51 protein-coding genes, 5 pseudogenes and 1 riboswitch (1 of these 57 running past the window's edge) are annotated in these 57,671 nt (G+C 50.3%); of the genes and pseudogenes, 17 read left to right on the top strand and 39 right to left on the bottom strand.

Going from position 1 to position 57,671, the window contains the following annotated elements; translation table 11 throughout:
- From HAV38_RS15385 to HAV38_RS21675, 5 genes and pseudogenes are all read right to left on the bottom strand, one after another.
- On the bottom strand, nt 1–1,643 hold the start of the coding sequence (locus HAV38_RS15385) for a cobaltochelatase subunit CobN (RefSeq protein WP_168056255.1). It extends 2,566 nt beyond the left edge of the window; 1,643 of the gene's 4,209 nt are visible here — the first part of the coding sequence; the start codon lies at nt 1,641–1,643; its stop codon lies beyond the left edge, outside the window.
- On the bottom strand, nt 1,636–1,974 hold the full coding sequence (locus tag HAV38_RS15380; RefSeq protein ID WP_168056254.1) for a (2Fe-2S) ferredoxin domain-containing protein: 339 nt from the start codon (nt 1,972–1,974) through the stop codon (nt 1,636–1,638). The genes HAV38_RS15385 and HAV38_RS15380 overlap by 8 nt, the downstream gene beginning before the upstream one ends.
- Before the next feature lie 251 nt (nt 1,975–2,225).
- Nucleotides 2,226–3,062 carry a CbtA family protein gene (locus HAV38_RS15375; RefSeq protein WP_245182388.1) on the bottom strand — a complete coding sequence of 279 codons (837 nt, stop codon included), beginning with the start codon at nt 3,060–3,062 and terminating at the stop codon, nt 2,226–2,228.
- Nucleotides 3,053–3,262 carry a CbtB domain-containing protein gene (locus HAV38_RS15370; RefSeq protein WP_168056253.1) on the bottom strand — a complete coding sequence of 70 codons (210 nt, stop codon included), beginning with the start codon at nt 3,260–3,262 and terminating at the stop codon, nt 3,053–3,055. Before HAV38_RS15370 ends, HAV38_RS15375 begins: the two co-directional genes overlap by 10 nt.
- A 241-nt stretch (nt 3,263–3,503) precedes the next feature.
- A riboswitch (cobalamin riboswitch) is annotated at nt 3,504–3,737 on the bottom strand.
- A 99-nt stretch (nt 3,738–3,836) separates the two neighbouring features.
- Nucleotides 3,837–4,543 (bottom strand): annotated as a pseudogene (locus tag HAV38_RS21675) (LysR substrate-binding domain-containing protein).
- Nucleotides 4,544–4,664: 121 nt separating this feature from the next.
- On the opposite strand from HAV38_RS21675, the pseudogene HAV38_RS15355 reads away from it, so the two are divergent.
- The 5 genes and pseudogenes from HAV38_RS15355 to HAV38_RS15340 form a co-directional block, all read left to right on the top strand.
- Nucleotides 4,665–5,387, top strand: a pseudogene (locus tag HAV38_RS15355) (aconitase family protein); the annotation flags it as partial.
- Nucleotides 5,380–5,733 carry a 3-isopropylmalate dehydratase small subunit gene (gene leuD / locus HAV38_RS22180; protein ID WP_311734839.1) on the top strand — a complete coding sequence of 118 codons (354 nt, stop codon included), beginning with the start codon at nt 5,380–5,382 and terminating at the stop codon, nt 5,731–5,733. The pseudogene HAV38_RS15355 and the gene leuD, both read left to right, overlap by 8 nt.
- Nucleotides 5,734–5,759: 26 nt before the next feature.
- Nucleotides 5,760–6,002 (top strand): hypothetical protein, encoded by a 243-nt coding sequence (locus HAV38_RS22175; RefSeq protein WP_311734838.1) that lies wholly within the window; start codon nt 5,760–5,762, stop codon nt 6,000–6,002.
- 139 nt (nt 6,003–6,141) lie between these two features.
- Complete coding sequence (locus HAV38_RS15345) at nt 6,142–6,936, top strand: TSUP family transporter (protein WP_168056251.1); 795 nt, start codon at nt 6,142–6,144, stop codon at nt 6,934–6,936.
- Nucleotides 6,849–7,811 (top strand): alpha/beta hydrolase, encoded by a 963-nt coding sequence (locus tag HAV38_RS15340; RefSeq protein WP_209216765.1) that lies wholly within the window; start codon nt 6,849–6,851, stop codon nt 7,809–7,811. The genes HAV38_RS15345 and HAV38_RS15340 overlap by 88 nt, the downstream gene beginning before the upstream one ends.
- Nucleotides 7,812–7,862: 51 nt before the next feature.
- On the opposite strand, the gene HAV38_RS15335 is transcribed toward HAV38_RS15340, so the two are convergent.
- The gene (locus HAV38_RS15335; protein ID WP_168056250.1) at nt 7,863–8,036 is read right to left on the bottom strand and encodes a hypothetical protein; all 174 of its coding nucleotides are present in this window, start codon (nt 8,034–8,036) and stop codon (nt 7,863–7,865) included.
- 160 nt (nt 8,037–8,196) lie between these two features.
- On the opposite strand from HAV38_RS15335, the gene HAV38_RS15330 reads away from it, so the two are divergent.
- Both HAV38_RS15330 and HAV38_RS15325 read left to right on the top strand, forming a co-directional pair.
- Nucleotides 8,197–8,442, top strand: coding sequence for a hypothetical protein (locus HAV38_RS15330; protein WP_168056249.1), 246 nt, complete (start codon nt 8,197–8,199; stop codon nt 8,440–8,442).
- Between the two features lie 91 nt (nt 8,443–8,533).
- Complete coding sequence (locus HAV38_RS15325; RefSeq protein ID WP_168056248.1) at nt 8,534–8,971, top strand: DUF3761 domain-containing protein; 438 nt, start codon at nt 8,534–8,536, stop codon at nt 8,969–8,971.
- 773 nt (nt 8,972–9,744) lie between these two features.
- Here HAV38_RS15325 and HAV38_RS15320 read toward each other — a convergent pair.
- Nucleotides 9,745–10,275 carry a GspE/PulE/PilB domain-containing protein gene (locus HAV38_RS15320; RefSeq protein ID WP_168056247.1) on the bottom strand — a complete coding sequence of 177 codons (531 nt, stop codon included), beginning with the start codon at nt 10,273–10,275 and terminating at the stop codon, nt 9,745–9,747.
- Between the two features lie 862 nt (nt 10,276–11,137).
- Nucleotides 11,138–12,088: a sugar kinase gene (locus HAV38_RS15315; protein ID WP_168056246.1), complete on the bottom strand. Its 951-nt coding sequence runs from the start codon at nt 12,086–12,088 to the stop codon at nt 11,138–11,140.
- A gap of 728 nt (nt 12,089–12,816) precedes the next feature.
- On the opposite strand from HAV38_RS15315, the gene HAV38_RS15310 reads away from it, so the two are divergent.
- Nucleotides 12,817–14,841 carry an autotransporter family protein gene (locus HAV38_RS15310; protein ID WP_168056245.1) on the top strand — a complete coding sequence of 675 codons (2,025 nt, stop codon included), beginning with the start codon at nt 12,817–12,819 and terminating at the stop codon, nt 14,839–14,841.
- On the opposite strand, the gene HAV38_RS15305 is transcribed toward HAV38_RS15310, so the two are convergent.
- From HAV38_RS15305 to HAV38_RS15275, 7 genes are all read right to left on the bottom strand, one after another.
- Entirely contained in the window at nt 14,825–15,262 is a 438-nt protein-coding gene (locus tag HAV38_RS15305) for a hypothetical protein (RefSeq protein WP_168056244.1), read from the bottom strand. The two genes, HAV38_RS15310 and HAV38_RS15305, sit on opposite strands and share 17 nt — an antisense overlap.
- Nucleotides 15,234–15,452 carry a hypothetical protein gene (locus tag HAV38_RS15300; protein WP_168056243.1) on the bottom strand — a complete coding sequence of 73 codons (219 nt, stop codon included), beginning with the start codon at nt 15,450–15,452 and terminating at the stop codon, nt 15,234–15,236. The genes HAV38_RS15305 and HAV38_RS15300 overlap by 29 nt, the downstream gene beginning before the upstream one ends.
- 214 nt (nt 15,453–15,666) lie before the next feature.
- The gene (locus HAV38_RS15295; protein ID WP_168056242.1) at nt 15,667–16,002 is read right to left on the bottom strand and encodes a tRNA-binding protein; all 336 of its coding nucleotides are present in this window, start codon (nt 16,000–16,002) and stop codon (nt 15,667–15,669) included.
- 2 nt (nt 16,003–16,004) lie between these two features.
- Nucleotides 16,005–17,234, bottom strand: a complete 1,230-nt coding sequence (locus HAV38_RS15290; RefSeq protein ID WP_260326395.1) for an MFS transporter — start codon at nt 17,232–17,234, stop codon at nt 16,005–16,007.
- 29 nt (nt 17,235–17,263) lie between these two features.
- Entirely contained in the window at nt 17,264–18,175 is a 912-nt protein-coding gene (locus HAV38_RS15285; protein WP_209216756.1) for a 2OG-Fe dioxygenase family protein, read from the bottom strand.
- Nucleotides 18,176–18,892: 717 nt separating this feature from the next.
- The gene (locus tag HAV38_RS15280) at nt 18,893–19,774 is read right to left on the bottom strand and encodes a DMT family transporter (RefSeq protein WP_168056240.1); all 882 of its coding nucleotides are present in this window, start codon (nt 19,772–19,774) and stop codon (nt 18,893–18,895) included.
- 3 nt (nt 19,775–19,777) lie between these two features.
- Complete coding sequence (locus HAV38_RS15275; protein WP_168056239.1) at nt 19,778–20,470, bottom strand: hypothetical protein; 693 nt, start codon at nt 20,468–20,470, stop codon at nt 19,778–19,780.
- Between the two features lie 592 nt (nt 20,471–21,062).
- On the opposite strand from HAV38_RS15275, the gene HAV38_RS15270 reads away from it, so the two are divergent.
- On the top strand, nt 21,063–23,111 hold the full coding sequence (locus HAV38_RS15270; RefSeq protein ID WP_168056238.1) for a M3 family metallopeptidase: 2,049 nt from the start codon (nt 21,063–21,065) through the stop codon (nt 23,109–23,111).
- A 62-nt stretch (nt 23,112–23,173) separates the two neighbouring features.
- Here HAV38_RS15270 and HAV38_RS15265 read toward each other — a convergent pair.
- Together HAV38_RS15265 and HAV38_RS15260 are read right to left on the bottom strand one after the other, a co-directional pair.
- Nucleotides 23,174–23,689, bottom strand: a pseudogene (locus tag HAV38_RS15265) (IS66 family transposase); the annotation flags it as partial.
- 33 nt (nt 23,690–23,722) lie between these two features.
- Nucleotides 23,723–25,284, bottom strand: a protein-coding gene (locus HAV38_RS15260; protein ID WP_375791666.1) for an IS3 family transposase whose coding sequence is annotated in 2 segments (ribosomal slippage) — nt 23,723–24,831 and nt 24,831–25,284 — 1,563 coding nt in all. Because the reading frame shifts where the segments join, the coding sequence is not laid out codon by codon here.
- Between the two features lie 199 nt (nt 25,285–25,483).
- Here HAV38_RS15260 and HAV38_RS15255 point away from each other — a divergent pair.
- Nucleotides 25,484–26,200, top strand: a pseudogene (locus tag HAV38_RS15255) (IS3 family transposase); the annotation flags it as partial.
- Between the two features lie 64 nt (nt 26,201–26,264).
- On the opposite strand, the gene tnpB reads toward HAV38_RS15255, so the two are convergent.
- The 11 genes from tnpB to HAV38_RS15200 all read right to left on the bottom strand — a co-directional run bounded on the left by tnpB (nt 26,265) and on the right by HAV38_RS15200 (nt 36,575).
- Entirely contained in the window at nt 26,265–26,612 is a 348-nt protein-coding gene (gene tnpB, locus HAV38_RS15250) for an IS66 family insertion sequence element accessory protein TnpB (RefSeq protein WP_168056237.1), read from the bottom strand.
- Nucleotides 26,609–27,004, bottom strand: coding sequence for an IS66-like element accessory protein TnpA (gene tnpA, locus HAV38_RS15245; RefSeq protein ID WP_168056236.1), 396 nt, complete (start codon nt 27,002–27,004; stop codon nt 26,609–26,611). The genes tnpB and tnpA overlap by 4 nt, the downstream gene beginning before the upstream one ends.
- Before the next feature lie 458 nt (nt 27,005–27,462).
- Complete coding sequence (locus HAV38_RS15240) at nt 27,463–28,242, bottom strand: HpcH/HpaI aldolase family protein (RefSeq protein WP_168056235.1); 780 nt, start codon at nt 28,240–28,242, stop codon at nt 27,463–27,465.
- A gap of 140 nt (nt 28,243–28,382) precedes the next feature.
- On the bottom strand, nt 28,383–30,149 hold the full coding sequence (gene aspS, locus HAV38_RS15235) for an aspartate--tRNA ligase (protein ID WP_168056234.1): 1,767 nt from the start codon (nt 30,147–30,149) through the stop codon (nt 28,383–28,385).
- Between the two features lie 282 nt (nt 30,150–30,431).
- Entirely contained in the window at nt 30,432–31,457 is a 1,026-nt protein-coding gene (locus tag HAV38_RS15230) for a TauD/TfdA family dioxygenase (RefSeq protein WP_168056233.1), read from the bottom strand.
- A gap of 65 nt (nt 31,458–31,522) precedes the next feature.
- Nucleotides 31,523–32,272, bottom strand: a complete 750-nt coding sequence (locus tag HAV38_RS15225; RefSeq protein ID WP_168056232.1) for a HesA/MoeB/ThiF family protein — start codon at nt 32,270–32,272, stop codon at nt 31,523–31,525.
- Nucleotides 32,273–32,463: 191 nt separating this feature from the next.
- Nucleotides 32,464–32,700, bottom strand: coding sequence for a MoaD/ThiS family protein (locus HAV38_RS15220; protein ID WP_168056231.1), 237 nt, complete (start codon nt 32,698–32,700; stop codon nt 32,464–32,466).
- A 48-nt stretch (nt 32,701–32,748) separates the two neighbouring features.
- Nucleotides 32,749–34,047, bottom strand: coding sequence for a YcaO-like family protein (locus tag HAV38_RS15215; RefSeq protein WP_168056230.1), 1,299 nt, complete (start codon nt 34,045–34,047; stop codon nt 32,749–32,751).
- Nucleotides 34,044–34,697 carry a TfuA-like protein gene (locus HAV38_RS15210; protein ID WP_168056229.1) on the bottom strand — a complete coding sequence of 218 codons (654 nt, stop codon included), beginning with the start codon at nt 34,695–34,697 and terminating at the stop codon, nt 34,044–34,046. The genes HAV38_RS15215 and HAV38_RS15210 overlap by 4 nt, the downstream gene beginning before the upstream one ends.
- A gap of 810 nt (nt 34,698–35,507) precedes the next feature.
- Complete coding sequence (locus HAV38_RS15205; protein WP_168056228.1) at nt 35,508–36,245, bottom strand: SAM-dependent methyltransferase; 738 nt, start codon at nt 36,243–36,245, stop codon at nt 35,508–35,510.
- 81 nt (nt 36,246–36,326) lie between these two features.
- Nucleotides 36,327–36,575 carry a hypothetical protein gene (locus HAV38_RS15200; RefSeq protein ID WP_168056227.1) on the bottom strand — a complete coding sequence of 83 codons (249 nt, stop codon included), beginning with the start codon at nt 36,573–36,575 and terminating at the stop codon, nt 36,327–36,329.
- A 1,403-nt stretch (nt 36,576–37,978) separates the two neighbouring features.
- Between HAV38_RS15200 and HAV38_RS15195 the strand changes: the two genes are divergently transcribed.
- Both HAV38_RS15195 and HAV38_RS15185 read left to right on the top strand, forming a co-directional pair.
- Nucleotides 37,979–38,119: an IS4/Tn5 family transposase DNA-binding protein gene (locus HAV38_RS15195; RefSeq protein ID WP_168056226.1), complete on the top strand. Its 141-nt coding sequence runs from the start codon at nt 37,979–37,981 to the stop codon at nt 38,117–38,119.
- Between the two features lie 378 nt (nt 38,120–38,497).
- On the top strand, nt 38,498–39,529 hold the full coding sequence (locus HAV38_RS15185) for an alpha/beta hydrolase (protein ID WP_168056225.1): 1,032 nt from the start codon (nt 38,498–38,500) through the stop codon (nt 39,527–39,529).
- Between the two features lie 83 nt (nt 39,530–39,612).
- Here the strand turns inward: HAV38_RS15185 and treF are convergent, their stop codons facing one another.
- The 8 genes and pseudogenes from treF to HAV38_RS15150 all read right to left on the bottom strand — a co-directional run bounded on the left by treF (nt 39,613) and on the right by HAV38_RS15150 (nt 50,694).
- Nucleotides 39,613–41,277 (bottom strand): alpha,alpha-trehalase TreF, encoded by a 1,665-nt coding sequence (treF, locus tag HAV38_RS15180; protein ID WP_168056224.1) that lies wholly within the window; start codon nt 41,275–41,277, stop codon nt 39,613–39,615.
- A 244-nt stretch (nt 41,278–41,521) separates the two neighbouring features.
- Entirely contained in the window at nt 41,522–45,184 is a 3,663-nt protein-coding gene (locus tag HAV38_RS15175) for an amino acid permease (RefSeq protein ID WP_168056223.1), read from the bottom strand.
- A 286-nt stretch (nt 45,185–45,470) separates the two neighbouring features.
- Nucleotides 45,471–45,900 (bottom strand): annotated as a pseudogene (locus HAV38_RS22305) (M24 family metallopeptidase); the annotation flags it as partial.
- Nucleotides 45,901–46,121: 221 nt separating this feature from the next.
- Nucleotides 46,122–47,327, bottom strand: a complete 1,206-nt coding sequence (locus HAV38_RS15170; protein ID WP_168056222.1) for an alpha-hydroxy acid oxidase — start codon at nt 47,325–47,327, stop codon at nt 46,122–46,124.
- Between the two features lie 57 nt (nt 47,328–47,384).
- Entirely contained in the window at nt 47,385–48,365 is a 981-nt protein-coding gene (locus tag HAV38_RS15165; protein ID WP_168056221.1) for a Bug family tripartite tricarboxylate transporter substrate binding protein, read from the bottom strand.
- Nucleotides 48,366–48,426: 61 nt separating this feature from the next.
- Entirely contained in the window at nt 48,427–49,353 is a 927-nt protein-coding gene (locus HAV38_RS15160; RefSeq protein WP_168056220.1) for a fumarylacetoacetate hydrolase family protein, read from the bottom strand.
- Nucleotides 49,350–50,231: a TauD/TfdA dioxygenase family protein gene (locus HAV38_RS15155; RefSeq protein WP_168056219.1), complete on the bottom strand. Its 882-nt coding sequence runs from the start codon at nt 50,229–50,231 to the stop codon at nt 49,350–49,352. The genes HAV38_RS15160 and HAV38_RS15155 overlap by 4 nt, the downstream gene beginning before the upstream one ends.
- 34 nt (nt 50,232–50,265) lie before the next feature.
- On the bottom strand, nt 50,266–50,694 hold the full coding sequence (locus HAV38_RS15150) for a nuclear transport factor 2 family protein (protein ID WP_168056218.1): 429 nt from the start codon (nt 50,692–50,694) through the stop codon (nt 50,266–50,268).
- Nucleotides 50,695–50,847: 153 nt separating this feature from the next.
- Between HAV38_RS15150 and HAV38_RS15145 the strand changes: the two genes are divergently transcribed.
- Nucleotides 50,848–51,771, top strand: coding sequence for a LysR family transcriptional regulator (locus HAV38_RS15145; RefSeq protein WP_168056217.1), 924 nt, complete (start codon nt 50,848–50,850; stop codon nt 51,769–51,771).
- A 9-nt stretch (nt 51,772–51,780) separates the two neighbouring features.
- Here HAV38_RS15145 and HAV38_RS15140 read toward each other — a convergent pair whose 3' ends face one another.
- Together HAV38_RS15140 and HAV38_RS15135 are read right to left on the bottom strand one after the other, a co-directional pair.
- The gene (locus HAV38_RS15140) at nt 51,781–53,205 is read right to left on the bottom strand and encodes a heavy metal sensor histidine kinase (protein WP_168056216.1); all 1,425 of its coding nucleotides are present in this window, start codon (nt 53,203–53,205) and stop codon (nt 51,781–51,783) included.
- Entirely contained in the window at nt 53,202–53,882 is a 681-nt protein-coding gene (locus HAV38_RS15135) for a heavy metal response regulator transcription factor (protein WP_168056215.1), read from the bottom strand. Before HAV38_RS15135 ends, HAV38_RS15140 begins: the two co-directional genes overlap by 4 nt.
- Before the next feature lie 133 nt (nt 53,883–54,015).
- Between HAV38_RS15135 and HAV38_RS15130 the strand changes: the two genes are divergently transcribed.
- The 3 genes from HAV38_RS15130 (at nt 54,016) to HAV38_RS15120 (ending at nt 56,144) form a co-directional block, all read left to right on the top strand.
- Nucleotides 54,016–54,651, top strand: a complete 636-nt coding sequence (locus HAV38_RS15130) for a hypothetical protein (protein ID WP_168056468.1) — start codon at nt 54,016–54,018, stop codon at nt 54,649–54,651.
- Nucleotides 54,652–54,738: 87 nt separating this feature from the next.
- Nucleotides 54,739–55,389: a cytochrome b/b6 domain-containing protein gene (locus HAV38_RS15125; RefSeq protein WP_168056214.1), complete on the top strand. Its 651-nt coding sequence runs from the start codon at nt 54,739–54,741 to the stop codon at nt 55,387–55,389.
- A complete protein-coding gene (locus tag HAV38_RS15120; protein WP_168056213.1) occupies nt 55,386–56,144 on the top strand; it encodes a molybdopterin-dependent oxidoreductase in 759 nt (252 codons plus the stop codon). The genes HAV38_RS15125 and HAV38_RS15120 overlap by 4 nt, the downstream gene beginning before the upstream one ends.
- A gap of 39 nt (nt 56,145–56,183) precedes the next feature.
- Here HAV38_RS15120 and yghU read toward each other — a convergent pair whose 3' ends face one another.
- Entirely contained in the window at nt 56,184–57,059 is an 876-nt protein-coding gene (gene yghU / locus HAV38_RS15115; RefSeq protein WP_168056212.1) for a glutathione-dependent disulfide-bond oxidoreductase, read from the bottom strand.
- 100 nt (nt 57,060–57,159) lie between these two features.
- Here yghU and HAV38_RS15110 point away from each other — a divergent pair, with 100 nt between their 5' ends.
- Nucleotides 57,160–57,333 carry a hypothetical protein gene (locus HAV38_RS15110; RefSeq protein ID WP_168056211.1) on the top strand — a complete coding sequence of 58 codons (174 nt, stop codon included), beginning with the start codon at nt 57,160–57,162 and terminating at the stop codon, nt 57,331–57,333.
- The last annotated feature ends 338 nt before the right edge of the window (nt 57,334–57,671 follow it).

Raw genomic sequence — 57,671 nt, 5'->3', positions numbered from 1 at the left:
AACGCGTAATAATGGTGCGTTGGCGGCAGGTCCGGTTGATGATAGATGGCGTCCGGGTCCATTCCATACCCACGCGGCGGTTGTAACGCGACGAAGGTATTCCCCATTTCAATCCCGGCTAATACGACATGATCATCGTTTACATACGCCGCGCCCGGCGCTGGACCCCATTGAGCAATCATGCGCGCCTGCATTTCTGTCGGCAGATCTTCTAACCACTGTGCATATTGCGCGCTTGGCACCCGTCCGGCGGCGTGTTGCAACTGCTCGGCAGTCAGATAGGTATTATCGTAGGCGCAGCGATCAATAAGGTCGTGAATCAGCGCGGTACCGTTGTCCGGTAATTGTCCTGTTTGATAACCTTTTTGCTGCATGGCGTGCAGGATCGCCATTAACGAAGCTGGCGCATCGAGACCGACCGCGTTGCCAATTTGCGCAGCCTTACTGTTAGCGTTGGTAAAAATAAATGCCACGCGCTTACTAGCGTTGGGCGTATGTTTGAGGCGGGCGTAGCGCTGCGCCAGCCCTGCCACTCTGGCGATACGATCCGGAACCGGGTCATATTCCATCATTTGACCCGCCATCGTTGATCCGCCTTCGTCAGCCGAGGTGGTCTTAGACAAGGTTTTGAAGGATACCGGGACAGTGATGATGCGCCCATCAAACTCTGGCAAAACCACATTCATTGCAGCGTCTAATGGGTTCATTCCTCGCGCAGATTGCCGCCATTGCTCCTGCGTCATGCCGCTGGTGATGGCTTGCAGAACCGGCACATTTAACTCCTCCAGCACGGATACGGACCAACCCGCGGGGGTCGGGCCGCCGGGCGTTATTTCACCCATTGCAAAGGCGGTGGTATTAATTAAGACATCAATCACGGTAACGTTGTCGTGACTAAAATAGCGCAACCCGGTCGGCAACTTATTGCCTGCATCGGCACCGGTACGCAACGAGGACGTAAACACCGGCAACACATTCATGCCGCGTTGCTCAAGGGCGTCAATCATTGCATCGATAAACCGTGTATTACCGCTCAACCAATGAGCGCGATAGAATACGATGCCGACACTTGGCCGCTCTCGCTTACTCTGTGTGACCAGTGCGGTCATCCAGTCGACGGTAGTTGCTCCTTGCCCGAGATCGGGGTGGTAGATACCGTGCTCCGGCAGCGCTTGTACTGGCAGATATCCAAAGCCGGTCAGCATCAGATGGTCGGAAAGATAGCGCAATAATTGCGCGAGGTTGATACTGCCGCCAGCCTGAAAGTAGAACAATGCCTGTTCGGCCACGGATGAAGATACTGTCGAGACCGCCGCGAGTTCGGGATCAGGCTCGCCGGTGCCGCTGATGGCGATCAAATAACAATCGTGTTCTCGAGCGTGGCGTAATATTTCACTGAAACCCGGTACGCCGCCGAGTCGGCCCAACACCCGCAGAATGATAATGCGCGTATGCGCCAACGTGCCAGTCAATAATTGGCTGATCTGGCTATCGCTTTCCAACGTCTGCAGATTAATTGCGCTAACAGTTGTAAAGTCCTGCGGCAACTGACGGACGGCGCTATGCAGCACCGTCAGATCGTTGGCCGTGTGGGTCAGCAAAACAATGGCTGGATGGGAGCGCGACGTTGGCTGATTAATCATCTATTGCATCCCCTAAAAGCACGTCGCCGCTACCCAACCGATGGAACACAAGGTCGGTGACTTCGCGCCCGTGTTGCAGATGTTCGCTAACGATGCGCTCTACCGCTGCGGCATCTTCACACCGATACCAGGTGCCCTCAGGATATACCAGCGCCAGCGGCCCCTGATTTTTGCAGGCGACCATGCAATGCGTGCGGGTTCGCTTAACGCGCAGTTCAGGCCGTGCATCGATCGCGGCACCAAGGATGCCGAACATGGCTTCGGCACGTACACCGTCCTCGGTGCAACGCGGACCGGTACACATGAAGATGTGTCTGGAATGAGTTCTCATAAGCTTCTTCTCGAGGACATCCGGCGCCCGGGGCAATAAATTCCCGGATCGCCTTAGGTAACAATTAATAAGGAGGCAACACCACAACGACGTCCCACTATCAGTTTCGATAAAGTCAGGCAGAAGATGATGCGCGACGCCTTTACGCGACGCTTTGCCGTCACAAAGCGTAATACGTATTAAAAATGTGCATTAACGGTGTATTACAAATCGATTACGATTAAATTACGTATTAATTACGTATTACACCTCTAAATTCGATGTTTTTGATGTGAAATATCGTGCTCTGTAAAAAATTTCTTGCTAAAAAAGCCAAAAACGCCGCCTAAGGCTAGCCAAAATACCCCATTAGCAATCGCCGTTGCATAAATAAACGCCCTCACCAGTTCAGGTGGTGCCGCTCCTCCGGGAACCTGTGCCTCGGGTGCGCCCACCAGATGCGGCGCCAATAACAACACCACAGCAAGCAATTTCAATGACCAGTGACGCCCGAAAATGAACAACGCCAAAGCCATCGCGGTTAATAAGGCGGTGGCAATCCACCATATCTGACGTTCCATTAATGGCGCAGCGTGGGTGCCTGGAACTTCCGGTGGCAGACCAAGCGATGGCGCAGCAAAGACCACGATGTATCCTGCGAAGCCCCATAACAAGCCCTCCCGCCAGCCATTAATACCCGCGTCACCGCGCAAAAGAACGGCAGCACCTAGCAAAAAAGCAAAACCAACTGCCATCGTGACATTTGCCATGATGGTATAAAGCGTACGTTCGGTGCCGTTCGCGGGCTCCCATTCCTGCGCATCATGAGGATGGGCGTCGGCGTGCTGGTGATCTTGCGCCTCTGCGGGCATATTTGCGGGCACATTTGCGTGCACACGGTCCAGCAGCGCCGAGGTGGCTAAGGCGGCCTGTGCGGCGGCCGCCTCGTAGACCTCAGCTTGGGCGATGATCGGCGTAACCTGGATTTTTTGCACACCGGTAAGTGCCAGCCCAGCAAAGAATCCTGACAATAGAACGGTCGCTATAAATTGCTTGAAACCTGGTGTACAGCCAATCAAGGTATTCGCTTTTGCGTCCATCAATGACATGGAAAACCAGCTGAATGACGACCGTCGTGGGCAGCATTATGCAGGGCCGAACTGTGTGAAAATCCCATCATATAAACCAACACCAAGCCGACTACAGCGCTGAGCAAGGCGGGCATGACACGGGCTTTCCAGGTCGCGGTTGGTGCTGTAATAGTGGTGTGATCAATCAGATCGGATGAAAGAGGGGAAGAAATTGGCATCTGCGGTTTCCTGGTGAGACCTGCGGACGAGGTGCTACGAACGGGTCGCGGCAAGACGTCTGGAGGCGCTTAAAACTGACAACGATATGACTGGCACGTTACCCACCAAAACAGCGGATAACGGCCAGAGAGGCATAGAGCTGTAGCAAGAAATACAGAAAACGCGACGGCATGGGGGATTACGAGACGGGGTGCTCAATGCAAGGTAAAGCAATCCATCTGAGTCGCCCGCCGCGACGCAAACTGCGTAAAACTCTAGGCCGGTATCCGGGCTTACAAGGCGAAATCGACAGATGAATCTGCATGTCAGACTTCCAAAGTTCACGCCTTCCCATGCATCGCACAGTGGCAAACTGCAAACTTTACTTGCTTACCGTTGCGGGGGCAGCGTCGGATTGATGACTGAACATGTACCGACTTCCCGTTTAATTTTGCGCACGACTGCACGCAAAACACCTAAAGCTATTGCTACTCGCGAAGTATAAGTTCTGATTTATCAAGTTGCAAGTTTAAGCTGACTGATTCGGTCCTAGTAAGTACTTACATTCATCCAAAGCAATAGCCATAAGGACGATTACCAAATGCACTTTCCTTCGTTAGACTTGTCGCGTTGTGCCGAAAAACGATTATCAAGAAAATCGATAAAGGCCCTGACCTTGGCCCACAGACTTAACCGCTCAGGATAAACGGCAAAGATTTCCGACGAAGGCAAGGTCCACTCCTTGAGCACTTGCGATAAACGTCCAGAGCGCAAATATTGGGTAACGTCCCACTCGGAGCATAGCAAAATGCCATGTCCTGCCAACCCCCATTCCAATGCAATTTCCCCATCATTGGTGCTCAACGCCCCGCGTACTTTGATGGTGTCGTGACGTTTTCCACGACTTAAATACCAGGTGCCGAACGCGGCCTCATGTTCTCTGATGACGATGCAAGGATGGTTTGCAAATCACGCGGAATGGTCGGCGCTTCGTAGGGTTTTAGATATTGTGGCGATGTGCACAAGATTCGACGATTAAATGCAATCTTACGGGCGATAATGCGCGCATCGGGCTGCTCGCCTATGCGGATGCCGATATCGAAGGCCTGATCGGCCAGATTTGCCGGTCTATCCGATAACTGCAATTGCACCTCGATTTCGGGATAACGCTGAATAAAGTCGGATACCGCCGGACCGATATATTTGCGACCGAGGCCGAAGCTGGCATTGACACGAAACAACCCTTTGGGCACCGCCCTGATACGGCTAACCAGTTGCTCCAACTCTTCAATTTCGGACATTGTCCGCGCCGCTTGTGCCAGGTAAATTTCGCCCTCATGGGTGACGCTCATGGTGCAGATCGCGCGCCAGAGCGGCAAGACTGCCATGTTTCAGGAGATAAAAAATGTGAGATCGGAGAGAATTCATTATTTACTAAAAAGAACTAATAGACTTAATGGCAGTGAGACAGAATTTAACCAAGCGCTCGCTGACTGGGGCACGTTGTATTCGGACCCGGATGCTTGTTTCGACATTGAGCATCGGTTTTCTGCTACTGAAGTGGCACCGTACGTTACAGGGGATATCAGCCCCGATCAGGCGATCGCTGTCTCAGCGTTGATACCCGCACCTGACAAAACCGCTACCAGCGAGGTTAGTACTAAGGGCGATGCGATTTCGCAAGCGTTGCGTTACATGGGCTTATCGAGTGGCAGGTCCCTTCTGGGGTTACTGATTGACCGGGTCTTCATTGGCTCCTGCACCAATGGCCGGATCGAAGATTTGCGCATTGCGGCGGCGATAGTCAAGGACAAACGCATCGCTGCTTCGGTGCGCGGTATGGTGGTTCCGGGTTCTGGCGCGGTACGCCGTCAAGCGGAAGAAGAGGGTTTAGCGCAAATTTTTATCGATGCAGGTTTTGAGTAGCGTCAACCCGGTTGCTCAATGTGCCTGGCAATGAACGACGATGTATTGGCACCGGGCGAGCGCTGCGCTTCCACCACCAACAGAAACTTTGAGGGCCGTCAAGGCAGAGACGGCAGGACCCATTTAATGAGTCCTGCAATGGCCGCAGCGGCTGCGCTCACCGGTTGCATCACCGATGTGCGCAATCTTGATAAAAATCTGGAAAAGACTCGTGCATAAAGACAATCGTATTGAAGGCGTTGCCGCACCGTTATTGATCGACAATCTCGATACCGATCAAATCATGCCCAAACAATTTCTTCGCATCATCACCAGAGAGGGCCTGAGCAAAGGCGTTCTCTACGATTTGCGGTTCAATCCCGACGGGAAGCCAAAACCTGATTTCGTCCTCAATCAAGACCGGTACCAACACTGCAAATTTTTAATTGGCGGACCAAATTTTGGATGCCAATCGAGCCGTAAACACGCGGTGTGGGGATTACAGCAATTTGGCATCGAGGCGATTATTGCACCTAGTTTTGGCGAGATTTTTTTGGCAATGCACCTAACAATCCCCTGCTGTTAATCGTCCTGCCGCAAGAGCATATCGCGTTGTTACTCGCTATGATCGCGGCGGGCGAGAATCATCTTTGCGTCGATGTCGCCAAGATGGAAGTAGGCAATAGCGCGCAAGCGTTCACGTTTTCTTTGAATGATCGCCACAAAAAGATGATCCTTGAGGGAGTGGATATGGTCGGTGCGACGATGTCGTTATTGCCAGATATTGAAGCCTTCGAACAATGGCATCGCGCTACTAGCCCGTGGGCGCTGGTGATACCGTCATCGCTGACCTGATCGATAGCTGACAGCGCAACGAAATACCGCTTGCTGCCGGTCTTCGGCTCGGTTAATTGTCATCATGCGCTTTTCTAAGCGAGAACAAGTTCAGTAATGTTATTGCTTAGATACAGAACTAAAGAAAATAAAGGAACGCATGACTTGGGATGTAATGTGGATGTTAGCTGGCGTGGCTTTTTGTGCCGGATTTTTTGATGCAATTGCTGGCGGGGGTGGGTTAATCACACTGCCGGCACTCCTTTTGGCCGGCATTGATCCCATTAGTGCGATAGCCACAAATAAATTTCAGGCGGCTTCGGCCACTATTTCCGCAACCGCTACCTTTGCGCGCAAAGGACTGATCGAATGGCGTGAAAGCCGATTTTTGATTCTTTGCGGTATGCTCGGTGGTGCTGGCGGGGCTTTGCTCGTGAGTGCGATTAACAAGCGCTGGTTGGAGATGTGCGTGCCGATCATGTTAATTTTGGTTGCGGTCTACTTCAGTTTTTCACCAAAACTTAATAATCTGGAACGACGTCAAAGGATCAGTATTTTGATTTTTTCGTTCACTGTCGCCCCGATTCTTGGTCTTTATGATGGCATATTTGGTCCCGGTGTCGGTTCCTTCTTCATGGTCGGTTTGGTGCTTCTCTGTGGCCTTGGAATGATGCGCGCCATGAGCTTTACCAAGCTTGCCAATGCCTCATGCAACTTGGGTTCGCTTTCGATTTTTATCACTAAAGGTGTCATCATATGGCCGCTCGCGGTCGCAATGGCGCTCGCCTCTTTTGCTGGGGCACATCTTGGCGCACACGCCGCTGTACGCGTCGGCCCTAAGCTGGTAAAACCTTTGCTCATCGTAGTGTGCTGCGCTTTGGCTACCAAGCTCCTAAGCGAGCAAAGCAACCCTTTACGGATGGCATTTCTCGATTTTTTTGTTGGCCAGCTATGATACGCCTACCCACCCTTTCCACCACCTCTCAACATCCGCTACGTTGGCAGTTTGATGAAGCTCCATCTACGCCCGCAGGTTACTTTTCCGAAGAATTTGACCACTATCAACTGGAAGGTCGCGTGCTACCAATAGCGGGAGGGGAGAAAGAGATTCCACAGACGCTTGTCATTCACGGCGCCCGGTCGGATTACATTCGGCTCAACGCACTGCTGTATCCTCTGCAAGCTTTGGGGATTGCCAGCCTCAGCTTCAACCTCTCGGGGCACAGCACCGCTGCAAATGTCGCGCTTGAAAACACCTCGCTCGAAAATAATTTGAAAGAATCGTTGCGCTTTGCTGATGGCCTTGGCACACATTTACACACGGTAATTGGGCACAGCATGGGTGGAGCACTTGCGCTCAAAGTCGCCGAGGCACATCGTTCCAGTGTCAAAAATATTGTTTTATGTTGCCCGGCACTGTACTCCGACGATGCTTATAATCCGCCATTTGGCACGCCTTTCAGAAAAGCGATTTCTGTTCCGTTTAACTTCCTTGAGTCGTCATCACTAAAGTTTTTACGAAAATTTGAGGGCAAATTAATGCTCATTATTGGCCAACATGACGGATTGAAGTCGAGCACGTTTGGCGGCGTCCCCGGCACTGCAGCAGGCAATGTGATCACTTCGGACGATCAATTGGCTGTTCGAAAGGTGAACAGCGCAATTCCTTATGAGGTCATCAAGGCCATTGAAAATAATTTAACGCCTCATCAGTTTAAAAAGATTGTCTTGCCAAGATGCGATCATGGGGTTTTGGCGTGGCTTCGTGACTATCCATTGGTTGCCAGCAACTTAGCAAGCACGATTGCAAAATTTGTAACGCAACGGTAAGCTATGAGAAGCTACCTCGGTACGATGTCTAGCAGGCATTGGAAAGCCGCTTTAAATCATTTTGCCATCCAGTTTGAAGAACGGATTTCTCAAGATTAACGAGAACCCGTTTACATAAAATTCTGGACACCCCTCCTGCCCGATCCGCCAAAAAAAGCGCAGTTCCGCTACCACGGCGGCACGTTGGTCTGGTTGAGCTTCCCATGCAACACTGAGAAGCATCATATTCCCGCCCCTCCTACGCCAATTCACACCTGCAATTGTCACTCAGAAACAAATACCTGAAACATAGCGTTTAATTACAAACCACTGTTACGGCGTCAACCGATTTGATGGGACAAGCGTTGCTGTAGCTGTGAATACCACATATTTAAAAGGAAACATCATGCGATCCAAACTTGTTATGGCGATGGTATGTGCTATCGCACTCGCTGGTACGACGGGAGTAGTTAGTGCCAAGGGCTGTTTGAAGGGCGCTGCGGTAGGTGGCGTGGCAGGACATGTTGCAGGTCACCACGGTTTAGTTGGTGCGGCCGGCGGATGTGTTGTAGGACGGCATATGGCGAATAAAAAGGCAGCGAAACAGAACATGCAGACAGCCCCTGCCGCGCAAACGACAACGGCTAAGTAAGCATCAGTCTGCAGATAAAAATTGGGCGGCTGGTCCGACTTAGCATGAGTAATGTCACGCTAAAATATCCATTACGCTATAGGAACTAAAAATGAAAACATTCCTGATCTCTACCAGTATTGCCTTGGCTTTGATGACGTCTGCGGGCGCTTATGCGCAAGCACCTTCAGGCGCACCCGCTGGCAGCACCGGTCTTTGTAACGATGGCACTTATTATTCTGGAGCAACAAAAAGTGGCGCCTGTTCCGGGCATAAGGGCATAAAAGACTGGTACGCTACCAAAACCACTACCCCAATGGCGGCACCTGTCCCGGTAACGCCAGCGTCTAAAGGAGCGGCGGCATCCTCGGCGGCGACCGCACCGGCAGCGGGTGGCGGCCCAGGTATGGTTTGGGCAAACACGAGTACCAAGGTCTATCATTGCCAGAACACAAAGTACTATGGCAAAACCAAGGTCGGTTCCTACCTGTCAGAAGCGGACGCTAAATCGAAGGGCTATCACGCCGATCACGGCAAGGCTTGCACCTGATCAGAACGGTAATCCGGATAGTTTAATTGCAGGATAAGATCGACGGATACCGAGTAACGAATTTATCCCTTCTGTGGATCCCTTCGGTGAAGGAAATTTTTTGGATGGGATGAATAGCGTAATACGGGAAGATTTTTCCCTTGAAGAACCGCATGTCCAATGTGCACTACCGGCCAACCAGCAAAAATGACGCCCTCGTTAACATTTTTCAGTAGCTATACGTATTGAAACCTGAGGGCGCCAGCTGGGGGGGCAATTATCCGACTACAGCGCTATTGCTCCACCATCAGCGCTTCGGATTACCGTCTTGAGTAAGAACTTCCCATCGAGCGCATCTATACAGTGTTGCACGGCACACATTGCCATTCCATGTCTCGTGTCATGCGTGGTCGAACCCATATGCGACAGCGCAACAACATTTCTCATATGCATTAACGGGGACTTCATCGGCAATGATGCGCGCTTAAAGCCTCCATTCCCGCACCACGCAAGGCCCCGGTTTGCAGCGTAGCAATCAAGGGTGCCTCATCGATAATGTTGCCCCGAAATAGTGGCCAGGGCGGCGCTTAGGTCAGGGGTTATATTCTAATGAATAAGATCTAGGTGATTTGTTTTATTTGCCTAGGCTATTAATGTATGGTGCAGGGCATCGCCCCTGCACACGATCAGCATGGGTGGACGCTGCTCTGGCAAATAAACTGGCACGCAGCGCCTGGGCAGTCCTGATCGAAGGTAAAGCTTTGAAACCGATTATAGGTGGGCCGAGAATGTACTTAAACAATTGTGGAAAGCTTAGACTCACCGGCACCATAGCATTTAGTAATAACGGCTTCCAGCTCTGCCGCCGATGCCATGACCGGGTCAATCCTGTGTTGGGTGTAAAACGCCAATATTTCCAATGCCTCTAAAGATAAGGGGTCCTTCATCGCCACCACCATTCGCGACATTACCAGGTATAGAGGTATCACAGTAAATTTACGTGCGAAAATTTCTGGCACCATCTCAATTACGACAGGGTCGAACTGAAATCCGGTCAACGCAATGAAAGGAATGCCTAGCTTTGACACCAATATTCTTTTCATTATTTCCTGATCGACGAATCCCATATCACAAAGAATTTCGCCCAGACGACTCCCTTTATCCTCGTTTTGCCTTTGGAGCGCCAATTCCAATTGATCTGCCGCTATTAAGCTCTCTTGCATCAAAGCTTCCCCAAGCCTTAGAAGAGGTAGCGTTTTTTGCCGTTGCAAGGCCAATTCCACCTGTAGTTTGGTAGTCGCATGCTTCGGCGCGATGGAAGGCATTAGTTTCCTATAAAACAAAATGGCGTATATCGGAAATATAAAAAAACTTACCTGTCGGTACAGTTATTTTTCTAATCAGTACTATTAATATCATGATAACAGATATAAGTTTCGGCCATTACCCAATTTGATGCCGTAAGGTAATAAATTATGTTTGTGAAAAAAAACATGATTTTTAAAGGAACACAACCTTTAACCCCTGCGGCTTACTGCTCAACAGAGACGGCCCTACCGGGGCATAATATCGTCGGTCTCCAAAGGGCAAATTGCATAAATATTGCGCTCTGTTATGTGCAAGGAGGCGCGACAAAGCGATCACGGTCAGGGGGAATTTTAATAGGGTAATCGACCAGTCTCGTTTAGACCACAGTCGTTCACGTCCCTCCCTCGCCACATTAAAGACCGTTTTTATTTTGTTTTTTTGATCGCGGAAAATTGCTCGTTTTACGCTAGAAATGTAAACGTCGTATTGTTTGACGATGGCAGTTTTGGTGTGTAATCGGGCAAAGTCATACCGCTTCGCGCTCGCCTGTTGCATTCATGCCACGCGGTCGCCCTACTATAATTCCCTGCTCATTGCGGCCCGAATTGTTGCTATTGTGCACTCGCGTATTATTGCGCGCACAAATTCTGAGAATGCACTAAGTATTTGCAACATCATCCGACCGCCTTATATCGCTTGCGTATTTTTTTCTCGTCCACGAAATTGGCACAAATCTCACAGAATTATCAAAAAGATTTTAAACAGGTTCTAAGCAGTTAGATCGCTCGCCTCAAGCGAACTATTCGGCAACCTGTTCGGCAACTAATGACTGCTATTTAAAAATAAATCGCTTACGATTTCAACACAAACGACGTGCCATCAAAGCGCAATCAATTCTTCCTGATCCAGTCTAGCTCGTGTCGGTAATCCTTCGCTATCGCCAATCACCTGGATCGCCATGCCGCCGATACGATTGCCGCGCCCGACTGCAAATGCCAAATCCCGTCCTTCCAATAACGCGCTGATGATACCGACAGCAAAGCCGTCGCCCGCGCCGACCGTGTCGATTACTTTCGGTACCTGTGTTGCAGGGACAGTAATTTCACATTCTGCGGTACGAACGTAAGCGCCTTTTTCGCCCAGCTTGATGACCACTTTTTTGGCACCACCTGACAAGTAGAAATCGGCAATTTCCCGGGGCGAATCCAATCCTGTCAAAATGCGCCCTTCTTCCAGCCCAGGCATAATCCAGTCGCCATAAGATGCCAGCTTGTTGAGACGCTCAACCATTACTTCACGCGAGGACCATAGCATTGGTCGCAAATTGGGATCGAAGCTGATGGTTTTGCCCGCGGCGCGCATTTCTTGCGCCAGATGTAACGCCAATTCAAACGATGTCTCAGAAATCGCGGGTGCGACGCCGGACAAATGCAAATGGCGCGCCGCGCCGAAGTATTCCGGTTTGTAGTCGGCCAGCGACAAATGACTGGCAGCAGAGCCTTTACGAAAATACTCAATCTGTGGGTCACTACCATCGTCGCAACGCGACTTTAATTGAAAGCCCGTGCGATAACGGTCATCAATGGCCACTGCACCGGTATCGATGTTTTCGTCCGCGAGCGTCTTCAATACAAAACGCCCGAAAGAATCCCGACCGACGCGACTAGCCCAGCCAACTTTGAAGCCCAGGCGGGCAAGACCAATGGCGACGTTTAGTTCTGCTCCCGCGGCGCGTTTAACGAACGTGGTTACGTCGCACAGATCACCGGTATCAGTCGCAACGAATAATGCCATCGCTTCGCCATAGGTGACTACATCAAGTGATTGCATATTGTTCTCTATATTTAATGACTTACGCATATTTTCTCAGCATAGTTATGCTAAGAGCGTCGTGGCGACCGCCCGGTTGTTAGTGGTGAGGGCGACCGGGGATACCTACAGAAGCGCTACCCAATACCTACTAATACCTGCCTCGCCTCTACGCTCTTAAGGTGAATGTGAGGGACATGTGCCGAAAGTAGTTCCGCGGCTTGCAGTAGTTCTCATCCCCCCAAACCATGTTACCGACACCCAAAATCATGCCGAAAGGCAATTGTGTATTTTTGACATGGTAAAAAATTAGTCCGTGCGGCGATCTTATCGCCCCCTATGGACCGCTCTATGCCCGCAGCACGATATTGCCATTTACCAACATGCGGTGGTGAGCACTCACGCTCAAATCGGTTGCATAGTGTCCGAGTTTAAATTTGAGACAGCGGCACTCACCGCTTCCGCCACATGGAATAAATCGGAGAGCGATACGGGATTAACTGTCCGCCAAAAAAACCTAAAGGAATTTTTACCATAAATATTCTAAAGTGTCTGCTACATATTTGACGCAAACGCTGTCTTAAAAAAAATATTAATGTTGTACGCGTGCAAGGATCGCGTTTAACCTTACCTCCACGAAAACTTCACATTTGGTGTGAGGTCCTTTAACCATTCAAGGAATTATCATCAAAAAAATCATCGTTTCGACCGCCGTAGCGGCTGCCCTCACAGGTTGGGCTTTTCCAATTTTGGCTCGCGAAGCCGTGGCGCTTCCGGGCGTGGTCGGAACGGAGGGGATATTAAATGGTGTGGATACCAGTGGCGCAGGGACCTTGAGCGTCGGCACCCAGAATATTAATACGAACAATGATCTGGGTGGCGCCATCACTAGCAGTGCTGCCGATACCGGTATTGTCAAGTTCAGTGGCAGTTCTACGGTCTCCGGATTTACCGGTACGGTAGGGTCTGAGTTCCTTCGTATAGACGCTGGCGCTACCGGCAATGTGGTTAACTTTAACGGTTCTGTTTTTTCCAGAACATTTAATGTCACCGGGACAGGTATCGTTAATTTTAATGGTGATGTCCGGGCAGCACCTTTGTTTGCCGCTGATGGCTTTATTAATTTAGGTGTGGGGCGAACGTTGACGGGGGCAATTACGACCTCCGCCGCAAATACCGGAACTCTGACGCTTAACAGCGGCAGCAACGTGGTGGGAGCCATTGGCGGTGCAAGCGGTATCAAGCAAATCAATGTGATCGGTGGCAATGCGTCCATTACTGGCGCAGTCCAAACGCTGGGTATAAATCTCGGTGCCAATACTTTGAGCATTACTGGTCAATTGACGACTAACGCCGGCGGTACCATTTCTACTACTCTCGCCAGTGATTCAGTCTACGGTAAAGTTATAACCGACAATTCGCAAGTGAATGCCGCCGGGATCACCGTAACGCCGACTGTGACCGGCGTCCTGACTAAAGGAACCAATTTTAAGATTATTAGTGCGCCTGCCGGAACCATCGCTGCTCCTGTATTCGTGGTAAACAACAATCCGCGGTATCAGTTTAGTGGCGTACCAACGACTACCGGAGACGTAAACCTGTTACTAACGGCAACGCCGTTGGCAGCATTTGCGGTTAATTCCGGCGCGGTGTCGGTCTCGCCAATATTGGATACCAATGCTGCGGGAGGAACCGACCTTTTAGCTGTTCAGAACGCGATTGCCATTCTGGCGGATGCGAAGTCGATTAACAATGCATTGGCACAACTTGCCCCTGGGACTGCAAATCTTGCAGCACCACTGGCAGCGGCACAAACCGCACAAATTTTTGAAGATTTGTGGATGGCTCGAATGGATCAAATTCAAAACGTATGCTCCACAGACTTTCGCCCCGTTGAGACAAGTCTCCAAAAATGTCGAAGACCAGATCAGCAAGGTAGCTGGTGGGGAAAGGGTTTTGCTAGTGCAGGCAGCCAAGATAATTTGGGTAATACAACTGGATACGGTGTCAGAGCCTATGGCGCGATGCTAGCTTATGACTTACCCTTGAACGATCAGACTCGCGTCGGTTTTGGAGGCGGATACGCCAACACCACCGTTGATGGAAACAATTCCACCGGCCGCACGAAAATCGACTCTTATCAGTTAACGGCGTACTTAGATCATGTCGTAGGACCGGTATTTGTTCAAGGTTCTCTGATGGTCGGCGTGAATAAGTATGACGGTTCACGACCCATTGGTTTTTCGGGAATCAATCGTACGGCGACTGCCGACTTTTATGGACAACAATATACGGCTCTGATTGCCACTGGAAAGCATTTTGTCTTTAATCAGACAGTCATTACGCCGATCGCATCTGTGGAATTGTCACACATTGCAGTCGCCAGCTATCAGGAAAGCGGTGCCGGGGACGTTAACTTGCATATTAACAGTCAAAACTACACCTTCGTCCAATCGGGTTTAGGCGTTAAGGCAGAACAGGTCATGCAGTCTGGTAGCCGGACTTTCTCACCGGAGGTTCACGTTAAATGGTTGCATGATTTTAATGCGACGACGATGCATCAGGATGCGGCGTTTACCGGCGGTGGCGGGGTATTTTCTGCGAATGGGGTAAAGCAGGATCGCGATCTATTCAACGTGGGCGCAGGCATCACATTGTTGACTTGTAATTGCGACCACGAAGCATGGACCGTCAAAGGTCTTTATGACTATAAATGGAACCACAGCAATTATTCAGCAAATCAAATATCGCTTATCGCTAATCTAAAGTTTTAATATTGCCGACAGCCGATAATCGGTGACCCGGCATTGAAACCGTCTGTAAAAGGAAAAATTGCAGAATGCAGGCGGCACTCGACACGCACATCGCATTGGCGACCATACGCATTGCGCCAATGCGCTGAAACAAACCTTCCGAGAACGTTAAGTAACGCCCGATGAAGATTGCGCGTCCGAGCACGAGGAAGCAACCTAAAATAACCTCAGGGCCACCAGTTTTGACGTCGTACGAGAAAACAAAAACTGTACCAAGATAAGAGGCTACTAACGCAGCACACTCTGTCCGGGAGACTTTTTTCTTTGAGAACCAGATCAGCAAAACGAATGACGGCGTGAGAAATAAAATCAGCCTCTCAAGCCCCGCCGAAATAGTTTGCAGGCCAAGAAAATCAAGGAAGCTCGATAGATAATATGCCAAGCGCAAAAATCTGCCAACGGTCACTCCACGCTAAAGGCTGAGCGACCTTAGCTTTCCAGTAAGCTATCGCAAAGAAAAATGGTAGCGCAAAAATCGTCCAAAATGCCGTCAACGTCACTGCATCAACTTGATAGCGGTAAATCATTTTTGCGACGATCGCTTTAGCCGAAAACAGGATGGCGGCAACCATGGCAATTCTTAGGCCGTTCAAAAATGCCTGCCTCGTTAGCCGATACAAAGAGGCCGCATTCATAGGCTCATCAAATCTGGTTTGTCTTCAACTTGCGCGTGCCACACACTTCTCATTTCGCTCCTTGGTAACCTTGCCAGATATTGGTCCGGACGGGCTGTCATCGCCCGTGGCGCGACCCCACGCTCGTGGCTCCGAAAGGCAGCGGCCGCAACTACAGCAAGCGGCTTCCGTTGGGGACGGTTAACGCGAAACCAGTCAGCACTACCTGGCCATTGTCGTCAACCACGCCAGTAACGAGTACCTCGGATTTCACGCCAGCAATGCGTTTTACTTCGAAATTACATACGCACAATACCTGTCGCCCAACCAGGTCGCCGGGCGTGTAATGATGGGTAATCTGTGCGCTGGAAGTGCGTACCCCGAACGGACCGAGATCTACGCTAAGGACGTAAGCGGGCTTGCGGGCTCGCGCATTCGACTCGGCACTGAGGATCGTGCCGACCCGCAGTTCTACCCGCTCGAAGTCGGGCCATTCAATAGTTGGCATTGTTAATCCTTCACATTGTTTTGGATTACCCCCGCAACCACGTGGGAAGCAGCGGCTGGACGCGTTAAGTACACGAGGCGTACGTAACAGGCCAGAATAAAAAAGAATTCCAGCAGAAAGAAAGTGATACTTGCGATGTTCAATCCGAGTTGGTCGCTAAGCCACCCGAGACCGATAATTGGCAAAGCGCTGGCGAGGTATCCAAAGATATAGTAGCGCACCGTTGCCGTCGCTGACCGATCAGAAGGGACGGCCGTGTTCAGTGCGGCGAGGCTACTGGATGTGGTCATTCCGTGACCGAGGCCAAGAACGCCCGTACAGATAATGAACGCCGGGCCATTGCCGACGTAGATAAGGATGGCGGCGCACATGCTACCAATCGCCAACAGCGCGAGGCCGATGTATTCCACCAGGCGCACGGAGACGTGGCGGACCAGAGCTTGCCCCATAGCCGCAGCGGCGAGCAGGATCGTAACAGCCAGAACGGCCAGCGGATGCGTGGTGGCCAGGTCTCGTTGCAGTAGACTCGGTACCAGCGACAAGTAGTACCCATTGAGAGCGAAGGCGCAACACAGGGTAGCCGTCGATAGGATGACGCGTCGTGAATTCGATACCGTCTCCGGGACCGGGAACTGGCGAAGATGCATCAGGCTTCTCGTCGGGCGTAACATACTCATTAGCAAAAGGCTAATCGTTGGGAACGGCAGGTATAACCAAAAAGCACTGTGTGCAGGGTCAGGCAGCCAAAGAATTGCCACCTCAGCTAGTAAGGGACCACATGCGAGACCAGTGGCCAAGCCTACGGAAGCACATATTGCGGCGGAGGTGGCTGGTAGCGAAGCGCGCATCATGGTCGTTAGCGTTGCCGTACAAAGTCCCACGCTGATACCCGACAATACCCGCGCGATGCCGACACTGATCGCGGTTTCCGCTAGAAGGAAGAAGAGAGCCGCCACAAGCGATACCAGCACCGCCACGATGGTCACGGCGCGGTGACCCCACCGGCGCGCTGCCACATCTGAAACCAGTAACGAGACTATCACCCCAGCGACATATGCGGCGAAAATGATCGCGATCGATTGATCGCTAAGATTAAACTGCTGACGGTATAGCTCGAAAATCGGCGTCGTCAGGGTACTACCCATAGTAAGGCTGACAAAGGTAATAATCAGGCTCGTTAACCTCACTCGCGACGATATTACGTCAGAATTAGCGATCCTCCACGAATACATACACTCCTTTGCATTGTCACGGACGGGCGTCACCCCGTAATGGCGAGGGTTGGAAGGTCGATTGACATCGGAAGCCCGGTATGCTCGGTAAGTGAGTCATACGGATGCGATACGTGCCCCGGCATCACGGGCTTTCTTGTGAAAAAAATGAGCATATCTCTTGTAGAGCGACGCGTTTTATCCTCGGCTATCACCGGGGACAGGCTATGCTTCCTCTCGTGATCGACCACCAGCAACGTGTCGAGAAAACTGCGGTGTTGCGATTGCCCCAAAATCAGGCCTGGATCAGTCCGATCCCAGCTGATCGCGTTCTTTTCTCGCATGTCATGGACGGACGTAATGGCGCTGTCATTTGCCATGTTGTCACTACCCAGAAAGGTGGTCATCGTATGGTCCACGCCATCGCTGTGCACACCCTCTAGGGCAGGCTCTCCTCTCAGATGGCGCGTCGTGATCGTCCGCAGATTGAACACGGTGCATATCCAATTGTTTGTGCTGTAGTCCAGCTTTGGCCGATGCGTAATCTCAACGTCTCGGACCATCAGGGACTTGAACGCCAGGAGCGCCTGAAAGGCGGAGTTTAACTGGAGGTCGTTCCCCACCTCTTCGAATCTCCGTGCCTTGCCGGAATCATGCCTGACGAAATCCTCCTCTACAGAAAGAACGAAAGGCTGGGAATCAAGGCGACAGGCGCGGAATCTATCGAAATCGATACAAAATCGTCCACTCCTGGACTCACGGAACGATAACGTCGGGTCTTTTGCCAACTGGTCACTTACTCGTTGCAACCCGAGCAGGCCTGTCTCGGTGGCCCCAAGAGTGACGAGTAGGTCGATCATGTTCTCGCTTTGGATGAACACCATACGATCATTGATGTATTGCCTTTTGATCTGCGCAATCTTATGAATTATATCGCTCGCTGTACAAATTTTATTTTTCAACGTTCACCCTTCAAATAAGTAAAGCGTCTCTACCCGATGCTGTATCACGGGCAGCATCTGACATAGCAACGGATAAATTGCTGATAAAAAAATGATCGATTTTAAAGCGCGTTGCGGCTGCCAAAAAATCCGCAAGCGATAAGGACTACATCGCATTAGTTACAGTAGGTACGAATGCACACATCTACACTGACCATGAGCCGGATGCATCTAGCGCTCGTTCGGCGCATCAAGGAGTCATTAAGCATCTATCGAACAGACCAACATGCTGCGCGCTGAAGACCGTCAATTCCGCAACAAAAATGTTTAAATACAACTGACAAATATTGCAAAATATTTTCAGCCGTGGCGCAACAGAATGTTAAACAAATTATAAACGCAGCATTACCATAAATACATGCGCGCCTTTAAAGTTAGGTGTTTTACTTAGGCGAAGAAGAATAAAAAAGACAGCCAACAATAAATTTTTCACCTCATTTTTCTATATAAACGTAATAGTCTAAATGTTGATCGAATCGCGAAAATTCATGTTGAATTTTGATGATTGATAAAGCCTCTGCTAATATCAAGAACAAATAATGAGGGGATTTTTTCCTCTGAGATCGGATTAGCAAGACTAAATAAGTATTAGCAGAAGTGTCGGGCGGAATTGAAAAGGCACCGCCTTATAAATCTTAAAAATTTGCACGCTATCGCACATTTAACCTGTAACAAAAATTAAGGGCTGCGATTTCGCGATGCTAATATCCCTGCGCCGACACACATACAAAGCCCCACCACATAGCTGATATAAAAAATTTCGTTCAAAAACAAAACTAGCCATAAACAGGCCAGTATTGGCGTTAAAAAAACTAGCGGTGCAATGCGTGATGTCTGCTCCAGTTGTAACGCACGTAGCCACCAAAAGTAAGACAGTCCGTTAACAATGGTACCGTTGAGCACCAGTCCTAACCATGCATTGCCGGATGCTGGAAATTTGATGCCGGAAGAGGCGAGTAATCCGATCAGGGAAAACAACGTTGCCCAGATAAAATATAAAAATGTGGCGACCAGCGTGTGGCAGCGTATTTTTTTAGATAGCAAAGAAAACAGCGCGAACGCCAGGGAACCGATGAATACAATACCCAGAATGGGAAGATTTTTAATCTCAAATGTCGAAAAATCGCCCTTGGTGGCAACCACGAGCGTTCCGATAAAGCCTAGTAAGGCAGAGGCTATGATTGTAGAAGTAATTTTTTCCCGAAGAATCAAGGGCGCAAGCAACACGATCAACACCGGCCACAAATACTGTATGACTAAAACAGTAACGCCATCGGCTTTGGAGTAGCCATAGTACAAGCATAAATAATATAGAAAGCAGCCTAGAAAAGCAGGCAAAATAGTGGCCAGCAAGCTGCTTTTTAACTGCAAAAAAATACCCTGTATTTTGATGCGCCACGCGATGAGTACGCAGCCTATCATCATGGCAGAAAGTGCATTTGATAAAAATAAAAATTGAAGTGGCGTGATATCTGCTGTCGTTACTTTTGAAATAACGGGGATAAAACTCCACGCTACAACACAGGACAATGCCAACAAAATGGCTTTATTAGGCATCATTGCTCATGCCTCTCGTTTGCGAAAATACAGGAGCAGATTAAGATTCGTTGCAAACATCTCGACTAATACATAGCCGTTTTGACTAGCCATCTGATGTAGATGTTGATGCCGATAGGCTGCCGAACGAAAATCCGACCGCGTAAAACAATGCGCTATATCGGTCTCGATAAAATCGAGGTTCGCGATACCACAATTTGCGTAATAGTTTGCGCGCACGATGGATGCCTGTGATGAACACTGCCAGCTAGAAATGACTACATCAATATTTGCTTCGGCGTAGACAGAAAATATGGTGTCGAGTGAAGTAAAATTACCAATAAGGTTGAACGGAAGTAAGCAGAGCGTTTGGCGAAGCTTAAGTTGAGTGCGAATGTGATTGATGTTTAAAACATCGTCATTGATAAACGTAGCGTGCTTATACATATTCGGGAGCGTAGCGCTTTCCAGCAATTCGTCAATGACCGTTTTTCTTGCATCCATACCGATGTAATCAATTTTGTGTAACCGTGCAATATCGTAGTTTCGCGCTAAATCACAACCCATTTCTAACAAAATGTTATATTTTCTTTGCTGCAATACCATGGACACAAAGGCCGACTCCGTGCGCAGTAGCGATATAACGCCATCGTTGAAATTTTTGGCGGACATGATTTCACCGCCATCGGTGCTATGATAAAAGTTAAGATTGTTGGACATATTTGCTCCTCGCGCCTATATACAAAACAAAACAAAAACTATTCGATGGATACATAAAAAGGAGTTTCGTACAAACTGGGCAAAAGACCTATGTTACTTATCGCCTTCGATTCTGCGTAACTGTCGCTCCGACTACCTTGTTCATCGGGTGTATGGTCCAGATAGATCTACCGCGGCATTGAAATCTTCAGGCTCATCAGTCTCAGTTGATGCAGCCACGGTTTCTCTAACGCCTCAGAACGTCAAGTAAATTATAAACGCAGCATTACCCAAAATGCGCGTGCGTATGCCAAGTTAGGTGTTTTACTTAAGCGACGGAAATAAACACGAACATCGAAAAAATAAATGCGTCATTCCCGCTTTTCTCGTGGGGTCGTCCGACTTCAATGCTGATCGTATCGGTAAATTTCCGAAAAATCTCTGTGACATACGACGTGCTCACTAGCTTGAAAAAGCTATCTGAAGCGATCTAGGTTAATCAACAAATCCATGTTCCTGTGGCGCTCAATCGTAGTAGATTCCTAATCCCCGCGCGATAAATGCTAACAATTCAGGTAAGATAGCTAGTCTGCCATTTCCAGATTTTCCAATCATGAGCGATTCCGATTTTGACAATCCTCTTTTGTGTGAATGGAATAATATTTATGGTATTCCACCGTTCAATCAAATTAAACCTGAGCATTTTCGCTCTGCGTTTAACACTGTTTTACCGTCTCATTTAGTGGAGATAAATACAATTGCGTCTGACCAGCTTCCCGCTAATTTTTGTAACACCATTGAGTTGTTTGAAGCCTCCGGACGATTAAGTCACCAACTTCTGGCACTATTTGACAACTTAACAGTGAGCAATGCCTCCTCTGAAATGCAGGTGATCGCGCTCGAATTTGCGCCTGTGATCGCTTCTTATAAGAATGCGATTTATACGCATTCGGGACTATTCGCGAAAATTGAGTTCATCTATCACCGAAGGGCGGACTTGGTCCTGACAGGCGAACAATTAAGACTTTTAGAGCGCGTTCATTTGGATTTTGTCCGTGCCGGATCTCGTTTGTCTGTATCTGAACGAGAGCGGATTGGCGAAATCAAAGAAGAATTATCAGAGCTGTACATCCAGTTTTCTCAAAATGTTTTGGCCGACGAATCGAGCTTTGCGCTCGCCCTCGATTCGAGCGAAGATCTGGCAGGACTGCCACACTTCTTGCAAATGTCTACCCAAGCAGCGGCAAAACAGCGCCACCTGACTTCCACGCGTCATATCGTCACACTCTCCGATTCTCTGGCGGTGCCGTTTTTATCGTCTTCGCCACGTCGCGATTTACGTGAAAAAATTTGGCGAGCTCGAACGTTACGCGGTGCGCATACAGGAGTATCTGACAATCGCCCCATTGTTTCACTGATAGTGGCGCTGCGACAAGAAGAAGCGCAGTTACAAGGGTTCCCAAATTATGCAGACTATCAAATGGTAGATCGCATGGCCGGTAGCGCGAATGCGGCAATGACTTTATTAAACCAAGTCTGGATATCTGCTTTAGCAAAAATGGAAACGGATCGATTCTCGCTTACAGAAATGGCACGTGCACTTGGAGAACCGCTTCCCATAGCTGCGTGGGATTGGCTTTATTTATCCGAAAAGCTACAACAAACAAGCTATCCAGATACGAAAACTGATCTGCGAGAATATCTTGCGTTGGAAAACATGATTGACGCCATGTTCTACTGCGCAGGCCTCTTATTTAATATTAAATTTGTTGAGCGCACCAATACGCCTCTTCACGATGACGATGCGCGTCTATGGGAAGTTCACGACCACGTGGGGCATTTATCAGGAATCTTGATAGGTGATAACTTTGCGCGTGCGAACAAACATAGCGGGGCGTGGATGAGTAGTCTCCGGCGTCAATCCGCCTACGCCGAGGACACACTTCCAATTGCAATTATTTATACAAATTTTGTTAAGGCGGACCCGACCCTTATAAGTTTTGATGAGGTGCGCACGCTATTCCACGAATTTGGTCACGCACTTCACGGCCTCTTATCAAACGTAAAATACGAACGATTGTCCGGTACTCAGGTTCCCATTGACTATGTCGAATTGCCGTCACAACTTTTTGAAAACTGGGCAAATGATCAATGTTTACTGAAACGTTTTGCGCGCCACTATCAAACTGGCGAGTCTATCCCAGACGAATTTCTGGCTAATTTGACCCGCTCAGGAGAATTTGGAAAATCATGGGCCGCAGTGACTTATCTCAGTTCGGCAATGGTGGATATTGCGCTGCACATGCTACCGAACGGCACGCCCGTTGACACCGCGGATTTTGAGATTAAGCAGACCCAATTTTTCGGAATACCTGAAGATATTGGACAGCGCCATTACCTGTCTCATTTCCAACATCTGTTCAGCAGCTCGCAATATGCCGCTGGTTATTATGCATACTTATGGGCCGAAGTACTCGACGCCGATGGATTTAGTGCATTTATCGAAGTCGGCGATCCATTTGATGCGTCGATTGCCAAACGTTTATTCCAATTTGTTTATTCTGTAGGTAACTCTATAGATCCCGCCGAAGGATATCGCAAATTTCGTGGTCGAGATGCCACCGTTGAAGCGATGTTGAGAAGAAGAGGGTTATTGAAATAATCGTAAGCGTCTTCCCAAAGCCCTCTTGACGAATTCCGGCAACGGAATTCAATTGGCAAGAATTAGCGGGTTATCGCCATCGTAGATGTGAAGTCCCACGGCAGGAAGTCATGTACCTGATTGACCGGATGGTTGGCGATATGGGTGAGAACGTGGCGTAGCCACGCTTCAGGATCAATACCGTTTAATTTCGCTGTGCCGATCAGTGAATAAACAGCGGCAGCGCGCTCCCCACCGCTGTCGGCACCCGCGAAGAGATAATTACGACGTCCGATAGCGACGCCACGCAAGGAGCGCTCCGCTGCGGAATTATCGATTTCAATGCAGCCATCGTCACAATAACGTTTCAGCGCTGGCCATAGATTGAGGCTATACATGATGGCCGCAGTCGTGTCTGACTTGCGCGATAGCCGCAGAAGCGTCGCCCGTAACCAGAATTCGAAGTCATCGATAAGCGCCAGCGATTGTGCTTGTCGGGCTGCGCGACGTTGGTCCGGTGGCTGGCCACGAATGGCAGCTTCAATCACATACAGTTCGCCGATCCGGCGCAACGCTTCAGTGGTGAGCGCAGATGGTCGGTGTTTGTCAAAGGAGTTGGTAAGATTTGAGAGTTAAATCGCTTCTATTTCCAGTTTGTTTTCCGGCAGTAAGTCACGGTCCGGATTGAGACTTACCTGACTAATCCAGGTCCAATCTCGCGTGGCACCTTGCCAGCGCTGCGGACGTTTCGCTTTGGCGATTTCATATACCGCTTTTCGTTGTGCCAGAATGGCCTGATCTTGTCCCTGATGGCGTTGAGCTGGTGTCACAAACTGAATGCCGCTATGACGATGTTCACGGCTGTACCAGTGAATAAATCGTTGCACCCAGCGTTGTGCCTGATCCAAACTGGCAAAGCCAGCCTGTGGCCACTGCGGCCAATATTTCAGGGTACGAAAGAGCGATTCGCTGAACGGGTTATCGTTTGAAACCCGCGGCCGGCTATGGGAAGGACTGACTTTCAGCTCTTCCATTTTCGCTTTCAAGGTGTAACTTTTCATCGGTGCACCGTTATCGGAATGCAGCACCAGCGGCGTCATGCTGCAGCGTTGTCCGGTCACGGACCGTTGCAGGAGTTCTGCTGCCAACTCTCCCGTTTCTTCTTCGTGCACTTCCCAGCCCACAGGGTAACGGCTGAAGATATCTTCAATTAAATACAGTTTGTAAAACTGGCCTTTGGTTTGTGCCGGTAAAAAAGTGATGTCCCATGACCAGACCTGATTCGGGGCCGTAGCATGATGCGTGGTCGGTTTATTGATCTTGCGCGGTGCGGCGGCACGACCGCGTGGAAATACCAACGCATTGGCTTTCAGGATCCGGTACATGGTCGATTTCGACGCCAGATAGCGGCGTTCGTCGGCCAAGATCGGTACAATCTGACTCGGTGGCAGGCTGCCAAAGCGCTCACTATTGCACACGGCGATGACTTCCTTGCGTTCGGTGTCGCTAAGTTTATTGGCGGGCTCAGGGCGTTTAGCAAGGGGACGCGCATCGTCAACGACCTGGCCTTCCTGTTGCCACCGGTACCAGTCATTGACCGAAATATGCGCCACGTCACAGGCCCTGTATAAACGTGCACCTGCTTCACAGGCAACCCGTATCGGTTCAATGATGTGTAGGCGTTGCGCCAACGACATCATTCGTCCTCGCCTTCGTCCCACAGGGCGCGCAGCTTTTTTTGCAGCACCAGTAACGCGGCAGCTTCTGCCAGGGCCCTATTTTTACGGTCTACTTCCCGTTGTAATTCTTTGATTTTTTTCTGATACGACAGGGTCGTCTTGTGTTGCGCGGCTTGTCCCGCGTCATGACCGTCTTGCACCGATACCGCAAGGTCCCGCCATGTTTTAACTTGTTCCGGGTAGAGACCTTTACCGCGGCAATATTCAGCCAGTTCGGCCTCATTCATGCTGGCCGTTTCTACGATGATGGCGAACCTGGTTTGGGCAGTCCAGTTCATGCTGGTGCGGTCGGGGGTGGGCACTGGGCGTCCTTGTTGACGTAATTTTATACGCCAGTTATACAGTGTGGCTTCTGAGACGCCTTCCTGTTTCGCCATGTTGGCAATGGAAGGGGCATCGGGAGACAACATTTTAAGCAAAATCGCTTGTTTACGCTCATCGGGGACATGGTGCATGTGCTTTTCCTGCCGCCAGTTGGGATGTGAAATGCCTAAATCGGCAACTTACCAACTATTGTGACACAGAGGGCAATCATCCTTCTCAAAATAGCTTCCTTGCGTTCTGCTGAATAACGTTTCACTTCACGACTTTGCTCCGCCCCCGATACGGTTAATGAAAATTAAATGACGCGACATCTATGCTGACACAGGGGGTTATAGCGCCAAACTATCCTCTGAGAACACGGTCATTGCCGACTGGCTGGTATGTTTGACGAGCAATCAGCGTAATTGGGGGTTCGGTTTGTGCTTTCTGTATCTACGCAACGTCAAAGGCTTCAAATGGAACCATAAGCGTGTCTACCGGATTTACCGGTCTCTGGAGCTGAATCTGCGCATCAAGCCGTGCCAGCGGATCGTGCGCGACGTGCCGCTGGCATTGGCAGTGCCCACCAAGATCAATGACATGTGGTCAATGGACTTCATGCATGACCAACTTGCTGATGGACGCAGTATTCGGTTATTTAACGTCATTGATGACTTCAACCGTGAAGGGTTATGTATTGAAGTCGATTTCTCGTTGCCTTCGAAACGGGTGATCCGGGCACTTGATCAAGTCATCGAGTGGCGCGGCAAGCCCAGGGCCATCCGCTGTGATAACGGGCCGGAATATATCAGTGCCGTCACATCGGCGTGGGCCGCCAAGCGGGGCATCAGCATCAAGTTCATCCAGCCTGGCAATCTGCAGCAAAACGCGTATGTCGAACGTTATAACAGGACCGTACGCTATGATTGGCTGGCCCATCATCTGTTTGATTCGATTGATGAGGTACAAAATTTTGCTACCAGCTGGCTATGGACTTACAATCATGATCGGCCTCATATGGGCCTGGGCGGCATCACACCAAAACAGAAACTGGCCTTGGCCGCTTAACCTCTACTTTTAGCGCATCTTAAAAATGGGGGGATTACCCCAGTTTACGCAGGTGTGGCGATGTTTACAAGCCTGATGAGGGCCGATTCGTGCGTTCCGGACGCCGCCAGTCGATCCCTTCCAATAGCATCGACAACTGCGCTTGCGAGAGCGACACCGATCCTTCAGTTGCCTGCGGCCAGATGAAGCGGCCGCGTTCGAGGCGCTTGGCCAGCAGGCACAGGCCATCGCCGGTCCACCACAACATTTTAAGGAGATCTCCACGCCGTCCACGGAAGACGAAGATATGACCACTGAACGGATCGTCAGTCAATGCCGTCTGCACCCTGGCTGTCAGGCCATTGAAACCACAGCGCATATCGGTCACGCCCGCCGCCAGCCAGATACGTGTGCCTGCCGGCAGGCCGATCATGCGAGCAACCGTTCCATAACAAGGGCAAGCATGGCCGAATCGACGAGGCCTTCGAGCCGCAGTCGGGCTTTGCCTACTTCCAGAATGACAACGCCGTTGGCAACAGCGGGGCTGGCAGAAAGCGGCTGCACACTGACAGGCATCGGATCGCTGAGTCTGACCGGAACTAACTTAACCTGCTGGTCCAAGGCAATATCATAGGCACCCGCGCGAAATAATTTGCGCCACGCAAAAACCTGATTGGCATTGACGTTATGGGCACGCGACACCCGCGATACCGAGGTCTCAGCGGCGAAGGATTGCGCGACGACCATGCGTTTGAAATCAATCGAGTGCTGGCGATAGGCACTGCGCTTTACCCGAATATCCGACTCAACAATATTTGTGTCCATAATTTAAAATTTGTGGGCACAATCAATTTATGCCTTCCAATCCAGTCATGCGGACATTCTGCATTGAGGTACAGAGGGTGGAGGGAGAACGCTTACAAATAATCAGACAAATATCATTTTTGAATCTGAGAATCGGTTTTACTTAGTATCGCCATTTACATTTTTGAAGTAGATAGATACTACCTTCGCGCCTAGGGAAAATTGAATTGAAACCTATCATTCCGGCTAATGAAATACTCGCCGCGCAAATCTTGGCTACATCTGGCATCGCCACCGGTCGCATCCATTTACAATCGTCAGTCATTTTAGAGACGAAGCTTTTTCCGAAAACAGAATGGCTGCAACCACAGCAATTCCTAACGCCGTCAGAAAATCCTAGCGCGTTAGCGGATATTAAGAGGTTGCGCCCATAGATTCGTCAAATTTTAGTTGTCTTCGATTGCAGGCAACATGAAGTTTTATTTTGCATTAATTACGTGCCTCGCCCGATGCTGCTCCAGGTGGGCTGTCATCGCCCGCCGTGCTATCCCACGCTCATCGCCTAACATGAACATGCGTACACCATTCTGATAAGAAGTATCATAATCATCCAGGGTACGAGGCAAAGCGCAAAAATGCTTTCCCGAGCGCTGCGCAGCTTGCCGTACGCTTGATAACGCAGCTTTAACACGCGGATGACGCGTCTGCCAGGGTAGTCCAAGCGACTGAGACAAGTCTGCTGCACCTTCTAATAAAATATCGATACCCTCAATTGCAGCAATTGCATTTGCCTGGGCCACACCCACTTGGTCTTCAATCATAGCAACTACTAACGTCCGCCGATTTGCCTCGTTCATCGCTTCTAGCATGCCATAACGACCGTAATGGCTATGCCATGTGCTGTTTAAACCGCGTTCACCTAACGGAAAAAAATGGCACAATTTTACTGCTGCTTTGGCATCCCGGACCGAGGCAATACGAGGAAATATAATACCCTCCGCACCGGCATCCAGTGCTTGAAAGACTTGGTGCATGGCAGCAATTTTAACTAACGCAGGAATTCCACTTGCCCGTGCGGCTAACAACATAAAACAGAGTTGTTCTGGACCTATCAATGTATGTTCCAAATCAATCGTGACGAAATCGTACCCAGCGGCGGAAATCAACTCTACGCTTAGCGCCGCAGGCGTGGCACATGACAAGCCATAAATTAGACGATCCTGATTTTTAAGTTTCAGCAATTTCTCTTTTAGACGCATATTCGCCCTATTGTGAACATCGATTTCATTGGGCCGACCATTTAGCAAATTTGATACTTAGGAAATAATATGGCTTAAAATTTTCCGTATTTGAAAAGAACTTTTTTACCAAATCACTTATAACGGTGCGGCAAATGCATTTATCCTAATTTGAGTTTGAGTTCCCGTAACCTTGTCGGATCGACTTCATTCGGAGCGTTCATCATTAAATCTTGACCCTGCTGATTTAACGGAAAGCAAATCACTTCTCGGATGTTTGGTTCATCTGCCAATTGCATAATAATTCGATCAACACCCGGAGCGCACCCGCCATGCGGTGGCGCGCCAAATTTTAACGCTGACAACATCCCACCGAATTTAGCCTCCAACTCTTCCTGCGCATACCCCGCTATCTCAAACGCTTTGTACATGATATCTGGCAAGTGATTTCTGATCGCCCCCGATGACAGTTCAATTCCGTTGCAAACCAAATCAAACTGAGAGGCTTTTATCTTTAACGGATCTTCGTCAAGTAAAGCTTTCATTCCACCTTTCGGCATCGAAAATGGATTGTGGCAAAAATCAATTTTTCCGTCGTCGTCCAGCTCGTACATTGGGAAATCAGTAATCCAACAAAACTCAAAAGAAGTGCCGGTAATTAAATTCAAATCTTCGGCTATTTTTGTGCGCAAGGAACCGCTAATTTTTGAAATATCTCCGATAGGGCCACAGAGAAAAAATATTCCGACCCCTTCCGCGGTACCAGTCTCGATCGCCAGATCAGCGAACGCTGTCTTGGAAATAAATTTACTTAGGGGACCTTTCAACGAGTCATTGGTCATCAGGACATAAGCCAATCCCCCACCGCCTGCAGTGACCACCCAATCGTTTAATACATCAAACCATCTGCGGCCCATGTCGCCCAAACCTGCGACCTTAATCGACCTTACAACTTCGCCTTGTGCGATTTTTTCTCTAAATAACGGAAAAGCGATATCATTGCGAAGAAAAAAAACAGTCTGATCTTCAATAATCAAAGGGTTTCTAAGATCGGGTTTATCGCTTCCATAACGAAGGACCGAATCATCATATGAGATTCTTCGAAAAGGGAATGGAGAAACCATTTTACCCTTACTGAATTCTTGGTATATACCCGAAATCACGGGTTCGACGACCGACAGGATGTCCTGTTCGGTGACAAAACTCATTTCCAAATCCAGTTGATAAAATTCGCCAGGCGATCGGTCAGCTCTTGATGCCTCATCCCTAAAACAAGGTGCAATTTGAAAATATTTATCAAATCCAGCAATCATCAACAATTGCTTGAACTGCTGCGGGGCTTGCGGCAATGCGTAAAATTTCCCCGGATGCAGTCTACTCGGAACCAAAAAATCTCTAGCTCCTTCTGGTGAACTCGCTGTCAAAATTGGGGTTTGAAATTCAATAAATCCAATTTCAGACATTCTGCGGCGGAGGGACGCAATGACCTCACCCCGCAATAAAATGTTTTTTCGAACATGTTCTCTACGCAAGTCTAAAAAGCGGTACTTAAGTCGAAGCTCTTCACTCGGTTCGGAAGCCGAGTTGACTGAAAACGGTAAGGAATCCGATTTACTCAAGATTTGGATTTCACTTATCTTTATTTCAATCGCTCCTGTCGGCAATGTCAAATTCATGGCTGAAGCATCCCGGTCCACGACGATTCCACTAATACAACAAACGCTCTCGAGAGAAAGCCCTTGTGCTAATTCGAAGGAGCAATCTCCTCTATTAAGTACACACTGGATAATCCCAAAGTTATCTCGGATATCCAAAAATACGACCTGTCCATGATCTCGTTTTCGATGAAGCCACCCGGAAATCCGAATGAACTTGTCTACGTCGAGCTTAGTTAGCTCTGCACAGTTATGCGTACGAAATTGATGCATTTATTAACTCCACAATCAAAATTTTAATCAAGTTTTTGATATTCAAATGCAGCTTCTCTGGCTGCGCTATACAAAAGTTCTTTGCACATCATCTGCCGCTATTAATATTTTCGCGTTCTTATCGTCCCGACTTTCAAATATTAAGTACTCCGCTAAGTAACCCTCAATAATTTCTTGTGATATCTGGCTGCGTTGCCCGCCGCTCGCACTGCGTCGCAACGGGCACTTTCCATTTTATCGGGCTAGGTTCGCCATTTATTCACAATAAATTCTCAAGGCTATTTAGTCCAACTGCATGTCGATGCCTTGGAGCCCAGATTTATTTTGATGAATATTAAGCTGATCAATCATCGGACGCGAAGGGGTATCCTGCAACCACAATCGAAGTAAATAGCGAAAATTTTCAGGGTCGGTTGATTCAGTAAAATCTAGACGTGAATGCATAACTTCAAAATTATTTATATAGATCATTTCCCCAGGTTCAAGTTGTATCGAGATACATAATTCTTCCGACCGAATGACTGATAAAAGGTAACGAACTGCCTCACGCTCTACATCGGTCATTACGTCCCCCCGGGCTTTCGCTAACAATTCGACGCTACTGACATTCATCCAACAGCTTCTCAACCCGTATTTTTCAGAAAAAATGGGCACCGGTTCGGAAGTAAAATCTTCTTGATCAGGACGTTGCTCTCCCGCCAAGTGAACGCGAAAACCTCGGTAGAAAATGGGTAAGTAATTTGGGCGAGTTTTCTCAATAATTTCCCAAACTTTTAATGAACTTACCAATGTATTTTCACCGCCGCTTACGGCCTTTCGTATACAGCACAGGCTCAATACCTCAATCGGATCATTATGAAGCGGTAATGGCCCTGCTCTATGCCCCCCTCTCCCGTCACCAGCCCTTACAAAGTTTTCTCCAACTAAATCACCGAACCGGCTTTGGGAGACCGGTTGCCCGAAATATGAACTTAATCCAACATACATACGTTTGATGTCATCAATTGAAAAGGTACTTACAGGCAATCCTCGAATAATAACAAAACCTATTTTTTCTTTTAGAGCGTATCTGGTAGACCTCATTAACTCCTCTAATAATGGCTCATGAAAATGGTGGGGCTTGATGTCTTCTAAGCGCAGCCCTTTTTGTTTTGTTTTTTCCATTAATTCGATAATTATGATTAGGTGTTCGTCAGAAAGTTGAATCGTTACTGGCTCTTTTGTCACGTCGGCCGCCGACCAGCCTTTTTTTTCGACCTTATTTAACCATTCATTTTCTAGGGTATCTACAGCCTCTGAACCCAACATAAGCAACCTCTGAGAATGCAAAAAATATCGTCATAGCGATGGCGAGTGATTACGATCTATTCACCCTACTTAACAGAACATACTTCACAGGAAGCGTTCTTTTCGAATACAAGGCTTTCCCACGTCATTGAATTAATGTCGAGGACTTGTAAGCGACCGGCAATAGTTGTCCCAAAATCGCCCAAGAGCTTAATAGCCTCCGCCGCTTGCATCGAACCAATGACACCCGTAAGTGGCGAGAATACTCCCATCACTGAGCACCGCATGTCAGCTACATTTAGATTTGTGTCATAAAGGCAGAAATAGCAAGGTGTAGCAGAATTTCTGAAGTCGAATGTACATAAATGGCCTTCCAAATAAATCGCAGCTCCCGTGATCAGCGGGATGCGATTTTTTACGCAAACTGCATTTACCTCATAACGAGTCTTAAAATTGTCACTGCAATCCAGTACCACATCGCTTCGTCTAACCATTTTTTCTAACTCATCCCCCGCAAGAATTCGAGGTATCGCGTTAACAATGACTTCAGGGTTTATTGCGTTTAGCCGAATTTTTATAGACTCTACTTTTTGCATACCCAATGTAAATGTGTCATGCGCAATTTGTCGCTGGAGATTAGTGATATCAACTATATCTGGATCGTAAATGGAAATAGTTCCGACTCCTGCGGAGGCTAAATAAATTGCCGCCGGACAGCCTAAACCTCCCGCTCCAATAACGAGCGCGTGGCTATCTAAAAGGCGCTGTTGCCCATGGATACCTATCTCGTCCAAAAAAATATGGCGGCTGTAACGCAATAATTGACTATCGTTCATAAACGTTCTCAAATTCTTCCCACAGAAATATATAATCTTGCCTTTGTCCACTAAGAACATGTCAGCATAAAAACGACCAATATTCGGTCCGTCGATTTACCAAAATATAAATGGCAAGATTTTATGAATACCTGTTATATTTTTAAATGGCGAGCATTAGGATGTGCGACAAGGATGCACTTACAGTCACGTTATCCTCCTGCAATTGGGAGAAAAATAGCCACTCTGTTAGAAGGATAAATGCTGGCAGACGGCTTAGAAATTTTCCCGTTAATTGCCGCGCGAAGGGATTTCGCGTTCTCAAATTGATCCGCCCAATTGCCCCCTCGATCACCCAGCAGGCGAAACAAATCGCCAAGCGTAAGCGAGGCGTCGCCCATTAAAAATTCTTCTTCCTCAGTTTTAAGAACATTTTTTAGAAGTCCCATATACCTCACAGTCACGTAATGCAATCTGCTCATACCACTCCCAAGAAATCATTTGCCTACGTATTTGTCATAAAGCGCAGTAGCACGAGGACCAAGACGCGACAACCCCCCCGTTGGATGAGTTGTCTCAGCTCCCGGAATCAGAACGCGCACAACACTTACTCCTTCGAAAATAGGAAAATCAACTACGATAATCTCGGGTAATTCAGTTGCCTTCACCGCTCTTATGTACACACTCAAATCAGACTCACCACCAGAACGTGCATTCTTCCATGCTATGTCATTGAAGTTTATCGGGACGTCGCTGGGAGAAAGAAGCCAATCTGACATCGGCGGCACCGCTAAGCGAGACTTTGTCTGTTTCTCATGATAGTCCTCACGCGCGCCTTGCAGACTTGTAGCCCTCGCTTGCGCAACCTCAAGGATCGCGCCAATAATTGCAAATTCCGGATTCAAATGCATTGCGTAACCTGCCCCACCTAACAAGTTCCCGGGAGCCATTTCTTCGATCGCACATGCGCCGAACACAGGGATGTGGAAGTCATTTGGCAAAGCCTTCACTGAAAACTGCATTCCAATATCTTCAAACTTTCGTATCAGATCTCTTGGTGTTTTAGGTAGCGTCGCGATATTTACGGAAACTGCTTTGTTGGGATCATTGAGAAAATTTTTGGCGATAGGGTCGGTATTTATTTCAAATAGACGCGCGATATCTTCAAGTATGCCCGCGCCAAAGCAGGCTGAGCTAAGCTCAATACATGAGACGACGTCCCTCTCCATTACTTCTCGAAGAGCATGCTCGATTGCGTTCTTTCGGCTAAAAGCAGCTGCTAAACCGTTGCTGGTCACACACGAAAAAGGTGATATCGGCGCCTGAATCGCACGAAAGCCAGAAAATGCCAAGTCTGCAGGAACAAAAACCCCTCTTTCACTTATTAAAGATGTTCCAAGAATCCAAGCCATTGGTATCGTTTGGTTATATAGATTATTTGGTGGCTCTGTAAAATGACTTGGCGAGACAAACTCTACCCCTTCGCTTACAAGTTCAGTTTCTGATTTTATGGCTACCCTTTCCATATTCCATAACGGTCCAGTGCGCTCCAAACATTCCATAATGGAGGAGATAATGGAATGGGAGTCAGATAAACCTTTCCCGCTATAAACCGAAATTGCATCGCCTCGGCCTGGCAAGACACAAGAGTGCGTCGGAATTCCTAGGCGATCCAACCCCGTAATATCTGCCAACCGAGTAATGCCAAAACTGGACAAGCGTGAGATTAAATACCCCGCTTTAAATTCATCGCTCGTGATTTCACGCAGCGAAATCATATCAGGCAAATTATTCATGCTTGTGCCTCACAGAATCGCTTCACTTTTTGTAGGCATTCAATTGCATCGATTTTTTTGATGTCATATTTTGATGAAAATATCTCGCCCACTAACCTTTCATCTAGACCTAATGATAAGCCCAACCTTTTAATTTCTTGCTCAGTACGGTCTTCAAAGAAAATCTCTCGACATCCACCCAAAAATTTCTGAGCAGAATTTACCGATAGAAAATATCTCGAAGTCATTAAAGAAAGAGCATATCGAATATTTATCAACGGCACGGTTAAAGGCAGAAATGTTTCGGGATGCAAAATAGAAAGTAATTCGTCATCATGCTTAACTCGCCCGCTAAGATATTCCTCATATACCCAGCCTGACGCTTTGAAGCCATAATCCCGCAGTTCGACTCCCCTCAATGCTCCCAAACTAGCAGCGCCGAACAAGTGAACTCCAGATGCCATAACGTCGAGTAATTCTTGGGGTGAGGGAGGCGCACCGAAGATCATTTCGCCGTCAATTAATACGACGACGGTATGTGAATCTAAACAAAATTTACGAAAATCTCCTCTTTTAGCAGGAGGTATGAAATTAGCCTTGAGATAGTTCTGAGCTTCGACAAAGTCAAATGAGGGCCCTAAAAATACTGTGATTTTTTGATCTGTACGCATTATTTTATCCAACACAAAATATTTGAAATATCTTATTTTAAATCGCTTTTAAAATAAAACCCCTCGGAAATGACGGATGACCTTTCGTCTCTTCAGTACTATTTACTGAGAACCCGTTCTTATTTTTTCAACTCTCTTAGCTCCTGACGATATGACGATCTTCTATAATTAAGGACTAGCAGCTTTCGAACTATGCAATCTATTGCCGGCCGATATATGGCTAAAGAACTGTGAATGACAGCACCTCCGAATGGAACCGTGGAAGTCGCCTGTGGTTCAATATATTTATCTTCCAGGCTCCAGGCGGTCTCAGTAAAATTACCGGTTTTATGTGGGAAATAGTTTTCAAAAGGCATTAAAGTATATTGGTTCACTGTAGTAGCCGTGTGACCTTCGACAATCGGGATGCATATAGATAAAGCGAGGTCGTCAAAGTGACTTTTATTGGTTGCATGGTCCTGACACCACCGGCCTTCGTTGATTAATGCATCGGTCCGATTCAGGTACTTAACGTGTATGGAAATCGATGCCGTGCCAAGCAACGTTTCAACTATCGCAATCAGTTCAGCGGCCCTCGCAAAATCATAAAGATCTTCTGATACCAAGTCCAAGCCCGAGACCGCTATAACCTCACCCTGCCTATCCAATCGGATATCGCATTCGACTTTGTTTATTGCACTTATGGTGTTAACTGCCTTCCTCGTCAATTCAGCGGCATGCCGTATTCCTTTTGTATTGAGAATGCATGGATGGCACCAATATCTCAAATTCTTAAATGATTCGTACCCGCTCGAAAGTAGCGGCTGAAAATTAATCGATGGATGGAACATACAAGGTAGGCCTATTTCCCAAGTCTAAATCTTGGTGATGACAAAGTTCTTTAAGCGACACATTTAATTTGGTACCGTTCTCAAGGATGTGAGCACCGGAATGCAATAATTTACACTGATGGTCTGGCGGATAGAACTGACATAACCACTTGCTTAAGGGTGCCAAACTCAATGATTTAGGAGGAACTTTTATAAGAAACGCATTCCTGAATTGAGCTAGCTGAAAAAGTAGCAAAGGCACTTTTGGATTTGGAGTCCAATCATTTGCGATCATGGATTCTGGATCGAATATCTGCACACCATATCCTAGGTCGATCTCTAAATCGCAGAGAATAGTGTCGAATGAACTAATTGCCGGCAAAACTTTTGCATTAAGCCCCTGTTCACGAGCAAACTCTATGGTGTATTCGCAGGCAGAAACCAAAAACATCGGATTGCCATGCACCATAAGCGCAACTGTTTTCCCCGTCTTGCACTCATTTACCACTCGGTCAGCAACTTCAATATAGATTTGCCGTCTTTCTTTTTGGGTATCTTGATATAGTTCAAGAAGATCCCTGACATCAGAACAAAATTCCTTTATTGCTTCAAACACCATTTTATCGTCGTGTAGTAGAAAAACGGTTTGACATGCACGAAGAGCCTGCACGGTTTCTATAGAAAGATGCAACCCGCTGTAAATACCACTACCCAAAACATATAAATTCGTTTTAGCCATTTTCGCTGCCATCCATTAACGTCGTGTAGCGATTACTACCTTCGCCGATTGCGCCCCCTTCACTAAGAGGGCGCAATGCATTTACATACGGATTTTGTATCCGTTATCCTTTACCATCATTAAGTGGCTTCGTGTATCTATACCCCACTCCTCGAGCTTTACTTTTTTGAGGCCGGCCATAACTTCAATTTCTTCCGGTTTCAATCCAGAATCTTTAAGGGCCTCTTGCGGATTGTGTAAAAGTTCTTCGCGAAACGTCATATCTTTAGCTGCACGGATAAGGATCGCTTCTACTACCGCTTTTGTGTGAGTTGTAAGTGCTGTTACCATAGTTACCTCCAAAAGAATACAAAATATCTTCGCTAGCAAAACTGAGCGAAGCACTACCGGAATCGGTAGATTTTTACATCCACGATTTCTCGTGAAAGTAAATTCTGATGTCACCCCAGGTCATAGAAAACTTAACAACGAACAGCTGAACTAAGGGGTATCAATATAATTTTTTAAACACCATTCCCCCATTAACGTAGCGGATTCGTTCAGTATTTTTGCTAGAGTTCCGAGTGCGCTTCGTTTTACAATCTCTCCTTCATTTAAAACCTCCGAATAATTTTGCAAGCGTATTATTTTTTCGCAAAGATGAAATATGCATGCAAACTCAGAAAATCTTAGGCAACTCTATATTGCGCTACGTAAACTAGCGATGACCTGAATGCTAAAATTTCTTCCCTAATGGCTCAATCAGATAGAGAGAAAGTGGAAGAAAGAAAAATATTTTCAACCCCGACCTGAAATAAATTTCACAATTTTTATTACGCAAATTTCGAGTTAAATATTTATCTATATAGACACCAAAATAGGCGATATGTCATTTATTTACAATAATTTCGCTCACTATCAATATCAAATTAGCGAACAAAAAAATACCCATACGCATTTTCAAATATTGCTAAAATTTTCTATCCATAATGCGTCAACGTGAATGAAATTATAAACCCAGCATTACCCAAAAAACGCACCGCACCTACAAAGTTAGGTGTTTTACTTATGTGAAATAAATGAGAAAGCTCACATCTAAATAATTTATCAAATCCCTCTCCTATAGAAATCCCACTATTTCGATGTTGATCGCATCACTAAAATACCCAACTATTTTCTGATACGCGATAGCACCTTTGCCAACCCCTCGAATCATAAGTAGCACCAACTTGGTTAGCACCGGCGCAGCTGCTAGAAATAGCCCATCATAAAACGTACAGCACCCACGAAAAATTTCTTAAAATAACTTTTAAGAAAACAGCCGGAATATTCTTCGTTTTTGGATTGAGTTTTTTAAGCTTTCGATGGGATTTATCGCCGCATCGCATTGGTCCGACATCGCTCACACTCGCGATTGGATACGCGGGAAGTTGCCCGCGAAATAATGGAGGTATTGCGCTCCCCGAGTTTGAGGCTTGTAATAGCAGGACGGAATCCCGCTGTAATCTCAATTCAAAATAGGATTATTGATGCGACATTATTCAGCTTTGGGCGAAGTATTATCTAAACGGGCAGACCTCTTCCTCACTGCAATTTGAATCCGTTCAGATCCATCGGCCGCAGCGAAGCATGGCGTGAGCGTATGAATGTCAGTGTCCTCCATACCCGCATCCTTAAACCCACCCGGTTATACACAATTTTTTCACCGTTCTCTGGTCTAACGAAAATCGTAACCAACAGCAAGGTGAGCCATCATGTCGAAGAATTGGGCTGAGGAAGAATTGTCGGGAATCAATCTGGGCGATGAACGCCTGAACAAGCGCTCGAAATCGTTGCTGGCAACATTGGGCGAGAAGCCACCGCCAGTATTCCGAATGCCTGTAACGGCTGGGTGAAACGATGGCGGCACGCCAGCAGCGGCAGTCGAGTTGATTGACTGGTATCGCGCGCGCTGGGAAATTGAAATGCTGTTCAACGTGCTCAAGAATGCCTGCCGGATCCCATGAGTTGGCTAATCATTTAATTTCCACCTTGAATTTTATCGGGATGCTGTACCGTCGTGTTCACAGCGTCGACCGATGACCTTCAAAATGGAAATCTGGATTTCTGGCCCTCACCTAGAAAAAAAATCCACAAATGGATGACGAGACGTAGAAATCATTCCCGGATCACTGCATTAATTGCGCGCCTTTGCTCAAACCCCGCTTGTAAGATGTGGAAACACTCGTTGTGAATCATCTCGCCATAACCCATTCTTGCAGAAAGGAAATGTTATGAAATCACTAAACCAACCTATTAATATTTCGGTGACATCCGGCTTGATCGCACTGTCCCTAGGCTCGGCACTTGCCGCAGGTAACCCGAACGTAGATCGTGAAGTGCAGGCGTTTCTTCAAAAACTGGAAGCCGGGGGCGGCAAACCGATGGAGCAATTATCTCCGGCAGATGCGCGCAAGGTACTCGCTACCGCTCAAGCGGATGTTAAGCTCACGCTGCCCAATGCAGACGTATCGGAAAAAACCATCAAAGCGGAAGGCGGGGACATCAAGCTCACCATCGTGCGCCCGCCCAGCGCTGCTGGCGCCCTGCCCGCCTTCATGTTCTTTCACGGCGGTGGCTGGGTATTAGGCGACTTCCCGACGCACGAGCGGTTTGTGCGAGATCTGGTGACGCAGTCAGGTGCGGTCGCCGTATTCGTCAATTACACCCCTTCGCCGGAAGCAAAATATGGCGTAGCGATTAATCAGGCCTACGCTGCGACAAAATGGGTCGCAGAGCACGGGAAAGACATCAACGTTGATGGTAGCCGGCTGGCGGTGGCAGGTAACAGCGTTGGCGGCAACATGGCTACCGTCGTGGCCCTGATGGCGAAAGCCAAAGGCGGTCCAAAGCTACGCGCAGAAATCTTGTTCTGGCCGGTAACCGACGCCAATTTCGATACAGCCTCTTATAAGCAATTTGCTGAAGGCCACTTCTTGACGCGCAATATGATGAAATGGTTCTGGGACAACTACACTACCGACGCTGCCAAACGCAAAGAAATTACCGCATCGCCGCTACAGGCGACTGTCGAACAATTGAAAGGTCTTCCGCCGACGCTGATCCAAACCGCAGGAAATGACGTGCTGCGCGATGAAGGCGAAGCCTACGGGCGCAAGCTAGATGCTGCCGGTGTCCAGGTTACCAGCGTGCGCTATAACGGCATGATCCACGACTTTGGTTTACTTAATGCGATCGCACAGGTGCCTGAAGTGCGCTCGTCGCTAGAGCAAGCAGGGGAGGAACTGAAAAAACGTCTGAAGTAAAAATGCGGCGCCGAATGCTGGTGTTGTATGCCGCCGTGAATACTGTCATCCACGGGCTAGGTTGAATAATAAGCATACAAGAATCAAGGCTGCTGCAACTCCGGGTATAGCGTCATCAACTGCATCGCGACGCCGTTGGTCCAACCAAAGCCGTCCTGCAAAGCATACTCGCCGCCGCCAGCTTCGGCATTGCTGTTAAGCACATTATATTTTTCTACCAACTTGCCGCTTGCAGCGTAGACATGCTGCACCCTGCTCATCCAGCGCATGGCGATATCGTGCGCCATGGCACGCTGGCCATAACGATTGAGGCCCTCCACTGCAATCCATTGCAGTGGTGCCCAACCATTGGGCGCATCCCATTGCTGACCGCTGTCGATCGCCGTAGTCACGATGCCGAAGGGCCGCAACAACGTCTTGCCGACCCATTGCGCCACGCGGTCAGCCTGCGCAGGTTCGGCGATGCCCACGAATAGCGGGTATAACGTGGCGGCGCTGGGGCGGTCGGTTGATCCCCGCTTAATCCATTGATAGTCAACATAATTGCCAGCGGCTTCATCCCAAAAGTATTTCTGCACCGCGACCCGGCGGCGGTTAGCACGCTGCGTGAAGTCGTTAGTACATACCGCGTCGTGCACGCGCTCGCAACCGAGACGAATGGCGTTTTCCAGTCCATACATCAAACTATTGAGATCCACCGGCAAGATCGCGGTGGTTTCGATGGTGGACAACGTCTTGCCGTCTGCGAACCAGCGGCTGCTGAAATCCCAGCCACTTTCGGCACCGGCACGCAAATCGCGGTAAACCTCGGCAGGCGGGCGCTTACTCTGCTGCGCCACTTTGACGTCTTCTGCATACGACTCGTCGCGCGGAACGGCACGATCGTCGTAATAACGGTTGAGTAAGCTGCCGTCGGCCAGCGCCACCACGCGCTGGTTCGCCATACCGCGTTTGAGATGGCTGGCGCCGTCCATCCAGAACGCATATTCGCGCCGTAACTGCGGCAAATAGCGGGCATAAGCGCCAGCCTCATCCTCGGGTGATAGCAAGGCCACCATCTTGAAATAGAACGGTGGCTGCGAACGACTCAAATAGTAACTGCGATTACCGTTAGGGATATGACCGTAGCGGTCGATCAGGCTGGCAAAATTCTCCACCATCGCACGGATTGCTGTCGGTGCGCCGTTTTGCTGCAAGCCCAACATCGTGAAATAAGAGTCCCAGTAGTACACCTCGCGAAAGCGGCCCCCGGGCACGACATAGGAATGCGGCAGCGGCAACAGCGAGGAACCAGGGAGGACTTTGGCAGGCTGCCGGGTCAGGCGTGTCCAGAGGCTAGCGATATGTTGCTGCAACGATTGGGAACGGTCGCTGACATAGACATCCGGGCTGTCTTGCGGCAAATCGAAATGCTGTTGCACAAAGTCGGCCAGCTTGAAACCCGCGCGATTCTTTTCATGCTTGTACAGCGCAGCGATGACGGTTGATGGGTCTTTCGGTATAGCATCAGCGAAGGTCTTGCCATCCTTGAACACCTGTTCCATCTGCACCGCTGCGAAGAGCTCCGGATATAGCGCAGAAGGTGGTGGGGCAGAGTGTGCTGACACCCTGACACCGGGTACTGGCTTGATGGCAATAGTATCGGCTAACACCACGCCGCTGGAAGCGCAAAATGCCAGGCAAGCTGCAACAGCGATGACGCTTATGCGGGATCGGCGAATAAACGACTGTCCAAGAAAAAAATGCATATCTGGTCCCAATGGTCGATGACAGGTAGAAAAATCTAAAACGAAAATTTCCCTCCCCCGTTTCCAGCTTGTTGTTGCCGGGATGTCGCGGCAAGATTATAGCCGCTGGCTTGCGAACAACAGAGCCGGATTGTTAGCGCTACCAGCGTTAACAATTTGCGGCATACTATTACTCTGACATGATGACTCGGGAACAAATAACTACACGGATTACCTCCAAGCTTACAGCATAATAATTCGGCCCTTAGTGTTGAATCAGATGAAAGCAAGGACCGAGATCGATAATTTTACCGAGGTGCAGCTTAGTACCAAGTCGAAGCAGCATGGTTAATTCGTCTACCGGCAATGGGCGACTGAAATAATATCCTTGTATCGCGTCGCACCCGTTCACGTGCAGAAAATCAAGTTGTTCCGCCGTCTCCACGCCTTCGGCAACAGTTTTAAGATCAAGCGCCCTTGCCAGTGCGATGATGGCCAGCGTAATGGATGCTGCCTCTGGCTTAGTGGCAAGCCCCGCGATGAAAGTCTGGTCAATTTTGATGATATCGATGGGAAATCGGCTCAGGTAACTCAAGCTGGAAAAGCCGGTTCCGAAGTCGTCAATCGATAGTTGTACACCCAGCGCTTTCAGGCTATCCAGAATTTTAATTGTCGCTTCGGAGTCCTTCATCAAGATGCTTTCCGTCAGTTCCAGTTCAAGATACCCGGCCTGTAGACCTGCGTCATCGAGCGCGCTCTGCACCAGGTCCAATATGTTTTTTTGGTTGAGCTGGCGCCCCGAGACATTGACAGCCACGGTCAGCGAATATCCCGCGTCGTTCCAGGCGCTCGCTTGCGCACACGCCGTTCTCAGTACCCATTCTCCTATTGAGACGATCAGCCCGGTTTCCTCCGCCACCTGAATGAAGCGTGCCGGCGCGACGAAACCAAGTTTGGGATGACGCCAGCGGAGCAGTGCTTCAATGCTTTTTATACGCCCGTTTTCCAAGTCGATCTGGGGCTGGTAATAAAGTTCGAATTCGTTGTTTTCAATTGCGTGATGCAACGCATCTTCTAATTTCGCTCTTTCCACTGCCTTGGCTCCCATCTCCAGCGTGTAACACTGAAAACAGTTGCGGCCCTGGTCTTTGGCTCGATACATCGCGAGATCAGCGTGCTTAAGCAATGCATCAGCGCCATCGGCATCTTCAGGGAAGACGCTCACGCCGATACTGGCACTCATATGCAATTCGCGACCTTCCGCTGATACTGGCTCCAAAAATGCGTTCAGTATCTTCAGCGAAACGCTGGCGGCGTCTTCCGGCTCCCGGATGTGTGCTAAAAGAATGACGAACTCGTCGCCGGCCAATCGCGCCAGTGTGTCTTCCTCTCGCAAGACCGATTTGATCCTCAACGCAAACTCCTTGAGCACGCTGTCGCCGAATGAGTGGCCAAAGCTGTCGTTGAAGTATTTGAAGCGATCTATATCGAGGAACAAAAGCCCGACTCTTGATTGCGCGCGACGAGCCTGCCGTAGCGATTGTTCCAGACGGTTGATGAAGAGGTTGCGATTGGGCAGTCCGGTCAAGGGATCAAAATTTGCGAGGTATTCGATCCGTTCATTACGTAGTCTGCGCTCTGAAATATCAGTCGCCACGCCATTCAACCTGAGCGGATTGCCGCCCGCATCGCGCACCGTCCGCGCACGATCTTCAAGCCAGCGTACCTCACCATCTGGCCGCACAATGCGATATTCCAGCGTCTGCGCGTCGCCAACTAATACTTGCGCCAGCCATTGTTTTACCTTTGGACGGTCCTCCGAATGAACGACGCTGATCCACAAAGTCCTGTCTTTGGTAAACTCCGCCACCGAACGGCCATAAATCACGTGCGCAGCCGGGTTCATGTACAGCAGCTCGTACGCAGCGGAGATGGACCAAACTACCATCGGAATAGAATCGAGGATGCCGGATAGTTTTTCTTCAACTTGCTGCTGCTGGAGTATGCGTTGCTCCAGCTTGAAGCGGGCACTGGTCACTTCCCGTCGCGCCTGGCGCAACCCTTCCCGGGCACCGTCCAGTCCGGTGACGACATTGGCGACGCCATATTGCATTAAATTAAAACTTGCGGCCATATCGCCAATTTCGTCCCGCGAGCGCGCCTGCACCGGCATGATAGAAACGCTGGCATGGGCGGCGTCGATATCGCCGCGTCCAAGCGCCTGCATCGCACGCGAAAGCTCGGTCAGAGTGCCGCTGGCAAGCTGTTTTGCGGCATCGGAAATCTCGACAGCTGAATGGGCGATCATGCCCGGCAACACCAGCCCAACGCCGATGGTCAGCATCGCTACGGCGACGAAAATATCCGCCAGTGCCGTCATCATACCCCCCTGATGGTAAGGAATGAGAGTGACCGCCATAAGATAGCCGGTGCCGTCCAATACCATGACCATTATCATCGCGCCAGTCAGCTTCAGGTGTAACGTTCGCGCGAGGCCGGGCAACCCCGCCAGGCGCCGATCACCATACCTTCGCCACATGTACAACAACGAGCCAGAATAGGCGAAGGCCAAACCGATCAATACGGTAGGTAAACCGAACTGCTCGAATCCGAGCAACGCCGACACTGCCCACATGCCAGCCGCAGCGAGTCCGAGCGCGATGGTGCCGCGCGGCGCACGGTAGGGGCGCGTCATACCGGGCGCATCCCGCCGCAGCAGCCACACCGCAACGCTGGGCAGTGCAATGCTGATCAAGTAGGTAAAGTTGGCCGCGGCAATTAACCAGATGGGGTCGCCAATCATCAGAAATAAGATCGCCATTCCCGCGGTCAGCGTCGTCGCCACCCAAGGCGTATCAGTGCGCGAACGTAACGCAAGAATACGTGGCAACAATCCGTCTTCCGACAACTGGGATAGCGTGCGCGAGGCACCGGCGAGCGGCTGCAAGGTGCCAGAAAACATACTTAACATCATGAACCAGACCGCGATTGACTTGCCGGCAATACCGAACAATGGTGCAAAAGTGGGCCCCAGTTCCAACGCCAGATCCTTTCCCAGTGAATCCGCACCAAGCGTGCCGAGCCAGACAATTGGCAGAAAAATGAAAAACACGCTAGCCATCAACGCACTGACGAGCATAGCGCGCGGCAAGGCTTTTTTGGGGTCGACCATCTCGCCGACATGGCACGCCGCCGCCTCGAATGCCGGGGCGGCGAACCCGATCAGATACAGTCCTGCCATCAAACTGGTCAATTCGCCGAACCAACCGGGAAAAGGCGTAGTCAGGTGGAAGGTGGTGGCCTGTTGCCAGTCAACTTGTCCAGCCAGAATTGGTGCCAGACCTGAAATAAAAGCCAGCAACGCGGATAAGCTGGCAATGGGAATCGCCAGTCGGCTCACCCATTTGATGCCGCACAGGCCGATGCAGGTAAAAAACACCACCAGCGATACCGCCATCACATTGACCGGGACGTTTGGCAAATACCATGCATGGATTGCCGATGCCGATAAAATAGCGGTTAGCCCGCACGTGGGGATCCATCCCCACCAATAGCAGACGCCTGTCAGGTTGGCGAGTACCGGACTGTAAGGCCGAAAAGCCTCGACGCAGCTTGCAGAAATGCCGCCCACCCGGTTCGGATACATCAAGACCAGTTCAATCCAGCCGGGCGCAGCCGCCCAGGCAAGCAACAGGCCACCGATCAAAAGAGGTATTGTCGCGCTACCTTGTCCGGAAATAGCCTCCTGCCCGATAAAAAGCGCCGACAGCAAGAACAAGCTCTGGTTGCTGCCACCCATTGCGAGGGCAGCTGCGCCAAACCAGCCAATTGTTCGAGGATGTGATGGCGGATGCGACGGACGAAGCGACTGAGAATCCGGTTTGTCAGGATTCTGCATGGCAAGTTTAGCGACACGGTCTGTACGCATCTCTCCCCCGATGTTGTTATTGCTACTAGCAATAGGTATGCACAAAGATTTAACAGATGCGAGCGCTCGCCAGTCAGTAAAAACGCACTATCTGCACTACGTTAAATGCAAGTGCCCATCGATGATATACGCGGTTGTCGGACTTGTACGGATATAACGTTGCCGAAAGAAAATTTTACTGAATTGAGGTAATAATTTACATATTGGCTAAATTTAGGTAAAAAATATTACTCCATTACAAATATTGATAATATTAGGAAGTAACGACAAATAGGACCAAAGTCTTTCACGGCGCGTGCGGCATGTTCTGGCAAGCATGTTTGCTGATCGATGGAAATACGAACAGAAAATAAACTCCGAATCCCTCAGGCCACAGTGTTAGCACTTCAAAGCCCGTCTCTTTGACTGCAACCATGTGTTCCCATTGCGCGGATAGGGAGTGGTCCCTGGTGACGACTGTCCATCCGTCTGGCATATCTTTTAAAAGCCGTTTACCTGCATTGACCATTGGTTTAATCGTGAGTACCACCCCGGTTGAAGTGTCAGACCTAAGTGTCAGACCTAAGCGTCAGGTATAAGCGTAACCCCGCCGCGCGGCTGACCGTATTTCGGCGCCTACAGTTCCTCATGGTACACCTTGCTAATACCGAGACCACAATACGCGCGGACCACGCGAAAACGTCCCTGTCTGCTACTAACTGAATGGCATAACCAATAGCTTGTCACATCATTGGACGTGATTTCGGCTAAATATGCTCGGTAATCATACGCAGCACGTCGGCCGCAAATGTAGCGGCCTTCCGTGGCAACGCCATATCGGAAGGCACCGTGATTTCAACTTGAACGAGCACCCTACTTTTTCAAGCGACAGAGTGATTTCTTGGGAAAATTCGCCAGCTTGCTGTTTCTGGCGTGTGTTTCGCCCCCGGGTAGCAATTCAGATTATTTCCGGTGCGATGTGAAACGCCTTACCTGATTGATCCCCAAAGGAATCGCGCTGAAAAAGCAACCTCGCGTCGATTTCGGCGGTGGACCGAACGCCGCAAAGCTGCATCGTCCGGATCAATTCATCCTTCAGAATAGTCAGCGCACGGACGGCACCATCTTCCCCTGCAGCCGCTGCTCCAAAGAGCGTGGCGCGTCCGAGCATGACCCCTTCAGCACCCATTGCCAGGGCTTTGACAACGTCGCTGCCGCGCCGCACACCGCCGTCCAGCAATACCGGAATTTGCCCGTTGACTGCCCTGACGACCGCTGGCAGCGCGTCCAATGTGGCCACCGCGCTATCGAGCTGACGGCCCCCATGATTTGAGACGACCACTGCATCGCATCCCATCGACGCGATGCGCCTCGCGTCGCCGGGCCCCAAAATGCCCTTGACGATCAACTTGCGAGGCCAGCTGTCGCGGATTTTTTGCAGGCTGTCCCAGTTAAAGGAGGGGTCATAGTTGCGACCCACCGACGAGGCAATCGCCGTGGAATTGATCGCTTTCGCCTCTAGGCCGATAAGATTTTCCATGACAGGCATGCCGTACCTGATGATGTCAGCCAGCCAACCGGGATGCCGCACAAAATCCAGCATGTTTTTAGGCGTAAAGCTGAACGGCACCGAAAAATCATTGCGAAAATCCCGCTCTCGCTTGCCGCCGACCGGCAGGTCTACAGTAATGACCAGCGCCTCGTAGTCTGCGGCACGGGCCCGCTCGATCAGGCCTTCCAAAAATGGTTTGTTACGCAAAATATAGGCCTGGAACCAGAGCCTGCCCGGTGCGGCGCTGGCGATCTGTTCAATCGAAGCGGTAGCGGTACTCGACAGTGTGTAGGGAATGCCTGCCGCAACCGCGGCCCGCGCGATCGCAATATCACCACCACGCCGGCCAAAGCCGACCGCGCCGGTAGGAGCGATCGCCATCGGCAGTGCCGAGCGCGCGCCCAGAAGGGTGGTACTAGTATCGATAGCCGATACATCGTTAAGAATTTCCGGTAGGAGGTGTATCCGCCTGAATGCCGCAGTGTTGTCTCGCAGCGTCACCTCGTCCTCGGCGCCGCCGTCGAAAAAATCAAAAACAGCCCGTGGCAATCGTCGTTTCGCCACGCGCCGCAAATCTTCGATTGAATAGGCTTTGGATACGTTATAAGGCATTCATTGACCTATGATAAATATAGAGTTCTGCACAGTCACCGAAAAATCGGCAGATTTTCACTCCATCTTGATCTGTGCCACTTTGATCAAGTGCGCCCAGCGACTGTAATCGCGCTTGAGGTAAGCGCTAAATTCGGCTGGGGAATCGCCCACAATCACCGCACCCAGTTTTTCCAGCTGGGCCTTGACTGCTGGCTTGGCCAGCGCTTTGACCATCGCGTCATGCAGACGATTAACCACAGCCGGCGGCGTTTTGGCTGGTGCAAGCATGCCCACCCAAGGCGCAGTTTCTTCAAATCCTGGAAAGCCAACTTCCGACATGGTTGGCGCGTCAGGGAAGAGCGCCATTTTTTTCGCGGTACCGACCGCCAGGATTTTGATGCGTTTGGCAGTGACATTGTCTGCAACGCCGATTACCGGGTAAAACATGAAATCCACACGCCCCGCCATTACCTCCATCAGCGCCGGTGCATTCCCTTTGAACGGCACATGGACCATTTTAGCTTTGGCCATTGCGGCGAGCAGCTCGCCTGCGAGGTGCCCTGAGCCGCCGTTTCCGGAAGAAGCAAAGGTTGCCGCATCCGGTTGCGATTTGGCTTTTTTGATCAGGTCCTGCATCGATTTGAGCGGGGAATCGTAGGCAGTCACGGCCACCAGAGGAAGCGTGGCTACATTGGAAATTGGCGCGAAGTCAGTGTTCGGGTTATAACCAGCCTTGTCGCCAAGCAGAATCGGATTTACGTTGAGTCCCAGTGATGCGAACAGCAGGTTATAGCCGTCGGGAGCCGAATTCTTGATTTCCCGGGTGGCAATCATGGAGCTCGCCCCGGGCTTGTTTTCGACATAAATCGATTGCCCGAGTATGGCTGACATTTCCTTGGCCAGTACACGTGCAATGATATCGGTCGGCCCAGCCGCAGCAAATCCGACGAGGAGGCGTATTGGTCTGTTTGGAAAATCGTCAGCCCCAAATGCCTGAGAAACGGCGGTGCTGCACAGTAGCGCAGCGGCGATGAAACGAAACAAAGTTTTTTTCATGGTACGTCTCGTGTTTATATTTATGTATTAAGATTTATTAGAATTTAAAACCACAGCCGGTTCAGACGATCTGATGCGCCATAGTTCCGACGCCCGTGACCTCAAATCGCAGTTGGTCGCCAGGTTGCAAATACTGCGGCGGCTGCCTGAAAGCGCCGATCCCGGCTGGCGTCCCGGTACTGATAATGTCGCCGGGTTCAAGCGTCATGAACTGGGAAATATAGGCAATCAGTGCGCTAACCGGAAACAGCATATCTGACGTATGGGCATGCTGCATCCGGGTGCCATTGAGCCAGGTGGATACCTCAAGCGTCTGCGGGTCAGGAATCTCCTCCCTGGTAATCATCCATGGTCCCATTGGGGCGAAGCTGTCCATGCTCTTGGCGAATGAGGTCTGGGCGGGCGACGTGTCAAGCTGGAATTCTCGCGCACTCAGGTCGTTCAATATGGTGTACCCGGCTACCAGCGACAGCGCCTCCGAAGCCGGCACATTTTTGCCATAACCGCCGATAACGACGGCCAGCTCAACCTCAAAATCCAATTTGTTCACGCGTGGCGGGCGGGGAACCGCCGCGCCCGGGGCCGCCACGGAAGAGGGTACCTTGAAAATGATGCGTGGATTTTCAAATGGCGCGACACCCGTTTCCTTCGCATGGTCCGCGTAATTGCGACCGATGCCAATGATTTTCCCGGGTCGTGGCACCGGCGCGTACAGTTGCACCTCCTTGAGAAGATCGAACTGCACGCTTTCGTTTCCAATTTGCGACCGCACGTGGCGGTGCAGTACATCAATCGCCTCGCTACCGGACTGCATCCAACGCAGGATCCCGGAAGATGCCGGGCAGATGCCCGTCGACGCGCTATGCCTTTGCGTTTCGGCTGAGACCGGCAAACTCTCGATCCAGGCGCTGATGTCCAGTACGCGCTCCCCGATGACCACGCCAGTCAGAATCCCGCTGTTCGCTTTGCGATAGGTAATAAGCTTCACGCTTTGGCATCCTCAAAATAACGGTTGGCGATTACCTGACAACGCTTGATGTAGCGGTGTTCGTCGCGACCGTAATCGGGCACGGCATTGTGCAAGGTTCCCATGTTGTCCCACATCAGCACATCGCCCACGCTCCAGCGATGCCGATATTGATACTTCGACTGCAACTGGTGCTCAAATAGAAACGCCAGAACGCGGTCACTTTCGTCCTGCGGCAGTTCATTGATGCGCATCGAATAGCCCGGATTGGCATAGAGCACGTTTTTTCCGGTAATGGGATGCTTCAGGAAGATGGGATGCGAGACCGGGGGCTTGGCCTTGCGCTGCGCGTCGGTCAGCGGCGGACGGCTGCTGCCTTTTTCACGGCGCATCTTGTCCCAGAATTTCGCGAAATCGTGGGTGACGGTCATGCCGCCGAGCCTTGCTTTCAATTCTTCCGGCAAGTCGTCATAGGCCGCATGCATGTTGCAGAACTCGGTGTTACCCAGAGGTTCTCCATTACGGTGCGGAATCTCGACGCCATACAGTACATTGGTAAAGGCAATCATGTTGCTGTACGACATGTCGGTATGCCAGTCCTGACCGGCATCACTCAACCCCAACGGTTTGCCCTGCGCATCGACCTTGTTGGATAGGATCATGACCTCAGGCAGACCGGGTTCCTGATACGCGTTAGCGACGTTGATTTCCAGGCGGCCAAAGCGTTCGGCGAAATTTTTCAGTTGCAAGGACGTCAGAGATTGATCTGGATAACTCAATACGCCATACTTGCCCAGCGCTTGCTCAAGCACCTTGAACTGTTCGTCGGAAAGCGCTTGAGAAAGATCTATACCGTCGACACGGGCACCAAGGGACTTTCCACTCTCTACGAATTTCATGTTATTTTCTCCGTTGAATTTCGGGGCTTAATGCTCAGCGCACAAATTTAAATTCAGGTGTGAGCGTCAGCTCGGCAATTTTCCAGTCGCCGTCCGTTTGGCGCATCGCAACGCGTACAAGCGACAAGTGAGACGGTTGTGTGATCTCAATCGGGCCGACATGCAGCGAACCGTCATCGAAACGATAGGCGACCATGTAAGCCACCAGATGCACCATGTCCTGCGATTGCGATTCGATAAAGCTGTTGGTGATAACATGCCTAATGCGCTGCGTTGTTGGCCTTTTAGACATCGCATGCATAATCTGGGCATGGCCAGCGAGGACCTCTCCCTGTCGATGCCATTTGCCCTCCCGCTCGAAGAGAGCAACCAGCGCGTCATATTTTGACTCGTCGAGAAAGTAGAACAGCTGATGCGTCAGCTGGATACATCCTGGCAAAGTCTGGATGGCGTCTGTGGTCATCAGGGCGTTCTTTCGTTTGAATTGGTATGCTAAATCTGACCACCCTTGCGCGGGCTGATCAGAATGTGAAAAACATTTTACGCGCTCGTTCCCGGCGGAGATAGAATTTGAAAGTGAACATATTGTTCTCGTTTTGGAAACAGTGAGATTCTGATGGATCGCTTGCGATGTATTGAGGTATTCAACGAAGTAGCACGTAGTCGAAGTTTTTCGGCGGCCGCCCTGCGGCTTGGCATAGCAAAAGGAAATGTCACCAAGCATGTAGCATGGCTTGAAGAATTGCTGGGTGCCCAGTTGCTTTCTCGTACGACAAAGAGTGTGAGCCTTACTGAGGCCGGGCTTTCACTGCTAGAGAGCGGTCAGGACCTGCTCGATCGCTTTGAAGAGGTGGAAGATGCCGTGCGCGGCGCGGTCCAGTCACCGAAAGGGACAATTCGGATCGGCACACCACCGTCATTCGGCGCGGCCCATCTTGTGCCGCTCATTACAACATTTTCGTCCCTGCATCGCGATATTCAGTTCGCGTTGCATCTGGACGACGGAAAACTCGATCTGGTAAGCGAGGGCCTCGATCTCTCGGTTCGCATCGCGCCATCTTTAAAGGACACTAGCCTGGTTGCCCAGAAGCTGGGAAGCGCGCCGCAAATGCTGGTCGCTTCGCAAGCCTATCTGGCTGCCAATGGTGAGCCGCAGACTCCCCTGGATCTGTCCCGGCACGACTGTCTGGTCAACGCTTTGAAGGCACCCACGAATTTCTGGACATTCACCGGGCCGGAGGGAGAAAGATCGGTGCGCGTTTCCGGCACAATGCGGTCCGATTTCGGCGAACCGCTGCGCCACGCCGCGATGCTGGGACATGGAATATCGATGCACCCCACTTACATGGTGGCGCAGGACATTCGAGAGAATCGGCTAAAAATCGTGCTGCCAGTGTATACACCGACCGGACTCGACATCTACGCAGTTTATCCAAGCAGGCGAAATATGCCCGGGCGAGTGCGTCTATTTCTCGAGTTTCTTCGGGAGCACTTTGACGCGGCATCGGCCCGGCAGGCTGAAACCCCTATGCAACGATAGGCCACCTTCTTAGGCTCGTGCCTGAATTTCCTGCAACGTCTGTGGAAAATACAGGCTAAAGCGGATCACCCCCGCCGCTGAACAAATCACCTCGGCGCTACCGCCGTGCACCTGCATGATGGCGCGCACAATCGCCAACCCCAGACCGTTCGATTCCGTGAATTCACTACGCGATTTGTCACCGCGATAAAAGCGGTCGAACAAGCGGTCGAGCTGTTCTTGCGGGATCGGATCTCCCTGATTTTCCACTTCAATACATACGCCCTGTGCGTTCGGTTTGCCGCTTAACCGCACGGTGCTTCCCGGCAGCGCATAGCGCACCGCGTTGACCACCAGGTTGCTGACCGCACGACGCCACATCACCGGATTGACTTGTAGCTCTCCACCGCCATCCACTACCAGTTTGATGTCGCGCTCTTCGGCCAATCCTTCAAAATACTCGGCGATCTTGTGCAGCTCATCGGCCAGTACCAATGACGTTTTATCCACAGCAAGACCAGCATGGTCGGCATGCGCCAGGAACAGGATGTTTTCCACGATACGGCTCAGGCGATGCAGCTCTTCCAGATTGGACTCTAGCACCTGCTGATATTCACTGGCGTTGCGTACCTTATTCAGGGTTACCTGAGTCTGCCCCATGATGGCACCGATTGGGGTACGGATCTCATGCGCGAGGTCGGCAGAAAACTGCGACAGGGTGTCATAGCCGTCGGAAAGCCGGTCCAGCATGGCGTTAAAGGATGCAGCTAGCCGCCGCAACTCTTGCGGTGCATCTTCTTCGCGCAGGCGTATCGCGATATTGGTTGGACTAACTTCAGCAGCGCGCCCGGCCATTGCTATTAACGGCGTGAAGCCGCGCTTCAGGACCAGAAAACTGAGCAGTGCTGCGAGCAATACCGATATGGCAGCGGCACCGATCACCTGCCAATAATATTGGGAAAGGATGTGCGATTCTTGCGTCATCACATGGGCACCGACGATGACTACTTTGGGGCCATCACTACCCACTTCTGCCTCGGCCGAGACCCAGCGCACGCGCACACCATCGGCGCGCTCCCCCGGTTGCAGTGCCGCTAACGTCAAGGTTTGATTCAAACCCACCGGCAACATCGGGGGTGGCGTCATGTTATCCGGATTGACGCGGACGAACGGCGGCTGGCCCGGATAAGCGAACATCAGTACATCTTGCTCGCTGCCGAGCATGGTTTCAAACAATGCTGGCCGATCTTCCATCTGCTTGACGTTGTAGAGATCGTGCAACAGCGTGCGGAAATGCTCAACCCTGCCAATCAGCGAATAATCGGCACGGGTTTCCAGCGCGTGTCGGGCCGACGAATACAGGTACATGCCGAGACTGGTAACGATCGCGCAGGCTATCAGCGCAAACAGAAAAGAGACACGTGTGGTCAGAGAGCGGGTACGCCAGAAATTCATGGGTTTTCAGAAAACATGTAACCGATACTACGCACCGTGTGGATCAGTTTGTGCTCAAATGGATTGTCGATCTTTGCGCGCAGGCGCTTGATGGCCACGTCGACCACATTGGTGTCGCTGTCGAAGTTCATGTCCCACACTTCGCAGGCGATGACGGTGCGCGATAAGGCTTCGTCCTGGCGTTTGACCAACAGATGCAGAAGCAAAAATTCTTTATTGGTGAGGACAATATCGATGCCCTGACGCGTGACCTTGCGCCGCAACAGATCAAGCTGCAGATCAGCCACCTGAAAAAAATCCAGCGCCTGCACCTCACGCACTACCCCGCGGCGCAGCAGAGTCCGAATCCGCAGCAACAGTTCGGTAAACGAAAACGGTTTGACCAGATAATCATCAGCGCCCAGTTCTAGCCCGCGTATGCGGTCGTTCACGTGGTCACGCGCGGTCAGAAAGATCACCGGAAGATCGCGGCGGGCACGGATCGCGGCCATGATCTTCCAGCCGTCGGTGCCGGGCAACATAACATCCAGCACCACCAGGTCATAGGAATTCTCCAGCGCCATATGCAAACCGTCGCTGCCGTTACAAATCAGATCGACCGCATAACCTGATTCGCGCAGACCTTTCTTGAGGTAGTCCCCGGTCTTTGGATCGTCTTCGATGACGAGGATAGACATGCTAATTCCTTGATAGTGATGGCATCATTTTATCAATTCCCGTGCCGGGAATAATGACAATATTGTCATCCAACTGTCACCGATAAGACACTCGGTCGAGCCTACTATTAATTTCCCATCAACTACCTAGACTATTGCCATGACAACTGCACAACTTTTACGCCGCTTTGTTCCCGCATTGGCCGCATCGGCTCTGCTCGCCTATGGTAGCGTCGCCATCGCCCAGACTGCCGCTACCGCAGCACCGACGCGGGTGCGCGCCACAATTGAAAAAGTGAACGCCGACAATCTAGAAGTTAGCACCAAAGCCGGCAAGAAACTGACCTTGAAACTGGCACCTGACCTGGCAGTGATGTCGGTCACCCATGCTGCCATCACCGACATCAAGTCAGACAGCTTTATCGGCAGCGCCGCCATACCGCTGCCCGATGGCAGTCTGAAGGCGCTGGAAGTCACCGTGTTTCCGGCTGGTATGAAGTCAGGCGAAGGTCATTACGCCTGGGACCTGGGTAAGAAAAGCACCATGACCAACGGTACTGTCGGCGATGTAGTCGTCACCAGCGGCCGCACCATCACAGTCAAGTATCCAGATGGTGAAAAGAAAATCGTGGTACCCGCTGATGTCCCTATCGTTAGCCTCAACAAGGCTGACCGCAGCTCGCTGGTGGCTGGTGCCCATGGCGTATTTATTGTTACCAAAGCCGCCGATGGTAGCGAAGTGGTAAATCGTGCTTTGGTTGGTATCAAAGGCGTCGTGCCGCCCATGTAATGTTGTAATACTGTAATGCTGTATTACGGGAGGCCCCGGCTGCCACGCGGCCCGGCTTCCCGCACTCCTTCCAAATAAGGTGTATCCATGGCGACTGCCGATAAACCCCGCCGCATCATTCATCCGCTGCTGGTGCGCGTAGCACACTGGCTCAACGCCTTCGCCATCGTCTGCATGGCAATGAGCGGCTGGGGAATTTACAATGCCTCGCCGCTGTTCGGCTTCAGTTTTCCGCATTGGTCTACGCTCGGCGGCTGGCTGGGCGGCGCTATCGCCTGGCATCTGGCGGCGATGTGGTTGCTGGTAGTCAACGGCTTGATCTATCTTGGCTACGGGCTGCTGGCTGGCCATTTTCGCCGCAATTTTCTGCCGCTACGATTCCGGCCTCTGCTACGCGATATCAAAGATGCGTTGACCTTCAAGCTGGCGCATCAGCCCGGCATCTATAACACTGTCCAGCGCCTGATGTACGTCGTCGTGTTGCTACTTGGCGTGCTGGTGGTAGCGTCCGGCTTGTCGATCTGGAAACCTGTCCAGCTAGACACTTTGGTTGACCTGTTCGGCGGCTACGACATTGCGCGCCGCGTGCACTTTGTCGCAATGGCCGGCATCGTCGCTTTCGTGGTGGTGCATCTGGCACTGGTGCTGATCGTACCGAGTACCCTGCTACCAATGCTGACCGGACGGCTGCCCCGTCACGCGGACGAGAAACTTACCAAGCAGGAGCAGCAAGCATGAGCGACAAGAAACCCCCACCACCGAAAAACAGTGCGCTACAACCTGAATTAGTGCAATTGCAGCGCCGTCTGTTCCTGCGTTCGGGATTATCACTGGGCGCGTTATCACTGCTGAGTGGCTGCAATCTGCAGGATGGGGATCAGGTCGACAAAGTTTTGTGGGCAATGTCGCGCTGGAATGATCGTGTGCAAAGCATGTTGTTTCGCCCCAATCATCTGGCGCAGACCTATCCGGCCAGCATGATCACTAAGCCGTTTCCATTTAATGCATTTTATGACGCAGATTCCGCACCGGAAATCGATGGGGCTACCTATAAGCTGGAAGTCTCCGGGCTGGTGCGTAACAAAAACAGCTGGAATCTGGCGCAATTAAGGGCATTGCCACAGGAATCGCAAATCACGCGCCATATTTGCATCGAAGGCTGGAGCGCCATTGGCCAATGGAGCGGCGTGCCGTTTCGCACTTTCTTAGCGCATATCGGCGCTGATACCACGGCAAAGTATGTCGGTTTCAAATGTGCCGACCGCTACTACTCCAGCATCGACATGGCAACCGCGTTGCATCCGCAAACGATCCTGGCGTTAGATTTCGGCAGTTCGCCGTTACCAACCGAGTATGGCTATCCGTTGAAACTGCGGGTGCCAACCAAGCTCGGCTTCAAAAATCCCAAGCACATTGCAGCGATCTTCGTCACCAATGAAAATCCTGGCGGCTATTGGGAAGATCAGGGGTATAACTGGTATAGCGGTTCTTAGCGTCTGCATCTGCAAGCCAAACAAGGCACATGACTTGCGCTAAGAGGAAGGGGCCAGCTTGTCTTGCGTCTTTAGGTCGAAATCATTGGCGTCGTGACGCTCGAGCAGTTGGCCAGATGGTTCGCCCCATGCACGGTTAACCTTGCGCCCGCGCACAACGGCGGGACGCAGGGCAATCTCGTCGGCCCAGCGCAACACATTTTTGTACTCGTGCACGCTGAGGAACTCGCCTGCTTCGTACAGCTCGCCTTTGACGAGCATCCCGTACCAGGGCCAAACCGCCATGTCAGCGATGGTATAGTCGTCGCCCGTCAGGAAGCGATGCGCTGACAGCTGGCGGTCCAGCACATCAAGCTGGCGCTTGACTTCCATCGCGTAGCGGTTGATCGGGTACTCGAACTTTTCAGGTGCGTAGGCATAGAAATGGCCAAACCCTCCTCCCAGAAAGGGCGCACTGCCCATTTGCCAGAATAACCACGACAGGCATTCGGCGCGCGCCGCACCAGTGCCGGGCAGGAAGGCACCAAACTTCTCGGCCAGATAAAGCAGAATGGCGCCGGACTCGAACACCCGCACCGGTGTTTCACCGCTGTGATCCACCAGCGCCGGGATCTTGGAGTTGGGGTTAGCGCCAACAAATCCACTGCCGAACTGATCACCATCATTGATGCGAATTAGCCACGCGTCGTACTCGGCACCGCCGTGGCCCATGGCGAGCAGCTCTTCAAGCATGACCGTCACCTTGACGCCGTTGGGTGTGGCGAGCGAATAAAGCTGCAATGGGTGACGTCCGATCGGCAGGTTCTTGTCGTGCGTGGCACCAGCGACAGGGCGATTGATGCTGGCAAACTTGCCGCCGCTTTCCTGATCCCAGGACCATACGTTGGGTGGGGTGTACAAATTTGCGCTGCTCATGAGGTAGTCTCCGTAACGTCGCGCAGTTTCCGGCGCAGAATATCGTTTAGTGTACCCCGTAAATGAAGATCCCCTCCCGATGTGATCGATTCGTTGAGCTATGCCTCATTTGAGCGAATACCACGGTAGCGCGTTGGACTGCGTATTCTTTCGCGGCGAAATCGGGGTATTCAAAATATTTAACGATACGCTAAAAATCTGCGTCGGGATGAGCGCCCTGGTGATCGTGGTCACAGCAGCAGAGATCGGCGGTGATCTTGTCATTCAAGTCTAGCCGCGCCGGTTTTTCGCCGCAATTGTCCTAGACCAACTTGACCGTGGCACCACCCTCTTCGCTGCGCTTGAAGCCGTAACGCGAAACATAGTCGCGAAAAATACGCTTGGTTAACGCATCGTGTTTGAACAACCGGTTGTGCGAACATCGAGTAAGGCCCTGCCGATTGATTAGCGGCATGATCAATCGGTAGCCCCGGTTTCTCGATCCATCACAGTAACTGCATATATGTATAATCTGTCAAATGGAACGAATAACGATTAATTCTGAGCGACTTGCATGGTGTTGTGCCGATCATGGCATCACGCCGGGGAAACTTGCGAGCGCACTCAATATCG

Source organism: Glaciimonas immobilis, from assembly GCF_011947285.1.
Classification (GTDB): domain Bacteria; phylum Pseudomonadota; class Gammaproteobacteria; order Burkholderiales; family Burkholderiaceae_D; genus Glaciimonas; species Glaciimonas immobilis.
This window is presented reverse-complemented; position numbering and strand designations above follow the sequence as displayed.

Coding starts and splice junctions, on each gene's coding strand:
- HAV38_RS15380 (WP_168056254.1), bottom strand. CDS start 1,974: ATGAGAACTCATTCCAGACACATCTTCATGTGTACCGGTCCGCGTTGC.
- HAV38_RS15375 (WP_245182388.1), bottom strand. CDS start 3,062: ATGTCATTGATGGACGCAAAAGCGAATACCTTGATTGGCTGTACACCA.
- HAV38_RS15370 (WP_168056253.1), bottom strand. CDS start 3,262: ATGCCAATTTCTTCCCCTCTTTCATCCGATCTGATTGATCACACCACT.
- HAV38_RS15345 (WP_168056251.1), top strand. CDS start 6,142: ATGACTTGGGATGTAATGTGGATGTTAGCTGGCGTGGCTTTTTGTGCC.
- HAV38_RS15335 (WP_168056250.1), bottom strand. CDS start 8,036: ATGATGCTTCTCAGTGTTGCATGGGAAGCTCAACCAGACCAACGTGCC.
- HAV38_RS15330 (WP_168056249.1), top strand. CDS start 8,197: ATGCGATCCAAACTTGTTATGGCGATGGTATGTGCTATCGCACTCGCT.
- HAV38_RS15325 (WP_168056248.1), top strand. CDS start 8,534: ATGAAAACATTCCTGATCTCTACCAGTATTGCCTTGGCTTTGATGACG.
- HAV38_RS15320 (WP_168056247.1), bottom strand. CDS start 10,275: ATGCCTTCCATCGCGCCGAAGCATGCGACTACCAAACTACAGGTGGAA.
- HAV38_RS15315 (WP_168056246.1), bottom strand. CDS start 12,088: ATGCAATCACTTGATGTAGTCACCTATGGCGAAGCGATGGCATTATTC.
- HAV38_RS15300 (WP_168056243.1), bottom strand. CDS start 15,452: ATGGTTGCCGCCATCCTGTTTTCGGCTAAAGCGATCGTCGCAAAAATG.
- HAV38_RS15295 (WP_168056242.1), bottom strand. CDS start 16,002: ATGCCAACTATTGAATGGCCCGACTTCGAGCGGGTAGAACTGCGGGTC.
- HAV38_RS15290 (WP_260326395.1), bottom strand. CDS start 17,234: ATGTATTCGTGGAGGATCGCTAATTCTGACGTAATATCGTCGCGAGTG.
- HAV38_RS15280 (WP_168056240.1), bottom strand. CDS start 19,774: ATGATGCCTAATAAAGCCATTTTGTTGGCATTGTCCTGTGTTGTAGCG.
- HAV38_RS15275 (WP_168056239.1), bottom strand. CDS start 20,470: ATGTCCAACAATCTTAACTTTTATCATAGCACCGATGGCGGTGAAATC.
- HAV38_RS15270 (WP_168056238.1), top strand. CDS start 21,063: ATGAGCGATTCCGATTTTGACAATCCTCTTTTGTGTGAATGGAATAAT.
- tnpB (WP_168056237.1), bottom strand. CDS start 26,612: ATGATCGGCCTGCCGGCAGGCACACGTATCTGGCTGGCGGCGGGCGTG.
- tnpA (WP_168056236.1), bottom strand. CDS start 27,004: ATGGACACAAATATTGTTGAGTCGGATATTCGGGTAAAGCGCAGTGCC.
- HAV38_RS15240 (WP_168056235.1), bottom strand. CDS start 28,242: ATGCGTCTAAAAGAGAAATTGCTGAAACTTAAAAATCAGGATCGTCTA.
- aspS (WP_168056234.1), bottom strand. CDS start 30,149: ATGCATCAATTTCGTACGCATAACTGTGCAGAGCTAACTAAGCTCGAC.
- HAV38_RS15230 (WP_168056233.1), bottom strand. CDS start 31,457: ATGTTGGGTTCAGAGGCTGTAGATACCCTAGAAAATGAATGGTTAAAT.
- HAV38_RS15225 (WP_168056232.1), bottom strand. CDS start 32,272: ATGAACGATAGTCAATTATTGCGTTACAGCCGCCATATTTTTTTGGAC.
- HAV38_RS15220 (WP_168056231.1), bottom strand. CDS start 32,700: ATGGGACTTCTAAAAAATGTTCTTAAAACTGAGGAAGAAGAATTTTTA.
- HAV38_RS15215 (WP_168056230.1), bottom strand. CDS start 34,047: ATGAATAATTTGCCTGATATGATTTCGCTGCGTGAAATCACGAGCGAT.
- HAV38_RS15210 (WP_168056229.1), bottom strand. CDS start 34,697: ATGCGTACAGATCAAAAAATCACAGTATTTTTAGGGCCCTCATTTGAC.
- HAV38_RS15205 (WP_168056228.1), bottom strand. CDS start 36,245: ATGGCTAAAACGAATTTATATGTTTTGGGTAGTGGTATTTACAGCGGG.
- HAV38_RS15200 (WP_168056227.1), bottom strand. CDS start 36,575: ATGGTAACAGCACTTACAACTCACACAAAAGCGGTAGTAGAAGCGATC.
- HAV38_RS15195 (WP_168056226.1), top strand. CDS start 37,979: ATGTCGAAGAATTGGGCTGAGGAAGAATTGTCGGGAATCAATCTGGGC.
- HAV38_RS15185 (WP_168056225.1), top strand. CDS start 38,498: ATGAAATCACTAAACCAACCTATTAATATTTCGGTGACATCCGGCTTG.
- treF (WP_168056224.1), bottom strand. CDS start 41,277: ATGCATTTTTTTCTTGGACAGTCGTTTATTCGCCGATCCCGCATAAGC.
- HAV38_RS15175 (WP_168056223.1), bottom strand. CDS start 45,184: ATGCGTACAGACCGTGTCGCTAAACTTGCCATGCAGAATCCTGACAAA.
- HAV38_RS15170 (WP_168056222.1), bottom strand. CDS start 47,327: ATGCCTTATAACGTATCCAAAGCCTATTCAATCGAAGATTTGCGGCGC.
- HAV38_RS15165 (WP_168056221.1), bottom strand. CDS start 48,365: ATGAAAAAAACTTTGTTTCGTTTCATCGCCGCTGCGCTACTGTGCAGC.
- HAV38_RS15155 (WP_168056219.1), bottom strand. CDS start 50,231: ATGAAATTCGTAGAGAGTGGAAAGTCCCTTGGTGCCCGTGTCGACGGT.
- HAV38_RS15150 (WP_168056218.1), bottom strand. CDS start 50,694: ATGACCACAGACGCCATCCAGACTTTGCCAGGATGTATCCAGCTGACG.
- HAV38_RS15145 (WP_168056217.1), top strand. CDS start 50,848: ATGGATCGCTTGCGATGTATTGAGGTATTCAACGAAGTAGCACGTAGT.
- HAV38_RS15140 (WP_168056216.1), bottom strand. CDS start 53,205: ATGAATTTCTGGCGTACCCGCTCTCTGACCACACGTGTCTCTTTTCTG.
- HAV38_RS15135 (WP_168056215.1), bottom strand. CDS start 53,882: ATGTCTATCCTCGTCATCGAAGACGATCCAAAGACCGGGGACTACCTC.
- HAV38_RS15125 (WP_168056214.1), top strand. CDS start 54,739: ATGGCGACTGCCGATAAACCCCGCCGCATCATTCATCCGCTGCTGGTG.
- HAV38_RS15120 (WP_168056213.1), top strand. CDS start 55,386: ATGAGCGACAAGAAACCCCCACCACCGAAAAACAGTGCGCTACAACCT.
- yghU (WP_168056212.1), bottom strand. CDS start 57,059: ATGAGCAGCGCAAATTTGTACACCCCACCCAACGTATGGTCCTGGGAT.
- HAV38_RS15110 (WP_168056211.1), top strand. CDS start 57,160: ATGCCTCATTTGAGCGAATACCACGGTAGCGCGTTGGACTGCGTATTC.